This window comes from Bartonella sp. AS69XJJH (assembly GCF_042195585.1).
In the GTDB taxonomy this organism is placed as follows: Bacteria; Pseudomonadota; Alphaproteobacteria; order Rhizobiales; family Rhizobiaceae; genus Bartonella.
In genome coordinates, this window is sequence record NZ_JBHIOO010000008.1 from 57672 (window position 1) to 102024 (window position 44353).

37 protein-coding genes and 1 other RNA gene (1 of these 38 running past the window's edge) are annotated in these 44353 nt (G+C 39.2%); 21 read left to right on the forward strand and 17 right to left on the reverse strand.

Annotation, left to right across the window (positions count from 1 at the left end):
* From ACFIK6_RS05485 to ligA, 12 genes are all read left to right on the forward strand, one after another.
* On the forward strand, positions 1-464 hold the 3' portion of the coding sequence (locus ACFIK6_RS05485; protein ID WP_375656814.1) for an FtsW/RodA/SpoVE family cell cycle protein. 691 nt of this gene lie to the left of the window's left edge; only the last 464 of its 1155 coding nucleotides appear in the window; its start codon lies off the left edge, out of view; the stop codon is at positions 462-464.
* Complete coding sequence (locus tag ACFIK6_RS05490; protein WP_375677444.1) at positions 457-1593, forward strand: UDP-N-acetylglucosamine--N-acetylmuramyl-(pentapeptide) pyrophosphoryl-undecaprenol N-acetylglucosamine transferase; 1137 nt, start codon at positions 457-459, stop codon at positions 1591-1593. Before ACFIK6_RS05485 ends, ACFIK6_RS05490 begins: the two co-directional genes overlap by 8 nt.
* On the forward strand, positions 1577-3004 hold the full coding sequence (gene murC, locus ACFIK6_RS05495) for a UDP-N-acetylmuramate--L-alanine ligase (protein WP_375677445.1): 1428 nt from the start codon (positions 1577-1579) through the stop codon (positions 3002-3004). Before ACFIK6_RS05490 ends, murC begins: the two co-directional genes overlap by 17 nt.
* Positions 2982-3959: a UDP-N-acetylmuramate dehydrogenase gene (gene murB, locus ACFIK6_RS05500; RefSeq protein ID WP_375656811.1), complete on the forward strand. Its 978-nt coding sequence runs from the start codon at positions 2982-2984 to the stop codon at positions 3957-3959. Before murC ends, murB begins: the two co-directional genes overlap by 23 nt.
* A gap of 239 nt (positions 3960-4198) precedes the next feature.
* On the forward strand, positions 4199-5119 hold the full coding sequence (locus ACFIK6_RS05505; protein ID WP_375677446.1) for a D-alanine--D-alanine ligase: 921 nt from the start codon (positions 4199-4201) through the stop codon (positions 5117-5119).
* Positions 5107-6018 carry a cell division protein FtsQ/DivIB gene (locus ACFIK6_RS05510; protein ID WP_375656809.1) on the forward strand — a complete coding sequence of 304 codons (912 nt, stop codon included), beginning with the start codon at positions 5107-5109 and terminating at the stop codon, positions 6016-6018. The genes ACFIK6_RS05505 and ACFIK6_RS05510 overlap by 13 nt, the downstream gene beginning before the upstream one ends.
* A complete protein-coding gene (gene ftsA, locus ACFIK6_RS05515; RefSeq protein WP_375677447.1) occupies positions 6015-7316 on the forward strand; it encodes a cell division protein FtsA in 1302 nt (433 codons plus the stop codon). The genes ACFIK6_RS05510 and ftsA overlap by 4 nt, the downstream gene beginning before the upstream one ends.
* Positions 7317-7379: 63 nt before the next feature.
* Positions 7380-9152 carry a cell division protein FtsZ gene (gene ftsZ, locus ACFIK6_RS05520; RefSeq protein WP_375677448.1) on the forward strand — a complete coding sequence of 591 codons (1773 nt, stop codon included), beginning with the start codon at positions 7380-7382 and terminating at the stop codon, positions 9150-9152.
* A gap of 213 nt (positions 9153-9365) precedes the next feature.
* Positions 9366-10250 (forward strand): UDP-3-O-acyl-N-acetylglucosamine deacetylase, encoded by an 885-nt coding sequence (lpxC, locus tag ACFIK6_RS05525; protein ID WP_375677449.1) that lies wholly within the window; start codon positions 9366-9368, stop codon positions 10248-10250.
* 158 nt (positions 10251-10408) lie between these two features.
* Complete coding sequence (locus ACFIK6_RS05530) at positions 10409-11302, forward strand: outer membrane protein assembly factor BamD (RefSeq protein WP_375619631.1); 894 nt, start codon at positions 10409-10411, stop codon at positions 11300-11302.
* A gap of 6 nt (positions 11303-11308) precedes the next feature.
* Positions 11309-12970 carry a DNA repair protein RecN gene (recN, locus tag ACFIK6_RS05535; RefSeq protein ID WP_375677450.1) on the forward strand — a complete coding sequence of 554 codons (1662 nt, stop codon included), beginning with the start codon at positions 11309-11311 and terminating at the stop codon, positions 12968-12970.
* 110 nt (positions 12971-13080) lie between these two features.
* Entirely contained in the window at positions 13081-15240 is a 2160-nt protein-coding gene (ligA, locus tag ACFIK6_RS05540; protein ID WP_375677451.1) for an NAD-dependent DNA ligase LigA, read from the forward strand.
* A gap of 605 nt (positions 15241-15845) precedes the next feature.
* On the opposite strand, the gene ACFIK6_RS05545 is transcribed toward ligA, so the two are convergent.
* Genes ACFIK6_RS05545 through ACFIK6_RS05555 form a run of 3 tightly spaced genes read right to left on the reverse strand, consistent with a single transcriptional unit; the run spans position 15846 to position 19173 of the window.
* Complete coding sequence (locus ACFIK6_RS05545; protein WP_375677452.1) at positions 15846-17672, reverse strand: aminopeptidase P family protein; 1827 nt, start codon at positions 17670-17672, stop codon at positions 15846-15848.
* A 22-nt stretch (positions 17673-17694) separates the two neighbouring features.
* Positions 17695-18564, reverse strand: coding sequence for a 50S ribosomal protein L11 methyltransferase (locus ACFIK6_RS05550; protein ID WP_375642115.1), 870 nt, complete (start codon positions 18562-18564; stop codon positions 17695-17697).
* A gap of 27 nt (positions 18565-18591) precedes the next feature.
* Positions 18592-19173 (reverse strand): SCO family protein, encoded by a 582-nt coding sequence (locus ACFIK6_RS05555; RefSeq protein WP_375642116.1) that lies wholly within the window; start codon positions 19171-19173, stop codon positions 18592-18594.
* 136 nt (positions 19174-19309) lie between these two features.
* Here ACFIK6_RS05555 and ACFIK6_RS05560 point away from each other — a divergent pair, with 136 nt between their 5' ends.
* On the forward strand, positions 19310-19939 hold the full coding sequence (locus ACFIK6_RS05560) for a DapH/DapD/GlmU-related protein (protein WP_375642117.1): 630 nt from the start codon (positions 19310-19312) through the stop codon (positions 19937-19939).
* 56 nt (positions 19940-19995) lie between these two features.
* Here the strand turns inward: ACFIK6_RS05560 and ACFIK6_RS05565 are convergent, their stop codons facing one another.
* From ACFIK6_RS05565 to ssrA, 5 genes are all read right to left on the reverse strand, one after another.
* On the reverse strand, positions 19996-22335 hold the full coding sequence (locus tag ACFIK6_RS05565; protein WP_375642118.1) for an ATP-dependent helicase: 2340 nt from the start codon (positions 22333-22335) through the stop codon (positions 19996-19998).
* Between the two features lie 121 nt (positions 22336-22456).
* Positions 22457-22708, reverse strand: a complete 252-nt coding sequence (locus ACFIK6_RS05570) for a ribbon-helix-helix domain-containing protein (RefSeq protein ID WP_273788067.1) — start codon at positions 22706-22708, stop codon at positions 22457-22459.
* 10 nt (positions 22709-22718) lie between these two features.
* Positions 22719-22901 carry a DUF4169 family protein gene (locus tag ACFIK6_RS05575; protein WP_375642119.1) on the reverse strand — a complete coding sequence of 61 codons (183 nt, stop codon included), beginning with the start codon at positions 22899-22901 and terminating at the stop codon, positions 22719-22721.
* Between the two features lie 9 nt (positions 22902-22910).
* Entirely contained in the window at positions 22911-23456 is a 546-nt protein-coding gene (locus ACFIK6_RS05580) for an SspB family protein (protein WP_375642120.1), read from the reverse strand.
* 183 nt (positions 23457-23639) lie between these two features.
* Positions 23640-23996: a transfer-messenger RNA gene (gene ssrA / locus ACFIK6_RS05585) on the reverse strand.
* A gap of 96 nt (positions 23997-24092) precedes the next feature.
* Here ssrA and ACFIK6_RS05590 point away from each other — a divergent pair.
* Positions 24093-24398, forward strand: a complete 306-nt coding sequence (locus ACFIK6_RS05590; RefSeq protein ID WP_375677453.1) for a DUF2853 family protein — start codon at positions 24093-24095, stop codon at positions 24396-24398.
* A 68-nt stretch (positions 24399-24466) separates the two neighbouring features.
* On the opposite strand, the gene ACFIK6_RS05595 is transcribed toward ACFIK6_RS05590, so the two are convergent.
* The 3 genes from ACFIK6_RS05595 to ACFIK6_RS05605 form a co-directional block, all read right to left on the reverse strand.
* Positions 24467-25774 (reverse strand): MFS transporter, encoded by a 1308-nt coding sequence (locus ACFIK6_RS05595; RefSeq protein WP_375677454.1) that lies wholly within the window; start codon positions 25772-25774, stop codon positions 24467-24469.
* A 640-nt stretch (positions 25775-26414) separates the two neighbouring features.
* Complete coding sequence (locus ACFIK6_RS05600; RefSeq protein ID WP_375642123.1) at positions 26415-27725, reverse strand: MFS family transporter; 1311 nt, start codon at positions 27723-27725, stop codon at positions 26415-26417.
* A 934-nt stretch (positions 27726-28659) separates the two neighbouring features.
* Positions 28660-29967, reverse strand: coding sequence for an MFS family transporter (locus ACFIK6_RS05605; RefSeq protein WP_375642124.1), 1308 nt, complete (start codon positions 29965-29967; stop codon positions 28660-28662).
* A 220-nt stretch (positions 29968-30187) separates the two neighbouring features.
* On the opposite strand from ACFIK6_RS05605, the gene ACFIK6_RS05610 reads away from it, so the two are divergent.
* From ACFIK6_RS05610 to ACFIK6_RS05640, 7 genes are all read left to right on the forward strand, one after another.
* Positions 30188-30982 carry a thymidylate synthase gene (locus ACFIK6_RS05610; RefSeq protein WP_273722957.1) on the forward strand — a complete coding sequence of 265 codons (795 nt, stop codon included), beginning with the start codon at positions 30188-30190 and terminating at the stop codon, positions 30980-30982.
* The gene (locus tag ACFIK6_RS05615) at positions 30979-31488 is read left to right on the forward strand and encodes a dihydrofolate reductase (protein ID WP_375677455.1); all 510 of its coding nucleotides are present in this window, start codon (positions 30979-30981) and stop codon (positions 31486-31488) included. The genes ACFIK6_RS05610 and ACFIK6_RS05615 overlap by 4 nt, the downstream gene beginning before the upstream one ends.
* A gap of 119 nt (positions 31489-31607) precedes the next feature.
* On the forward strand, positions 31608-32747 hold the full coding sequence (hflK, locus tag ACFIK6_RS05620) for an FtsH protease activity modulator HflK (RefSeq protein WP_375677456.1): 1140 nt from the start codon (positions 31608-31610) through the stop codon (positions 32745-32747).
* 2 nt (positions 32748-32749) lie between these two features.
* A complete protein-coding gene (gene hflC, locus ACFIK6_RS05625) occupies positions 32750-33688 on the forward strand; it encodes a protease modulator HflC (RefSeq protein WP_375677457.1) in 939 nt (312 codons plus the stop codon).
* A gap of 151 nt (positions 33689-33839) precedes the next feature.
* Positions 33840-35366, forward strand: a complete 1527-nt coding sequence (locus tag ACFIK6_RS05630; RefSeq protein ID WP_375642128.1) for a Do family serine endopeptidase — start codon at positions 33840-33842, stop codon at positions 35364-35366.
* 857 nt (positions 35367-36223) lie between these two features.
* On the forward strand, positions 36224-37096 hold the full coding sequence (miaA, locus tag ACFIK6_RS05635; protein WP_375642129.1) for a tRNA (adenosine(37)-N6)-dimethylallyltransferase MiaA: 873 nt from the start codon (positions 36224-36226) through the stop codon (positions 37094-37096).
* A gap of 270 nt (positions 37097-37366) precedes the next feature.
* Positions 37367-39166 (forward strand): acetolactate synthase 3 large subunit, encoded by a 1800-nt coding sequence (locus ACFIK6_RS05640; RefSeq protein WP_375642130.1) that lies wholly within the window; start codon positions 37367-37369, stop codon positions 39164-39166.
* Between the two features lie 1023 nt (positions 39167-40189).
* On the opposite strand, the gene ACFIK6_RS05645 is transcribed toward ACFIK6_RS05640, so the two are convergent.
* The 6 genes from ACFIK6_RS05645 to ACFIK6_RS05670 form a co-directional block, all read right to left on the reverse strand.
* Entirely contained in the window at positions 40190-40681 is a 492-nt protein-coding gene (locus ACFIK6_RS05645; protein WP_375642131.1) for a hypothetical protein, read from the reverse strand.
* A gap of 370 nt (positions 40682-41051) precedes the next feature.
* A complete protein-coding gene (locus tag ACFIK6_RS05650; RefSeq protein WP_375642132.1) occupies positions 41052-41297 on the reverse strand; it encodes a hypothetical protein in 246 nt (81 codons plus the stop codon).
* Between the two features lie 82 nt (positions 41298-41379).
* On the reverse strand, positions 41380-41571 hold the full coding sequence (locus ACFIK6_RS05655; RefSeq protein ID WP_375642133.1) for a hypothetical protein: 192 nt from the start codon (positions 41569-41571) through the stop codon (positions 41380-41382).
* A 738-nt stretch (positions 41572-42309) separates the two neighbouring features.
* Positions 42310-43029, reverse strand: coding sequence for a D-2-hydroxyacid dehydrogenase family protein (locus ACFIK6_RS05660; RefSeq protein ID WP_375642134.1), 720 nt, complete (start codon positions 43027-43029; stop codon positions 42310-42312).
* 75 nt (positions 43030-43104) lie between these two features.
* Entirely contained in the window at positions 43105-44142 is a 1038-nt protein-coding gene (locus ACFIK6_RS05665) for a tyrosine-type recombinase/integrase (protein WP_375642135.1), read from the reverse strand.
* Positions 44143-44150: 8 nt separating this feature from the next.
* Complete coding sequence (locus ACFIK6_RS05670) at positions 44151-44348, reverse strand: hypothetical protein (protein ID WP_375677458.1); 198 nt, start codon at positions 44346-44348, stop codon at positions 44151-44153.
* Between the last annotated feature and the right edge of the window lie 5 nt (positions 44349-44353).

Below are 44353 nucleotides of genomic sequence, written 5' to 3' on the forward strand. Positions count from 1 at the left end.
AAGTGGATGTAGGCCGTGAGGCTATTTTGAATGGTGGTTGGTTTGGGCAAGGGCCGGGTGAGGGAACAGTAAAACGTATCATTCCTGATAGCCATACAGATTTTGTATTTTCCGTTGCTGCTGAAGAATATGGTATTATTCTTTGTTTATTAATTATGATGCTGTTTGGCTTTATTGTTATGCGTTCATTGTATATAGCTATGAATACACGTGATTCCTTTATACGTCTTGGTATTACTGGCATAGCAATGATGATTGGCTTTCAATCAGCTATTAATATGGCCGTTAATCTTCACTTAATTCCTCCAAAAGGCATGACATTGCCTTTTATTTCTTATGGTGGTTCTTCGATGGTGGCGATTGCGTTTTCAATGGGCATTTTGCTTAGTTTAACACGTCGTTGGCCAGAAGCACGCCTTTCAGCTTTTTCTTCCTCTTCTGTCTTGGATACCCCTTATGAATGATAAAAAAGTTATTGTTTTGGTGGCTGGTGGTACAGGTGGACATCTTTTTCCTGCTGAAGCCCTTTCTGTTGAATTAAGGAAGCGTGGATATGATGTTCATTTAATAACAGATGAAAGAGCACGTCCTTTTGTTCGGTGCTTTGATGAAGAGCATACTCATATCGTTTCATCGGCAACATTTATACGACGTCATCCTTTTGCTCTGATAAAGACGTTTTGGTCTTTGCTAAAGGGTATGGGGCAATCGTTGGCGCTGTTTTATAAATTACGTCCTGTTCTTGTTGGAGGATTTGGGGGGTATCCGAGCTTTCCTCCTCTTTTTATTGCGGCCTTAACGAGGCGTGTAACATTTATTCATGAACAAAATGCTGTTATGGGGCGTGCTAATCGGGCGTTGGCAATTTTTGTGCGTGCAATCGCTGGTGGTTTGTTGTCGCCAAGTGGCGCTTATGCTCATAAAATACTTTTGACGGGGAATCCTGTCCGTGAGTCTGTGTTGAAGGCGGCCAAAATTCCTTATCATCCCTCAACTGGTGAAGAGCCATTTCATTTTTTGATTTTTGGAGGTAGCCAAGGGGCTTCTGCTTTTTCACATATTGTTCCAGAAGCTATTGCTTTATTCGATGATAAGAATCGTAAACGTTTACGAATTGTGCAGCAAGTCCGCGGTGAAGCAGGAGGGTTGATTAAAATCTATCGTGATATGGGCGTACAAGCAGAGGTTGCTCCTTTCTTTGATGATATGGCTGAACGTATGGCACATGCTCATTTTATTTTGTCGCGCGCTGGGGCTTCATCCGTTTGTGAGATAGCGGTGATTGGTAGACCTGCTTTGCTTGTTCCCTATCCCCATGCTTTAGATCATGATCAGGCTGCCAATGCAGCTCTGCTTGCTCGTGTAGGTGGTGCGCAAATTGTATTAGAAAAAGATTTAAATGCACAAAAGCTTTTTTCTCTTTTAATGCACGCTTGTTGTGCGCCCCATTTATTGGAAAAACAAGCGCTTGCTGCAAAAAAAGTTGGGCAACCTCATGCAACCCGTTGCCTTGCTGATATGGCTGAATCCTTAATTGCAGGGCGATTGTTGTCAGATATAAAAGAGGAGCTTTTAAATGAAAATGCCACTTGATATAGGCGTTATCCATTTTATCGGAATCGGGGGGATCGGTATGAGTGGAATTGCGGAGGTTTTTTATAATCTTGGCTATAAAGTTCAAGGGTCAGATCAAGTTGAAAGTACAAATGTTGAACGTTTGCGGAGAAAAGGAATTAGCGTTCATATAGGTCATTGTGCTGAAAATTTAGGGAATGCAGAGGTTGTTGTTTTTTCTACTGCCGTTAAAAGAACAAATCCTGAGTATATTGCTGCAAAGGAAAGACATTTGCCGCTTGTTAGACGTGCAGAAATGCTGGCGGAGCTGATGCGGTTTCGGCGTGCAATTGCGGTGGGTGGTACACATGGTAAAACAACAACCACATCAATGGTCGCAGCCCTGCTTGATGCTGGTCATTTTGATCCAGTGGTAATTAATGGTGGTATTATTAATGCTTATGGTACGAATTCTCGTACAGGAGATGGCGATTGGATGATTGTTGAAGCTGATGAAAGTGATGGTACATTTTTAAAGCTGCCTGCTGATATTGCTGTTATTACTAATATTGACGCTGAGCATTTGGATCATTATGGAAGTTTTGATGCTGTGCGTGAGGCTTTTCGGCAATTCGTAGAAAATGTTCCTTTTTATGGTTTTGCTGTTTTGTGCCTTGATCATCCAGAGGTTCAGTCATTGGCGGGCCGTATTGATGATCGTTGGGTGATCACTTATGGTGCAAATCCACAAGCGGATGTTCGTTTTCTTAATCTTTCGATGGATGGTCAAAAAACGCATTTTGATGTTCTTGTTCGCTCACGCAAAACAGGAAGAAAGATTGAGTTGAAAAATTTGCTTTTGCCCATGGCAGGACAGCATAATGTTGCTAATGCAACGGCGGCTATTGCTATTGCGCATGAACTTGGCATTTCAAATGAAGCTATAAAAAGGGGTTTAGCAGAATTTGGCGGAGTAAAACGGCGTTTTACGCGAACAGGAAGTTGGCGAGGTATTGAAATATTTGATGATTACGGACATCATCCTGTTGAAATAAAGGCTGTTTTGCGTGCAGCACGTGAGAGTGCAAAAGGGCGTGTTATTGCCATTGCACAACCCCATCGGTATTCACGTTTGTATCATTTATTTGATGATTTTGCTGCTTGTTTTAATGATGCAGATACAGTGTTGATTACGCCCGTTTATGCGGCTGGTGAAGAGCCTATTGTAGGATTTGGTTCTCAAGAATTGGTAGAGCATATTAAAATGGCGGGTCACCGTGATGTGCGCTTGATACATGGTCTGGAAGATGTCGTGTCTCTTGTCTCAAAATTTGCTCAGGCAGAGGATTATGTTGTTTTTCTTGGTGCTGGCAATATCACACAATGGGCTTGTGCGTTGCCTCATCAGTTAGCGGTATTGGATGGTCATGATAAATTTTCAGCACATTGATGGTGAGGCGCTATTGGCGCAATTGCAACCGCTGTTGGGTGGCGTGAGAGGCAAACTTACACCTAATGTTGAGATGCGTAAGGTAACGTGGTTTCGCACGGGCGGGTTGGCAGAGCTTTTTTATCAGCCTGTTGATGAAGAAGATTTGGCTCTCTTTCTTCAAAATTTGCCTGAATTTGTTCCTGTGACAATTGTCGGTATCGGTTCTAATCTTTTGGTGCGTGATGGAGGCGTTCCTGGTGTTGTGATTCGTCTTTCGCCAAAAAATTTTGGGCAAGTGCAGCAAGTTTCTCCAAAAGGCTTTTTAGTTGGTGCTGGTACAGCGGATAAACATTTAGCTGCAGCCGCTTTAGAAGCTGAAATTGCAGGTTTCCATTTTTATCATGGTATTCCTGGAGGTCTTGGAGGAGCTCTCAAAATGAACGCGGGGGCGAATGGTGTTGAAACCGCAGCGCGTGTTGTCGAGGTCTATGCTCTGGATCGTAAAGGACAACGTCATATCTTGAGTTTGAAAGATATGCATTATTCCTATCGCCATTGTGATATTCCTAAAGATTTTATTTTTACGGCTGCTTTATTGGAAGGTGAACTCGGTAATAAAGATGATATTCGTGCTGCTATGGATGAAGTTTCCCTCCACAGAGAAACAGTGCAACCTATTCGTGAAAAGACAGGGGGATCAACTTTTAAAAATCCTGAGAATGGATCTGCGTGGCGCGTGATTGATGAAGCAGGGTGTCGTGGTTTACGAATTGGTGGCGCTCAAATGAGTGAAATGCACTGTAATTTTATGATTAATACAGGGCAAGCAACAGGATATGATCTTGAAGCATTGGGAGAAACAGTGCGTGCGCGTGTTTTTGCAAATTCAGCCCATCTTTTACAATGGGAAATAGAGCGTATCGGTCAATTTGAGCGTGGTCGAAGTGTTCCTCCTTTTGATCCATTTGATTGATTTATTATTCACTAAAAAAGTGCAAATAAAAAATTGAGTCATTTCAAAGAGATAATAAAAAATTTCTATTAAGAATCAATAAATTAACAAAGAATCTCTTGCATCAGGCTTTTGAGTCTGATTCATTATGAAAAATGCTAGGTTATTGATTCGCAAGAATAAACTTTGTTTTTTTCTGTATGTGGTGCTGATGTGTTCTATATAGACTACATATAGTATACAAAAGAGGGTGATTTATTATGAAAGATAAACATATAGCTGTGTTAATGGGAGGTTTTTCTTCTGAACGGTCTGTAAGTTTATCTTCAGGGGCGGCTTGTGCTGATGTTCTAGAGGTGCAGGGGTATCGCGTGAGCCGCGTGGATGTTGACGCTCATATTGCTTCTGTTCTTGAAAAGTTGCAGCCCGATATTGTCTTCAATGCATTGCATGGTCCATTTGGTGAAGATGGCCGGATTCAGGGGATTCTTGAATATTTAAAAATTCCTTATACCCATTCTGGCGTGATGGCATCTGCTTTGGCAATGGATAAGGGACGCGCAAAAATTATCGTTGCAAATGTTGGGGTTTGTGTTGCTCCTTCTTGTATCATGAGCCGCTTTGCTCTGGGGCAAACGCATCCCATGGAGCCTCCTTATGTAATTAAACCTGTGTGTGAAGGATCAAGTTTTGGTGTTGTTGTTGTCCAAGGGAATGAAGCTGCACCGCCGCATAATGTTGGGGGAGATGAGTGGGGATATGCCGATGAGGTGATGATTGAAAAATATATTCCTGGTCGTGAATTAACTTGTGCTGTTTTGGGGAATGAAGTGCTGGATGTGTGTGAAATTCTTCCCGATAAACACTTTTCATTCTACGATTATGACTCAAAATATAAAACGGGTGGTTCTCTTCATATTTGTCCTGCACAACTTTCACTAAATATTTACCAAAGTGTGCAAAGAATGTCTTTAGCAGCCCATCAGGCGATAGGGTGTCGAGGTGTTAGCCGTTCTGATTTTCGTTTTGATGAAAAAACGGGAGAATTGGTTTGGCTTGAAATTAATACACAACCCGGTATGACATCGACGTCTCTTCTTCCTGATATTGCAAAAGCGAGCGGCCGTACTTACGGCGATATTGTTCAATGGATGGTGGAGGACGCATCATGTATGCGTTGAATGTTAATAAAACAAATGTTCCGATGGGGGTGCTTTCAGTGCCGGCTTTGCCACGTCTTTATCGTCGTTTTCTTCGGTTTATGTTTGAGTTTGTTTTTGTCAATATTCATATTCCACGCCATTTCGGCTCTTTTGCTGTTGTATGGTTTTTCTTTGCTACGGCTTTTTATGGACTTTCATCAAGTGGTCAGATGGCTGTGATCGTAAACACGATCATATCGGATAGTAGTTTTGTGGTCACTCATGTCGATATAAGCGGTAATAAGCGTTTGGCAAAGCAGGATATTTTTAAAATTTTAAAACTTGATGTTGCGCCTTCTATATTCACTTTTGATGTTGAAAGAGCACGTTCTCTTTTGGAAAAACAGGCTTGGGTTCAATCAGCAAATGTTCAGAAAATTTATCCCAATAGAATGCGCATTTCCATCGTGGAGCGTGAACCCTATGCCATTTGGCAACATGATAGCATAATGGATATTATTGATAATACAGGTCGTGTTATTGTGCCCTTTAAAGGAGAAATTGCTCGGGATTTGCCTCTTGTGGTTGGGCAGGGTGCGCAAAATGCTGCTAAAGAGTTTATTCAAGTGCTGTCAGTCTATCCGGAAGTATATGATCGTATTCGTGCTTTTGTGCGGGTAGGTAATCGACGTTGGGATCTTGTTTTGGATAATGGAATGCGCGTTATGTTGCCTGAAAATGGTGCCCTTGAAAGGCTTTCCTCTCTTGTTTCCTCTGGTACAATGCAAGATCTTTTATCGCGCGATATTCTCAGTGTTGATTTACGTCTTGCTGATCGAATTACTGTTTCTCTATCAGATGAAACGTTGGAGCGTTATCATGCTGCTGTAGCAGAAGAAGAACGTACTTTGAAGGCACGAAAGGCAGGAAACCCATGATGTTGCTTAGATCACATCATCGGGGGGGGCGTAAGACACGTTTTTTAACGGTTCTTGATGTCGGCTCAAGTAAGATTGTTTGTCTTATTGCTTGTTTGCGTCCTTTGAAGCATGCGCACTATTTACATGGTCGGACACATTCTATGGAGATTCTAGGCTTTGGAGTGCAGCGTTCACGCGGTATTAAATCCGGTGTTGTCATGGATATGTTTGCAGCAGAACAATCAATAAGATTGGCTGTTGATGCGGCAGAAAAAATGGCGGGTTTGGTGGTGGATTCAGTGATTGTGAATTTTTCCTCAAGTCGATTACAAAGTGCTTTGATTAATGGAAAGGTCCATTTGAATGGTCGTGAAGTCACCAAGCGTGATATGCGTATGGCCTTTTCAGATGTTTCGCGTAAAGCTTTTGATGCTGAACGTCATGTTATGCACACAGTTCCAGTTTCTTATGTGTTGGATGGAGATAAAGGAATTTCTGATCCTATTGGCATGGCAGGGGAAATATTTGGTGTCGACGTGCATGTGGTAACAGCAGAAACAGCCTCTTTGCGTAATTTAGAAACTTGTATTAATCGTGCACATTTGAGTGTTGAAGCAATGGTTGCTACTCCCTTTGCAAGTGGTCTTGCTGTCTTGATGAATGATGAGGCGCATTTAGGGGCTGCATGTATTGATTTTGGTGGTGGAACAACAACATTTTCAGTGTTTTTTGAGGGAAAATTTATTCATGCGGATGCTCTTGCTGTTGGGGGGCATCATGTCACTCTTGATGTTGCGCGCGGATTTTCTATGTCTTTAACAGAGGCAGAACGTTTAAAAGTTGTTTATGGTTCAGCACTTTTAACAAGTGCTGATGAGCGACAAATGATTAATGTAGCAGAAATTGGGAGTGAACAGCGTGAAACTCAATATCCTCGCGCGGTTCTTGGGCGTATCATTCGTGCGCGTGTTGAAGAAATTTTAGAAATGGTCCGTGATTGTTTAAATCGTTCTGGGTTTGGTCACATCATTGGTAAACGTGTTATTTTGACTGGGGGAGCAAGCCAGTTAACAGGATTGCCAGAAATGGCACGTACTATATTAGGAAGAAATGTTCGTATCGGGCGGCCTTTAGGTATTTCGAGGCTTCCTTCTCTTGCAAAAGGGGCGGCGTTTACATCTGCTGTTGGGTTGTTAATTTATCCGCAATTGGTGGGTTTTGAAGAAAAAACAATGCAGGCGGCAGGAAATCATTTATCGATGGGCACGCGTGGGTATTTTCAGCGTGTTGGTCAGTGGTTGCGTGAGAGTTTTTAGTTAAGTCTAGTTGGATAAATTTCATCGCTTTGGCTTGCGGTGTCTTATGAGAAGGAAAAGAAAATGACGATTAATCTGCATCGGCCAGATATCGCGGAATTGAAGCCACGCATTACCGTTTTTGGTGTTGGAGGTGGTGGCGGGAATGCCGTGAATAATATGATAAATGCTGGTCTTCAGGGAGTTGACTTTGTTGTTGCAAATACGGATGCACAGGCTTTGGCTATGTCAAAGGCTGAACGTGTTATTCAACTTGGAGCCGCTGTGACAGAGGGGTTGGGTGCTGGTGCTTTACCGGAAGTTGGACAAGCGGCGGCAGAGGAATGTATTGATGAAATTATTGATCATCTTGCAGACTCTCATATGGTTTTCATTACTGCTGGTATGGGGGGAGGAACTGGAACAGGGGCTGCTCCTGTTGTTGCTCGCGCAGCACGTGAAAAAGGTATTTTGACTGTTGGTGTTGTGACAAAGCCGTTTCAGTTTGAAGGCGCACGTCGTATGAAAACGGCAGAGGCTGGTATTGAAGAATTACAAAAGTCTGTCGATACATTGATTGTTATTCCCAATCAAAATCTTTTCCGTATTGCAAATGATAAGACAACCTTTGCTGATGCTTTTGCTATGGCTGACCAAGTGCTTTATTCTGGTGTTGCTTCCATTACGGATTTGATGATTAAAGAGGGTTTGATTAACCTTGATTTTGCTGATGTTCGTTCTGTTATGCACGAAATGGGTCGAGCCATGATGGGAACGGGTGAGGCATCTGGTGATGGGCGTGCTTTGGCTGCGGCTGAAGCTGCTATTGCAAACCCATTGTTGGATGATACCTCTATGCGTGGGGCGCGTGGTTTACTGATTTCTATTACGGGTGGTCGTGATATGACTCTCTTTGAGGTTGATGAAGCTGCTAATCGTATTCGTGAAGAAGTGGATGCTGATGCGAATGTGATCTTTGGTGCTATTGATGATGAGTCATTGGAAGGCGTTATTCGTGTTTCTGTGGTTGCTACCGGTATTGATCGTGAAGTTAGTGATGTGGTTCAGTCCTCTCATCCTCAGATTCAAAGGCCTGCTTCTCCAATACGCAAGAGCGATCCTGGAACGTCGCACAGTTCTTTTCATGTTCAGTCATCGCCTCTGCGTTCTGAGTCAATGGTAGAAGTGATCGAATCACTTGAAATAGAGAAGGGCAAATCAACCGGAGAACAGTTCCGTCCCAAAAGTCAAATTTTTGCACATCCTGCAGAAGCAATGACGACACGAAGTGCAACGAATGCTGTTGCGTATGGTTCAAATGCTGTTCAGGAACAGAGATCAAATGTGCCCCGTATGCAAGTAAGCCGTGGTTTTCAACAGGCTATGACGGCTCCCGTGAGTATGGAAGCAACAGCGCATGTTCTTGATGAGATGACAGGGGGTGTGAAGCAAAAAGAAAAGCCAGTGCAACCAAAACAAATGCAACAGATGCAAGCGCGGGCTCCAATGCGTATGCCTGAGTTAAAGGATTTTCCTCCTGTTGCTCATGGGCAAAGTCAAAGAACATCTGTGACTGATCAAGGTCCTCGTAATCTTTGGCAGCGTTTGAAACAGAGCTTGACGCATCGTGAAGAAGAAGAGCCAGAAGCGAGGTTGGAGCCTGCTGTTAGATCATCTCAGCAGCAAGAGTCTCATGTTTACAATAAAAATTCTCAAGCGCTTTCTCAAGATGCTTCTGTTTATGTTCCACGTCGTTCTGGTGAGCTGCACCCTCAGGTACCACAAGATCAGCGTACTTTTATAAGTGAAGAAGATCAGTTGGAAATACCAGCATTTTTACGTCGTCAGGCAAATTAATTGATGAAAAATGAGGCAAAGTAAGCAATTTTATTACCTCTTTGATGCTCAGTCAAAAATTATACAGTAAAATATATTGCTGTTTTTGGGATAAAATACTTTGTTTTTGAAAAACCGCTTATAATAAGCGGTTTTTTTTATTATTTACTATGAATATTTTTTATAGTTTTATAAATTTTGTTAAAAGATGTAAACGCAATGCAATAAAATAATATGATGAATTTGATGCCAAAATATCAGTCTACTCTTAAAAAAGCAGTAACATTTAAGGGGATTGGCGTTCACAGTGGCTGTTTGTCAGTGGTAAAGGTTTGTCCAGCGGATGTTGGCTGTGGTATTGTTTTTAAGCGTTGTGGATTAGGCGGAACAGAGAAAATATTTCAAGCCCATGCATCGCAAACAGGAGAAACTGAATTATCAACGGTACTTGGAGATGGAGATGTAAGGGTTGAAACAATTGAACATTTGATGGCAGCAATTGCTGCTTATAATTTGGATAATCTTGTTATTGAAGTGTCACATAATGAGATTCCTATTTTGGATGGTTCAGCGTGGCTATATTGCCAAGCTTTTGAAGATGTTAGCATTGTACAGCAAAATGCGTTGCGTTCTTATTTCATTATAAAAAAGCCATTGCGGGTTGAAGGAGCTCATGGTTTTGCAGAGTTTTTGCCATTCGATGGACGTCGTTTTGATATAACGATCTCTTTTCCTTCTTCTGCTATTGGTAAGCAACATTTCAGTTTTGATCTTACCACACGAGGGTTTAGAGATGATTTGTCACGTGCGCGCACTTTTGGTTTTATCAAAGACGTGGAAAAATTAAGGCTTTCTGGAAAGGCGAGAGGCGCTTCTTTGGAAAATTCCCTTGTTATCGACCTTAATGATAAAATTTTAAATCCCGATGGTCCTTATTGGGAGAATGAATGTGTTCGGCATAAGATGCTTGATGCGATTGGTGATACTGCTTTGCTTGGGGCGCCTTTTATTGGATTATTTCGTTCTTATTGTAGTGGACATAGAATTAATGCGCAATTGGTGAAGGCTGTTTTGGCAGACGAATCATATTACGATAAAAGCTTTTTAGAGAAAGAGTAAAAAAAATGACAAGATTTTTTTATCGTTTATTTGATTTTTAAGGGGATGATTGACCTAAACTGCTAAATTGGTTATGTGGATTTTAAAGTGATATGGTATAAAAGCTTTGATAAATTGTTTTTGCTACAAGGTGATATTCTGTGGAGGCCGGAAAAACTATGAAAAAATCTCATGTGTGCATTGGAAATATGACATATAGAAAATCTAACATTGTACGCAAGATATTGGGGGTGGTGCTTTTGGGAAGCACCTGTATGTTGGCGGGATGCCTCTTTAAAGAGAAAAATACCCTTGATCCATCTGCTTATGTTTTAAAAATAGAGCCACCAGATGTTTTATATAATCAGGCTCTTGCTAGCCTTGAGAGTGGGAAGCTTGGCGATGCATCGAAGAAGTTTCTGAAGATTGAAAAGCAGTATGCTTATACTGACTGGGGGCGTAAATCTTTGGTCATGGGTGCTTTTACTAATTATCGACTTGGAAAGTATGATGATTCAATTAGTATGGCTCAACGCTATATTACTCTTTATCCAGGGTCTACTGACTCCGCTTATGCGTACTATATTATTGGTCTTTCTTCTTTCCGTCGGATTCCGGATGTTACGCGTGATCAACGTGATACGAAACGTGCTATTGCTGCTATGCAGCTCCTTATAGAGCGTTATCCTAATTCTGAATATGTCAAGGATGCTAAGGATAAAATTCGTTTTGGGCGCGAACAGCTGGCTGGTAAAGAAATGCAGATTGGCCGTTATTATGAAGAGGGGCGGCGCTACCTTGCAGCAAGCAGACGGTTTCGTACCGTGGTTGAAGAGTATTCTGATACAAATCAAATTGAAGAAGCACTTTTCCGCTTGACAGAGGTTAATCTTGCTCTCGGCTTAACGGCGGAAGCACAGACGGCAGCAGCTATTTTAGGACGTAATTATCCCAAAAGTGAATGGTATAAATTTTCTTATAATCTCTTGCAGAAGAATAAAATATCGCCCCGCGAGCATAAATCTTCTTGGATCTCAAATGCTTTAGGTGGTGATAAGAAGAGGGTGCGTTGATTCTCTATGCTAGTACAGCTTTCGATTCATAATATTGTTTTGATCGAAACGCTCGATATTCATTTTACGGCGGGGTTGACTGTTTTAACTGGAGAAACAGGTGCGGGGAAGTCTATTCTCTTGGATGCTTTATCACTTGCTCTAGGGGGGCGGGGTGATGCTTCGCTTGTGCGTCATGGTGCGGACCGTGGGCAGGTCACAGCTGTTTTTGATGTGTCTGTTTCACATCCTGCACGTCAACTTATTCGTGAGAATGGTCTTGATGATGAGGGTGATATTATTTTACGGCGTGTGCAATCAAGTGATGGACGTAGCCGTGTTTTTATTAATGATCAGGTGTCTAGTGTTGCATTGATGCGGAGTGTTGGCCGTTTGCTGGTTGAAATCCATGGACAACATGATGATCGTGCGCTTGTTGATGTTGCTACACATCGCCAATTATTAGATGCCTTTGGTGGTCTTGACGATGAAGTGGAAAATTTGCGTCAGTGTTATCACACATGGCGTGAATTTGAGGAACGTTTGCAACGACAGCGTCTTAAAGTAGAGAGCGCCGTACGTGAGGTTGATTATCTTCGTGCGTGTGTAGAAGAGCTTGAAAAGCTTGATTTTAAAGTTGGTGAAGAGGATGCTCTTTCTCTGCGCCGTGCCGATATGCTTAAATTAGAAAAAATAGCGACGGATATTAAAGAAGCGGATAATCTTTTAACGGGTCAAAAATCACCAATCCCCGTGCTTTCTAATTTGGTGAGGCGTTTGGAGCGAAAAATTCCTGAGGCACAAGAGCTTATTGCACCAGTGGTGAAATCTATTGATGAGGCATTGCATGCACTTGCAACAGCACAAGAAGGTATTGAGACGGCAATACGAGCATTAGATTTTGAACCTGATGAATTGGAAAGGATAGAAGAGCGTCTTTTTTCTCTTCGGGGTTTTGCTCGTAAATATCAAGTTTCTGCGGATGAATTGGTACAGTTACGTGATAAAATGGATGCTGAACTCGCTGCTTTTGAAGAGGCTCAGACTGTATTGACACGTTTTGAAGATGAAGCAAGACAAGCACAAAAAGAGTATGATACATTAGCGCAAGCGTTGTCAATAAAACGTCAAGAGGTGGCAAAGAACTTGTCTGAAAGCGTGATGACTGAGTTACCAGCACTGAAATTAGAGAGGGCTGAATTTATTGTTGAAATGCAAAGTGATATAGAAAAGCGGAGTGCAGAGGGATGTGATCGTATTGAATATTGGGTGCGAACAAATCCTGGAACACGTGCTGGACCAATGCTTAGTGTGGCTTCTGGCGGTGAATTGTCTCGTTTTTTGTTGGCATTAAAAGTTGTTTTGTCTGATCGAGGATCAGCACCGACGCTGATCTTTGATGAAATTGATACAGGCGTTGGGGGTGCTGTTGCAGCGGCTATTGGGCAACGGTTGAAACGCTTATCAGAACATGTTCAGGTTTTCGCTATTACGCATGCTCCACAGGTTGCATCGAAAGCGCGTGGACATTTTCTTATTTCAAAAATTGAAAGTCATGATAAAGGACGCTTTGTTACTGCGATTCATAAAATGGAAGAGCATGAGCGTGCAGAAGAAATTGCTCGTATGTTGGCAGGAGAACAGATTACTGAAGAAGCGCGTGCAGCGGCTCAAAAGCTTTTAGCATAAAGGTAATTCGTCAACGATAAAAATACTGGAAAGCTTGTATTTATTGAGATTCACTTTATGAGGAGACGTGGAGATCCTTAGGGCAGTGCTTGTAATTTGGAATAGATTTTATGAACAAAGATGCAGATAAAAATCTCACAGCTGTTGAAGCAGAAAGTGAATTAGAGTGGTTGGCAAAAGAGATTGCACGTCATGATGTGCTTTATAATCGTGATGATCAGCCTGAAATTTCTGATGCAGAATATGATGCTTTGCGCCGCCGTAATGCAGAAATTGAAGCTCTTTTTCCAGAGCTTATTCGTGTTGATTCGCCTTCACATAAAATTGGGGCACCAATTTCTGAAAAGTTTGAAAAATCTGTTCATGCACAGCCAATGCTTTCACTTGATAATGCATTTAGCTCTGAAGATGTTACTGAATTTGTTGAGCGTATTCGTCGTTTTTTACGGCTTCCAGAAACACAAGTGTTGGAAATAACAGCGGAGCCAAAAATTGATGGTTTATCTTTGTCTTTGCGTTACGAAAAGGGGCGGCTTGTGGGGGCCGCAACGCGTGGGGATGGAACTGTCGGTGAAAATGTGACGGCAAATGCCCGAACAATTGCTGATATTCCACAAGTTTTGCAAGGTGATTTTCCTGATATCATTGAGGTGCGTGGTGAAGTTTATATGGGGCGGGAGGATTTCCAAGCACTTAATATCAGCCAACAAGAAAAGGGCAAGTTAACCTTTGCCAATCCCCGAAATGCGGCGGCTGGTTCACTCCGTCAGCTTGATTCACGGATAACCGCTAGCAGAAAACTTCAATTTTTTGCTTATGCTTGTGGTGAGGTGAGTGAAATATTGGCAGAAAGTCAAATGGAGATGATGAAAAAGCTAAAAGAATATGGCTTTGTTATCAATCCATTAACAAAAGTCTTTAAGACAGTAAAAGAAATTATTTCGTATTATCACGATATCGAAGAATGCCGTCATTCTTTAAGCTATGATATTGATGGCATTGTTTATAAGGTTAATGATTTGATGCTCCAAAAGCGCTTGGGGTTTGTTTCTCGTTCGCCGCGTTGGGCGATAGCCCATAAATTTCCAGCAGAAAAAGCGATAGCGCTTTTGGAAAATATTGACATTCAAGTTGGTCGCACGGGAGCTTTGACACCTGTTGCACGTCTTACGCCTATTACTGTTGGTGGAGTGGTGGTGACCAATGCTAGTTTGCATAATGAGGATTATATTAAGGGAATTGGTCATAAAGGAGAGCCTATTCGTGAAGGACGTGATATCCGTGTAGGCGATAGCGTGATTGTACAACGTGCTGGTGATGTGATCCCTCAAGTTATTGATGTTATTATTGAAAAACGTCCGAAAGATGCTGCTGTTTTTATTTTTCCTCATTTGTGTCCAGCTTGTGGGAGTCATGCTGTTCGTGAAGTGGGAGAAGCCGTGCGTCGCTGTACAGGGGGGCTTATTTGTCCTGCACAGGCGATTGAGCGTATTCGTCATTTTGTTTCACGCAATGCTTTTGATATTGAGGGCTTGGGTAAAAAACAGGTAGAGTTTTTTTTCTATGCTCAAGATGAAGCGCTTTGTATTCATACACCAGCTGATATTTTTACTTTAGAACGTCGCCAAGAAAAATCTTTGATACGTTTAGAAAATATAGAAGGTTTTGGTACTGTTTCAGTGCGCAAATTGTATGATGCCATTAATGCACGTCGCAAAATTCCTTTGAGCCGTTTTTTGTTTGCATTGGGGATTCGTCATGTTGGAGAGGTGAATGCACGCCGTCTTGCGCGTACTTATAAAAATTATACGGCTTTTGAGACCGCGGCTATGGAAGCACTTATGCCATGTGATAAGGAAAATGAAAAAGGCAATGAAGCTTGGATGGAGCTTACCAATATCGAAGGAATTGGACCACAGGTAGGGAGCGCAATTGTTGATTTTTATCAAGAAGCGCATAATCGTGAGGTTTTGTCTGTTTTACTTGAAGAAGTAACCCCTCTTGATGAGGAGCCTATCTTGACAGCTTCTTCTCCAATAGCGGAGAAGACAATTGTTTTTACAGGAACTTTAGCGCATATGTCACGCGATGAAGCAAAAGCATTGGCAGAGCGATTAGGGGCCAAAACATCTGGTTCACTTTCTAAAAAAACAGATCTTCTTGTTGCAGGACCTGGAGCGGGTTCCAAATTGGCTAAAGCTGAAGAATTAGGTGTTGAGGTTATTGATGAAGAGGCTTGGCTACAGTTGATTGAGGAACATAATGTTTAGAGTGCGTTTTCTAGGAGATGCGTATACTGTTTGTATGATTATCTCTCTTATATCTTTTTGGGGCTGGAATCAAAAAGGGGATAATAGAGGCTGTTTTTTGCAAAAATAGAGCGCCATATACTTTGATATTTATTAAGTTATTGAAAAAACGTTAAAATTAAATATTAAACTTAAACTATTATGATGAAGAATATACAAGATTATTATTAGTAAAAGATATACGTTGTCACTGTGAAGCAAGGTAAAAATTATAAATAAATATGCAAAATTTTTGAATCTATACGGCGTAATAAGCTGGTTATAATAGGTGCTTTAGAAATATGACGCGGAGGATTATAAAATATAATGAAAATTTCTATATAGTAGAATAAGGTTATAACTCATGTGAAGATGGAGTGGAGGATAGTTGATAAGCGTTATCTTTTACAAGTGTATCCCGTCCTGTTTCAGTTTGGGAAGAGCTTTTGTTGTATCGGTAAAAAACTTGAAGTATTTTATAGAAGCATTTTTTGTGTTTGTTGATGGTAAATACACATTTCTCTCTTTAAAAGAGAAGGGTGTGGTGTTTTTGTAAGAAGCGTTGGAAGATATTTGTGTTTCTTCATTTAAAGGGGCATTGTTGCCTCTTTTGCCCATTTTTTATCTTCTTCATTTAAGTAAGGTGCATTCATCTGATAAACGCGCGCATGGTAATCATTGAGCCATTGTCGTTCTTCTTGTGTCAAAAGCTCTGGAAGAATGAGTTTTTGATCAATAGGGCAAAGTGTAAGCGTTTCAAACGAAAGCATTTCTATATCTCCGCCATCAATTTTTTGTGCTGGCTTTACCATTATCAAATTTTCAAGACGGATACCAAAAGCACCTTCGCGATAATATCCTGGTTCGTTTGAAAGAATCATACCGGAGATGAGTTCTTGGCATCCTTTGCGAGAAATATTTTGTGGCCCTTCATGAACAGAAAGATAAGACCCAACACCATGACCGGTACCATGAGCATAATCAAAACCAGCTTTCCATAAGGCGATGCGTGCTAGACTATCAATGTCTTGTCCACGGGTTCCTTTTGGAAATTGTGCGGTTGAAAGAGCAATCATGCCTTTGAGAACAAGAGTAAAACAGCGCTTTTCTTCCTCTCCAATATTTCCAATTGCTATTGTACGTGTCACATCTGTGGTGCCATCACGATATTGTCCACCTGAATCAACAAGATAAAGTTCACCAGCATTGAGGTGTTTATTTGTTTGTGTCGTTACACGATAATGAATAATGGCACCATTTGCACCTGCTGCTGAAATTGTATCAAAAGAAAGATCTTTAAGTTCTTCTCCCATTTCTTTTGCTGTGTTTATGCGAAATTCTTCTAATTTTTGAGCAGCAGAAATTTCACTTATTGACCCTAGTATTTGTTTATCTAACCAAGAAAAAAAACGGGTTAAGGCAACACCATCGCGTAGATGTGCTTTGCGTGCGCCATTGAGTTCTGTGTCATTTTTAATGGCACGTGGTAGAGCAGCAGGATCGGTAAGTGTGATGAAAGAGCTATTGTTTTCTTCAATAACAGTTCGTAATTTTTCGCATGTTAGCTGTGGATCTAAGGCAAACACTGTTCCTTTTTGAACATACTCTTTGATCTTTGGAATAAGCTGTTCTGGTTCATATAATTTTGCATAACGTTTCAGATATTGTTTCTGTTCTACACCAAGTTTTTTGCTGCTAATGAATAAGGCTGGTGTTTCGTTAAGTGGAATGAGAGCAAAACAAAGGGAAAAAGGTGTATTGGAAACATCACTGCCCCGTATATTGAATACCCATGCAATGGAGGAGGGGTCTGTAAAAATAAAGGCATTTGCATGAGTTTTCTGTATATCTTTGTAAATCAAAGCGAGTTTTTCATCTGTATCGCACCCAGCATATTTGAGAGGGTGAATTGATAAGGCAGATTGTGGAAATGGTGGCTGATCATGCCAGAGCTGATCAATGGGATTATGTTGAACTGCTACAAGTTTTCCACCGGCTTTTATCTCTAAAGATTTTTTCAACGTTGCTGTAGCGGCAATCGTATGGAGCCATGGATCAAAACCAATAGAAAGTTTTTGACCATTTTTTTCAAGCCATTGTGAGGGAGGGCAAGTTATGAGATCTTCATAATCAAAAATATCAGGATCAGTTTGTTGGCGAACTTGGAGCTTATATCGCCCGTCTGTAAATATGATGGCTTTATTTTTTAAAATCAGTGCAATCCCAGCTGATCCAGTAAAGCCGGTTAGCCAGCTAAGGCGTTGAGCATGAGGAGGGACATACTCTCCTTGGTGTTCATCGCACCGCGGAATAAGAAAACCATCGAGTCCAAGACGATCTAGTTCTTTACGAAGAGAGGCAATGCGCTCTAGAGCATAAGCAGGATTTGTTGTCGCCTCAAAAGATTGATACATAACGACGTCCTTTTCTTTTATTTTATTTCAGATGTATCGTAACCCATCCTTGCCGGTGGTATGTTTCGATATGTTTTAGCCCTTGTTTTACATAAGTCTCCAAAACATGGGCATGTTGTTCTTCAAGAATTCCAGAGAGTATAAGTGATCCCCCTTTTTGAAGTGCTTTTACCACTTCTTGCGCAAGTTCAATAAGCGGATTAGCAAGGATATTGGCAACAATGAGATCAAAGGGAGCACGTGAAGCAATTGCATCATGGGCAAAACCTGTTGCTGTGACAGCTGTAACATATTCCTTGACACCATTGAATTCGATATTGTGTTGTGCAACTTGAACAGCAATTGGGTCAATATCGGATGCAAGCACAGTAATTGGTTGGAGCATTGCGATGCCAATGGCTAGTACACCGCTCCCAGTACCAAGATCAAGGGCATTTTTTGGATTTTCGTGTTTCATGACTTTTGCAATCATTTCTAAACAACCGGCTGTTGTTCCATGATGTCCGGTGCCAAAAGCTTGATTAGCTTCAATTTCAATAGGAAGAACATTGGCTGGAATATCGCTTCTATTATGACTTCCATGAAGGAAAAAAGGACCGGCTTGCACAGGTTTTAGTCCTTCTAGGCTTTTTTGTACCCAATCAATGTTGGGTAAAACTTCCATATTAATTTTATCAAAATCTATAGAAAGGATTTGAGCAAAACGTTTCGAAATATGCTCGTAGTTTTCTTGGTCTACATAGAGTGAAAGTTCATATACAGCATTTTGTTCATCTATTTCTGTAAGAGCAAGAGGATAACCTTCTTCGTCAAAGGCTGTTTCTATAAGGGTATAGAACCGTTCTGCTTCATTTTTAGAAGCAGTATAATAGAGGCGAATTTGTTGCGACATGCTGTTCTTTCTTTTGATCGGCTTTTTTTAGTTTAAGATGAGTTTTTTTAACCGTTCAATGGCGATTTCATCTTTTAATTCGCTATCGTTTTCTTTCTTGTCATAACGGATAACGCCAGCTAATTTTCCACCTTTTTTAAGTAAAAAAATTGCGGCTGTATGGTTATATGTATAGTTTCCATCTGTTCCAGGGACTTTTTCAGCAACGATGTTAAAGGAATTGACCATTTTGTGAACTTTATCAGGATCCCCACTGATACCAATGATTTTATTGTTAAAATTACTGAGATATTCATGGAGTACTTCTGGTGTATCACGTTCGGGGTCAACAGTCACAAACCATATACCTAATTTATCGGTATTGGATCCAAGGGCTGTAAGCCACCGATCAAGATTCATCAATGTCGTAGGGCAAATTTCAGGACACATAGTAAAGCCGAAAAAAATTATTGAAGGTTTGCTTCGAATATCAGCCTCAGTAATATTTTTTCCATTAGAATCAGTAAGTGTAAAATTATCACCTAAAGGCTTATTTGTCAGCGCATCATAAATAAAAATACCTGTAAGGAATATGATTGTCAGCCCCAAGATGCGTATTACATTTTTCATAGTTTGACTCTCTTAGATAGATCAAGAAATTCTAACATTGGCAGATTTGTTTTGCAATCTCTGTTTCATGGTTGATTTTATTGGCTTGATTGGTATGTCTTTCTATATCTATTGATGAAACATTGGTGAAAGATGCATGAATATTGAGAATGATCTTCGGTTTCATGAAAGTGAGCCTCGTATCCATACGACAGCACGGCTGCATGGTTGTAAATTAGGGCGCTATGTGGAAATTAATGAGCGGGTGATTTTACGGGATGTAACCGTTGGAGATTTTTCTTATTTAGAACGTAATAGTGAGGCTATTTATAGCGATATTGGGCGTTTTTGTTCTATTGCATCTCATGTACGGATGAATGCGTTGGAGCATCCCATGGAGCGTGTTTCAACGCATAAAATAACCTATCGTCCAAACGAATATTTTCGTTATATGGCACTTGATCGTTCTTTTCGTGAAAGGCGTTGTGCAAAACGCGTTATTATTGGGCATGATGTGTGGATTGGATATGGTGCGGTTATTATGCCTGGGGTGACAGTTGGACATGGAGCAATTATTGGTGCTAACGCTGTTCTAACGAAAGATGTTATGCCTTATGCGGTTGTCGCTGGTGTTCCTGCTAAACGCTTGCGGATGCGTTTTCCCAATCATGTCATAGAATGCCTTTTGGAGATGGCTTGGTGGGATTGGCCACTTGATAAAATTTACGACGCATTGCCTGATATGCAAAATTTACCAATTGAAGTCTTTATTCGCAAATGGAAATGATAGTCAAAATAAAACAAAATGGTCTCTTGAAAAAACGGATCGTGGTTTGCTTTTAGTTAAGCTTTGTTTACAAAATTATCCAGCACACGCTTTTCTCCGGCTTTTTCAAACATTATTGTCAATTTATGATCGTCTATTGCTGTAATATGACCATAACCAAATTTTATGTGAAAAATCCGATCATTGATAGAAAAATTTGATGATTCATGAGAGATTGATTGAGCGATAATTTTCCCTTCAATCGTCTTGTTTTTTTGTGCACGCTTTTGTCTTGGTGTTGTATAGTCATTATAAAAGAAATCATGATATTGAAAAGAAGATTTTCCATAACCGCCATAAGATGTTTCCGTTTCTGCAACTTCTATATGTTCTGCTGGTAATTCATCTAGGAAACGGGAGGGAAGAGTAGATTGCCAAAGTCCATGAATTCTACGATTAGATACAAACCATATATGCAGGTGTTTTTTTGCTCTTGTGAGTCCAACATAAGCAAGACGCCGTTCTTCTTCTAATCCCGAACGTCCACCTTCATCTAATGAGCGCTGGTGGGGAAAAAGTCCTTCTTCCCAACCTGGAAGAAAAACTGTTTCAAATTCAAGGCCTTTGGCTGAATGAAGTGTCATGATGTTGACTGCATCGGTATTTTCATTGTTTTCAGCGTCCATAACCAGTGCAACGTGTTCCAAAAAACTTTGAAGATTTTCAAATTGTTCCATGGAACGGATCATTTCTTTAAGATTTTCTAGTCGTGTAGGAGCCTCTGGTGAGCGATCTTCTAACCACATGGTTGTGTAACCAGAATCATCAAGGATGATCTCGGCAAGTTCTCTATGAGGAGTGTCTTGAAGCATATTTTGCCAGCGGCGGAATTTTTCAATAAGGCTTCGTAACGCACTGCGTGCCTTAGGCTTTAATTCATCTGTTTCAATGATGTTAGCGGCAGCAGAAAAGAGAGGAACAGCACGTGCACGCGCACTCTCATAAAGAATGCGCAGGGTTGCATCTCCTATGCCGCGTTTTGGTGTATTAATAACACGCTCAAAAGCTAAATCATCAGCAGGTTGGACAACAACGCGTAAATAAGCCATAGCATCACGTATTTCCATTCGCTCATAAAAACGAGGACCTCCAATGACGCGGTAGTTAAGACCAAGCGTTACAAAGCGATCTTCAAATTCACGCATTTGGAATGATGCACGTACCAATATAGCCATATGATTTAATGCATGACCGGTTTGTTGTGCGCGTTCGATTTCTTCTCCGATCGCTCGTGCTTCTTCTGCCGAATCCCATGCTGAATGAATTTTTACCTTTTCTTCCTCACTCTTTATTTGAGCAGAAAAAAGAACTTTTCCCAGTCTTTCTTCATTATGAGCAATGAGATGGGAGGCGGTTTTAAGAATATGGGATGTTGAGCGATAATTGCGTTCTAGACGAATAATTTTAGCAGAAGGAAAATCTTTTTCAAAACGTAATATGTTTTCGACTTTTGCACCACGCCATCCATAAATGGATTGATCATCATCGCCAACACAACAAAGATTAACATGTTGACCTTGAGGATGTTGGGCCAAAAGGCGAAGCCAAAGATATTGTGCTGTATTTGTATCTTGATATTCATCGACAAGAATATAACGAAATTGAGAATGATATTCGCGAAGAATATCTGGATTATGTTGGAAGATAGAGATAGAATGAAGTAGAAGGTCACCAAAATCACAAGCATTAAGATCTTTTAATCGATTTTGATAACTGTGATAAAGTTCGCGTCCCATGCCGTTACCAAAGGAATGAGCATCACTTTTTGAGATATGTGTTGGTGAAAGTCCTTGATTTTTCCAAGAATCAATCATCATGGCTAGGTTTCGTGCGGGCCAACGCTTATCATCTAATCCTTCAGCTTGAATAAGCTGTTTTAAAAGTCGAAGAACATCATCGCTATCGAGAATTGTAAAGTTTCTTTTTAAATCAACAAGTTCTGCGTGACGTCGTAAAATTTTAGCACCAGTGGAATGAAAAGTTCCAAGCCAAGGCATACCTTCAACAACTCCTCCAATAAGTTCACCAATACGCATTTTCATTTCACGTGCTGCTTTGTTGGTGAAAGTGACAGCAAGTATTTGCTGAGGAGAGGCAAGTCCAGAGCGTAAAATGTGAGAAATACGGGTTGTTAAAACGCGCGTTTTTCCTGTACCAGCGCCTGCAAGAACTAAAAGAGGCCCCTCAGTATTCATAACAGCTTGTTGCTGTTCTGGATTGAGTTGTTCTAAATAGTCTGTGTTATATGATTTTTGTTCTTGTAGAGTATGGGAGAAAGAACCAGAGCTCTTCTTATCATGGTCTGGAGGGGAATCTTCTTCAAAGAAAGGTATGTTGTGATCAAAAAAATTACTCATTATATCTCTTTTGTAGTCTTTTTTTCATTGAAGTTCTAGATCAAAAAAACTTCTCTTAAAAAAGTCACAACAGCTTCAGTTGAATAAACAGAAAGAGAACGTAAAAAAATAAGCACAAACATTAAAGGCGTTGAGTGAGAACACTTTGAAGGGCATAAACGCGTAATGAAGCCGAAAGATTGACTTGTTGTGGTCTTTTGCTATCAATATCAGTGATAATAAAGGCTAAAGATTGTCCTTTTTTGCGGGCTATATCTTTTAGAATATCTAAAAATGGTGGTTCTAAAGAGACGCTTGTTGCGTGTCCATCAACGCGAACAGATATCTTTCGTGGAATGACTTTTGACCAATCGATAGAATTATTTTCGTGCATTTTTCTACCTTTATTCATCATTTTGTAAACGATTTTGATCAAGAAATTTTTGCGTTTTTAAAGACTTTTGTTGCTCAAAATTTTTTTCAGTTTTTGTTCGTCCAAAACGATAACGATTTAGCTCAGCACAAAGAGATTTTTCTGTACGTTTTTTTTGTTTTCGAAATTGGCGAAGGTTAATCAATTCAGTCATGAGAAAAACTTATTTTTTTCGAAAGGAATCTAAAGAGACAACATCAGCACTTTGTTTGGCATCGTTATTTGAAGATTCTTTATTTGTACTGAGGTTTTGTTCTTTTGTAAGCGTATTTTCTTTTTTTTGTGTGTTTGATAAGTTAATGGGCGTGGTTGAAGTATTTTCTGAATTTTCACTTTCTCCAGAGGTAAGATTTGAGGGTAGATCAAATGCTGCTTCAAATGCTGCTACAGGATCATAAAAGACCTGAATAGAAGTAAAAGGAATCACGAGCTTTTCGGTTATTTCCCTGAAGGAGAGGGTTACTTCGAAAGCTGTTTCTGAAACACTGAGATCTCTAAACTGATGTTGTAAGACGATTGTCATTTGCTCGGGATAGCGATTTTTTAACCGAGAAGAAATTTTAACGTCTGGGGCATTCGTCAAAAAAGTTATAAAAAAATGATGATTTCCCGGAAGACCTGCTTTGCTAACTTCCGATAAAACTTTACGGATAACTCCACGAAGCGCATCCTGAACGAGAATATCGTAACGGATTTGATCTTTAACCATCGAAGTTTATTCCTTTTATTTCACGTAGCAGAATGGGGTGTATTGATATTGTGTGATAGAAAACATATTTAAAATTAACAGTGTTTTGTCTACGATGCACCTCCATAAATCGAATAAATACGAAAATCTATGGTAAATAATGTCTGATAATGTCTGAAAGATCAATCAATAACATTTAAAAAAAGTGAAGGCTTCTGTTGCCAGGTGCCTCCGAACCCCGCTTAAACCTGCGACGGTTTAAGACTTAGTTTGAAACATTCACACTGCATCAAGCAGCGAGACGTGCTTCCGCATAGTTGTCATTTGCAACTACTCATTTAGCCCGATAACGGTGGTACAATGCCGAGTAAAAGAGCGATCTTTACACCCTTGTCGATCCTATTTCGCCCCCACCAAAATATAATGTTGGTTTCTTATATTTTGGTGGAGGCGCCGGGTACCGCCCCCGGGTCCAATAGGTTTATTTCACCGTCCATTTATTACCATATCTGGTAAACCAGCCTTCTAAATATAGATGAAGAACGGTCTTTAGAAAAGGGGGGTTGTTAATATTTTTAATCCTCTAATTATTTATGGAGTTATATGATGCGGCTGTAAAGTATAGTCCGCTCATTTTTGGAGAGGAGATGATGCAAAATGACAAATAATTTAGCAGATATTAAACTATATGATTCAAATCCCGATGAAGCAGCAGTAGAACGACTTAGCCGTCGTTTAGCTTTGGTGATGAAAAAGCAGGATGCGGCGCTTGTTGCCACGTCGGATCCAAAAGAGTTAGAACGTGTTGAAAAATGGGTTCAAGATGTTTTAGAAGCTGATGAGAAGAGTGCAAAAATGGCTGTTTCAAAAGTGGCTGAGATGATGTCTGGAGATCGCAGAAAAAGTCGTATGACTTTCTATTATTTGGTAGCCAAACAATTAAATGCACTTCATAAAATTTAAACAATATTAAATTTGTGATAATGATAAAAAAAGCCCAATTTCTTGGGCTTTTTCGTTGATAAAAAGGTTTAATGTTTTTCATCCTCTTGGAGGTATCCCCCTTTACGCATACTCGGGACAAAGAGAAGAGCAATGAATGCCATGATCATCACAACGGTTATATAAAAATAAAAGAGTGATTCATGACCGTACTTTTTTAATCCAAGTGCAACGTATTCAGCAGAACCACCAAATAAGGCGTTACCAATGGCATGAGAGATGCTAACGCCTAATGCGCGTATTGAAGAGGGAAACATTGCTGATTTTACGACACCAGAGATGGATGTATACATGCTCATAATGAACAGCAAGCCAATAATGACGGATAAGGCAACCCATATACTATGCGTATTACCGATTATCCAGAGTCCAGGAAATGTAAAGATGGCAGAGAGTATACTCCAAATGATAAGTAAAGTTTTTGTTCCAATTTTATCGGCTATGATACCCGCTATGGGTTGGAATAGGATGAAAATAAATAGTACAGCCGTCATAATCGTTGTTGCGGTCTGTTTATCAAAGCCGGTGGTTGTGATCAGATATTTTTGCATATAAGTCGTAAAGGTGTAAAATGTGAGTGATCCTCCTGATGCAAAGCATGCAATTACGACAACGGCTTTTGTATGCTTGGTGAGAAGTTCCTTAAGACTGCCAGAGTGTTTGTGAGAGCGGCTTTCTTTCGTGGTTGTTTCGTGGAGAGAACGACGCAGATAAATCGCAATTACTGCCCCAAATCCACCAATTACAAAAGGAATGCGCCATCCCCATGCTTTTAACTGATCTTCAGAGAGATAAGATGCTAGAATAAATATAATGAAGCTGGCAAGAAGTTGACCTGTAATAAGGGTGGCAGATTGGAAAGAAGCAAAAAGCCCACGATGTTTTTTGAGGGCAACTTCGCTCATATAAGTGGCTGCTGTACCATATTCACCCCCCGCTGAAAGTCCTTGCATCATCCGAGCTAAAAGTAAAAGGATTGCTGAGGTTATTCCTAAGGTTTCATAGGTGGGAAGTATGGCGATGAAAAAAGAGCCACCACACATCATAAAAATGGATATAAGCATCGAGCGTTTACGTCCATAACGATCGGCGATAAATCCTAAAAACCAAGCTCCAATAGGGCGCATAAGAAAGCCAATAAAAAAAACACCCGCGGTTTTTAACAGTGGAGTAATTGTGTCACCATCGGAGGGAAAGAATTGTGATGCAAAATAAATTGATGCAAATGAGTAAACGTAAAAATCATACCATTCTACGAGATTTCCTGATGCGCTTGCTATAATAGCAAAAACACGTTTTCTTGCATCCTGTGATGCTGAAGTTGTTTCATTTTTCATGAATTGTTCCCCTTTTGGATTTATAGTCCATATTTTCTAAACATAATTGTTTATGATTTCCAGAAAAATCCAATTGTATTATAATAATTTCTTAGGGAAATTCTTTAAGATGATTTCTTAGAGTTATGTTGTCATTCGTTTTAAGATTTTTACTTGTGTTATAGAATAAAAAGTTATCACCTTCTATTTAAAGGAAGAGAACATTGAAAAGTAGATCAAGATGCCTTTAAACTTTATGAGAAGAATGGAATTATTGGAATAATATCGGAAGATCATAGAAGAGATGGTCTTTATGAGCGGAAAGTCAAAAAACTGAAGACATTTCATAAAGCTTAAATAATGTAAAAGGGGATTTTTGTGTCCTTACTTATCTTGTTGTATCATAACACATCATCATTTAGGAGGGTGAGGTAAGGCTCAGATAAGGTGTTTTTAGATATCGTGATAAATATTTAGGGTAGGGCTTGCCTATAGAATCTGATCCAGTAGATTACATAAAGAAGGCAGTAACTATAGACAATTTAAGAGAAATTGAGTTGTTTGTAAGACGAGTGCGGGGCGGACTTTCGTTCTTTATTAGGGTGGAGAGGAGATCAAAAAAAAACCCAATTTCTTGGGCTTTTTTATTCAGAAAATAAGTTTAATGAAGTCTATCGTCCTTATCGAGATATCCTCCTTTATCTATATCGGGCATAAGAAGAATAGAGATGAGTGCAATGACCATCATACCAACTATGTAAAAAAAGAAAACAGATTCGTATCCTATATTTTTTAATCCAAGCGCTACATATTCAGCAGAACCGCCAAAGAGTGCGTTGCCAATGGCAAAAGCAAATCCAACGCCAATTGCTCGGATTGAAGCAGGGAACAATTCTGCTTTTATGATACCAGCAATGGACGTATAAAAACTCATAACACAGAGTATTCCAATGATGATTAAGAGTGCTGTCCATGCATTATGGGCACTCCCAATCATTTTAAGTACAGGAATGGTGCAGATAATGGATAATACCCCCCAACTAATGAGTGAAGCTCTTGCTCCAATTTTATCGGCTAGGGAACCAAAAAGGGGTTGGAGGAGCACAAAAATAAAGAGGGCGGCAGTCATTATCGTTGTTGCGGTTTGTTTATCAAAGCCCGTGGTTGTGATCAGATATTTTTGCATATAAGTGGTGTATGTATAAAATGTGAGTGATCCACCAGCTGTAAAGCCAACAACCAAAAAGAAAGCTTTTTTATGATTGCGAAAAAGTTCTCGAAGACTACCAGCATGTTGTTCAGAGCGGCTTTTGTGGGTTGTTGTTTCATGGAGCAAACTACGCAGATAAATTGCAACGATTGCTCCAAAGCCACCAATGACAAAAGGAATACGCCATCCCCACGTTTTTAACTGATCTTCAGTAAGGTAAAGAGCTAAAATAAATATTATAAAACTTGCGAGAAGTTGACCTGAGATTGTTGTTGCATACTGAAAAGAAGCAAAGAGCCCGCGACGATTTTGGGGTGCAACTTCGCTCATATAAGTTGCTGCTGTACCATATTCACCGCCAACGGAAAGTCCTTGAAACATACGGACTAAAAGGAGAAGAAATGCTGCTGTTATTCCCAAGGTTTTATAAGTGGGAAGTATGGCAATGAGAAAAGAGCCACCACACATCATAAAAACAGAAATAAGCATTGAGCGTTTGCGTCCATAACGATCAGCAATGTATCCAAAGAGCCATGCTCCAATTGGACGCATAAGAAAGCCAATAAAAAATATTCCTGCTGTTTTTAACAGTTGTGTGACGATATCTTCGTCTTCAGGAAAAAATTGTGATGCAAAATAAACCGATGCAAAGGAGTAAGCATAAAAGTCGTACCATTCTACCAGATTTCCTGATGCGCTGGATATGATAGCAAAAATACGTTTCCTTGTATCATGTGGGTCCAAAGTTGTTTTATTATTCATGAAGTATTCCCCTTTTAGATTTATAACTTTTCTTCTTTTTAAAGCTATTTACGATGTGCATTATAAAAGCGCCATTGTATTATGATAATTTTTTAGGGAAACATAAAGTTTTTTTCGAGAGCTATCAGTACTGTTTTGGGCTCATGGTGTTGTTATATTGCGTAAATCATACGCTTTTGACCATCTTGAAGGAAATATTGTTTTTTGTTTGATTGTGAATTATTTACATATGCAGAGTGTTTATGAAGATATGATACTCTTTAGTTTATATGCTTGATGTTATTGACTATTATATGCGAAGTTGGTGTATCAGTTAAAATACTTTTTATGAACCATCTTAAATGTCAAGGGGGGGAGTGCAATATTAAGAGTTCGTCAATAGTATAATGATAGCGGCTTGCACTTTTATTAAGTGTAAAGAGGGTGGTATGCATGTTTATACTTTACGGGGCTTTTACGTTATGTCATTCACGGGTACCGTTGTGAAATGGAGTTGGGTGCATTGAGAAATGTTTCTCAAAAAAGTGTGCTAATCCATAATATAATGGTATTTCTATTTTTCATGAAAGGATTTGTTTTGCATGAGGGGTACTATTAAGAACGTATTAAACAAAATCATGAGTGTAATCTTTATTATTGATAAAATTTCTTAAAAGATAATCACGTTTCTTCGACTTTGAGTGGAAATGGGAATATTAAAATAAATCAAACATTTTTTATCTTCAGTGAATTAAATTCAGCAAAAGAAATATTTATTACATCATAATATGAAGCCATTTATTTTTATAAGCGGCATATGCAGGGGAGAAAATTTCTTCTTTAGAGTGTTTAAAGGGATAAAAAATTGTGAGCTTTAAACTTCTATCGAAAAGAATATAAAAAAGCCCAGAGTACTGGGCTTTTTTATTAAATCCTTTTTTATTAACACTAAAAGTTAATGAATATCGTCTCCTTGTAAATACCCCTTTTTGCGAGCATCTGGCATTAAGAGAATTGCGATGAAGGCAATGATCATCATGCCGGTTATATAAAAATAGAAGATAGATTCATATCCAATATCTTTTAATCCAAGCGCTACAGCTTCGGCAGAACCACCAAAGAGTGCATTGGCAATAGCATAAGAGAGTCCAACACCTATTGCTCGCACTGAAGCGGGAAACATTTCCGATTTTACAATGCCTGAGATGGATGTGTAAAAGCTCATAATGCATAGCATTCCAATAATGACTGATAAAGCAATCCATGTACTATCAGTATTACCAATCACATTAAGTCCAGGAATGGTAAAGATAATAGATAAGACACTCCAAATAAGAAGTGAAGTTCTTGTTCCAATTTTATCTGCGAGAGAACCAAAGAGGGGTTGGAGTAACATGAAAACAAAGAGTGCGGCAGTCATCACAGTTGTGGCTGTATGTTTATCAAAGCCGGTGGTTGTGATCAGATATTTCTGCATGTAAGTCGTATAGGTGTAGAATGTGAGTGATCCTCCAGCGGTAAAGCCGATAACTAGAAAAAAAGCTTTTCGGTGGTTGCCCAGAAGTCCCCTAATACTACCAGCTTGTGCACTAGAACGACTTTCTTTGGTCGTTGTCTCATGGAGTGTACGGCGGAGATAAATTGCAACTATTGCGCCACATCCACCAATGGCAAAAGGAATACGCCAGCCCCACGCTTTTAGTTGATCTTCGTTGAGATAAAGTGCCAGAATGAATATAACGAGGCTGGCTAGGAGTTGACCACCAATCAGTGTGGTATATTGAAAAGAGCTAAAAAATCCACGGCGGTTTTTGAGGGCGATTTCGCTCATATAAGTTGCTGTTGTACCATATTCGCCACCGACAGAAAGTCCCTGAAGCATTCGGAGTAAAAGTAAAAGAACTGCTGCTGTTACTCCAATGGTTTCATAGGTAGGAAGTAGGGCGATTAAGAACGAACCACCACACATCATAAAAACAGAGATAAGCATTGAGCGTTTGCGGCCATAACGATCAGCAATGTATCCAAAGAGCCATCCTCCGATTGGGCGCATAAGAAAACCAATAGCAAAGACACCAGCAGCCTTTAAAAGTTGCGCAACGACATCGCCATCTGAGGGAAAGAATTGTGATGCAAAGTAAATGGACGTAAAGGAATAAACATAAAAGTCATACCATTCTACTAGATTACCTGATGCACTGGACACAATAGCCCAGATACGTTTTCTTGTATCATGCGGTGCTAAAGATTCTTGTTTTTCCATAGTCGATCCCTTTATTTTATGTTCATCCATCTTTGTTCATTTATGTCATTTTCTTAGAAGCTGTCTATAGTATTTTATCTTTTGCATCAAAATTTTAGTCAGATCATGATAATTTCTTGTGTAAGATGCTTTCGGAAAAAGATTTGAATTATGTTTGTACGGATTTTACAGTTTTTATTTTCTATTTTCTATAATGAGAAGAATCGGACATAATAGCCCTATGAAATCATATCTTGCTCTTTTATCTCATGTTTTAAATCAGGGTATTGATCGGACAGATCGAACGGGTGTTGGAACGCGATCTATCTTTGGGTATCAGATGCGCTTTGATTTACAAGCAGGATTTCCATTGTTGACAACAAAGAAACTACACTTACGTTCAATTATTTATGAGCTTTTGTGGTTTCTTAAAGGCGATACAAATATCGCATGGTTGAAAGAGCATGGTGTATCGATTTGGGACGAATGGGCTGATGAAAAGGGAAATCTTGGTCCTGTTTATGGTTATCAGTGGCGTTCTTGGCCTGCTCCTGATGGACGCCATATTGATCAAATTAACAATCTTTTAACGATGATTAAGGAAACGCCAGATTCTCGTCGCTTGATTGTATCAGCTTGGAATCCTGCATTAATAGAGGAAATGGCTTTGCCTCCGTGTCATTGTCTTTTTCAATTTTACATTGCGGAGGGTAAATTATCTTGTCAACTGTATCAGCGTTCAGCGGATATTTTCTTAGGTGTTCCATTCAATATTGCATCCTACGCATTGCTAACGATGATGATTGCGCAAGTAAGCGGTCTTAAAGTAGGCGATTTTATTCATACTCTGGGAGATGCTCATCTTTATTCTAATCATTTTGAACAGGCAAAATATCAATTGTCTCGTATACCAAATGCTTTGCCTTGTATGCGCATAAATCCAGCGGTAACAGATCTTTTTTCTTTTCAATTTGAGGATTTTGAGTTGCTTAATTATGAAGCACAGCCCCATATTAAAGCACCGGTAGCAATATGACGATTTCCATTTGTTTAATTGCTGCTGTTGCAGAAAATGGTGTTATCGGTCGTGGAGGTGCAATGCCTTGGCATTTATTGACAGATTTGCAACGCTTTAAAGCTTTGACGTTGGGTAAGCCCATTATTATGGGAAGAAAAACTTGGGATTCTATTGGGCGACCTTTACCAGGGCGTACAAATATCGTCATTACGCGTGATTGCACCTTTTGTGCTGGGGGGGCTGTTGTTGCTCACTCTTTATCGCAAGCTTGTTCTCTTGCAACAAGCGTTGCTTCTCAAAATGATGTAGAGGAAATTTTTATTATTGGTGGTGGTGAAATTTTTCAACAAGGGTTGCATATGGCTGATAAAATATTTCTTACAGAAGTTTTAGCTTCTATAGAAGGTGATAGTTTTTTTCCTGTTTTTGATAAAGAAAAGTGGACTATTGTGCAAACACAAGATATTCCAGAAGGGGATAAAGATAGTCATCCTACACGTTTTGTTGTTTATGAGCGGAAATAATTTTTTGTAATATGAAGTGGAAGGGGTTATCAGTTGTATTGTAATGAGGTAAGAGACACCCTATAAGATCAAGCAAATGGTTGGTGTTCGAGTAGTGGTAATCAGTTAAAGAGGTGATAATGCCCTGGACAAATCAAAATGGTGGTGGCCCATGGAGTGGCAATAAAAACAGTGGTGACAAAAAGAAACCAGCTAAGAATCTCTTTGGTTCTGGTGGCAATAATGGTGGTGATAATAGTCCCAATCTTGATGATATTTTGCGCAAAGGGCAGGATCAGTTTAAACAATTTGGGAGAAGTAGTCTTTCTGTTTTATTCCTTCTGCTTATTGCGTTTTTTTGGCTATATCAGTCATTTTATATTGTTCAGCAAAATGAACAAGCGGTGGAGTTGCGCTTTGGCATCCCTAAAGAAGGCATTATTGGTGATGGGTTGCATTTTCATTTTTGGCCAATTGAGACCTATATGAAAGTACCTTTAACGGAAAAAACAATCGCGATTGGTGGGAAGCCCGGTCAGGCGCAACAAAGTGATGGCTTAATGCTTTCAAGTGATCAGAACATTGTTAATGTTAATTTTTCCGTTTACTATCGTATTTCACACCCTAGTCAGTTTTTATTCAATGTGAATGATCAAGAAGGAACAGTTCGCCAAGTTGCTGAGAGTGCAATGCGTGAAGTCATTGGTTCGCGGCCGGTTGATGATGTCTTACGTGACAAGAAAGAAGAAGTTGCTAATGACGTTAGAAAGATTATTCAGTTGACTGTAGATAAATATCAACTTGGTGTTGAAATAAGCCGTGTGTCTATCAGTGAAGCTGCTCCTCCAACAAAGGTTGCTGCTGCGTTTAATTCTGTTCAGCAGGCGGAGCAGGAACGTGGAAGAATGATTGAAGAGGGAAATCGTGTGCGTTTTACGAAAATTGGTTTAGCAAATGGTGAAGCTTCACGCACACGAGAAATCGCAAAAGGTGAAAAGGCACAAATGGTCGAAGAGGCAACAGGGCGTGCGGAGCGTTTTCAGGCGATAGCTCGTGAGGCTGCTATTTCACCAGAAGCTGCTCGCTACCGTCTCTATATGGAAACGATGGGGCGTATTCTTTCTTCACCAAATAAGTTGGTTTTTGATCAGGCAAATTCTCCAGCGGTGCCTTATTTACCTTTGAACGAATTGTTGCGTAGCAATTCATCAGAAAAATTGAAGGCAACATCAGCGCGTCCTGCATCGCTTTCGGATTCTAGCATTTCTGGAGGATATTAATTATGCAGCAATCTCGTTTTTTGTTTGTTTTTAGTGCTATAGTGTTTGTTTTGATGATTTTGTGGATGTCCGTTTTTATCGTCTATCCTCGTCAACAAGTAGCAATTAAGCGTTTTGGACAAATTGTTCAGGTAGAATCTAATCCTGGAATCTATTTCAAGGCACCTTTTATAGATAAGATCATCATTGTTGATAATCGGTTGTTGCGTTACGATGTTCCTACACAATCTGTACAGGTTCGTGGTGGTGCGTATTATGAGGTGGATGCGTTCTTTATTTACCGTATTACAGATCCTAAGTTGTTTTTACAGCGCATTGCTTCTGGGCGTCCACAAATTGCGGCACGTGAAAATCTTGCACCGCGGTTTATTGACGCTTTGCGTGCTGTTTATGGCAAGCGAGAATTTAAAGCAGCCTTATCGGATGAACGAGGCGCGATGATGGCTGAAGTACAGAAGCAGTTTTCTGTAGATGCAGGTTCGTTGGGTATTAACATTGTTGATGTGCGTATTCGTAAAACCGATTTGACGGATGCTGTTTCAGAAGATGTTTATCGGCAAATGGCAGCTGAACGTGAAGCTGCTGCGGAAAATATTCGTGCTCGTGGTCAGCAGGAGCGAGATCGTATTGTGGCAGAAGCTAATCGTGAATATGAAGAAATCGTAGCAGCTGCAAAGCGTGATGCTGAAATTACTCGTGGTGAAGGTCAGGCTGAAAGTATTCGTCTTTTATTGAATGCGAGGGAGGCTAATCCATCTTTTTACGATTTTTGGTTGGCGATGGAACAATACAAGAATTTAGAGCGTACTCCGATGGTGATTTCACCAAATGAGGATTTCTTTTTCTATTTTCGTAATCCGCCGCAGGCAAATAAAGCATTCTTACCGACAATGAATACAGGCCTCAGTAAAACGGATTCAAAATCGGGAGAGAATAGATAAAATAATGGATTGCAGATACGAGATTTTGCATGAAAAGAATGATCTGTGACCATTTTCTTTTATGATAAAAGTCGTAGAGAGTATCGAGCCGTGCTGGTTTTACATAGATAAATTTAGTGGGGCTCTTTGCCGCTTTGGTTAAAGGCATGTCATGGATAGAAGTGTCGTGAGTAAAAATACGTTTTTAAAGTTTTTTATCACAAGAGTTGTTTTTTGTGTGACTTTGTTTCTATCAGGATCAGTGAGTTTGTCTTGGGGCGCAGAGACAAGCAAGGAATTGCTTTCTATTCCTGATTTAGCTTCTGAGCTTTTGGAAACAGTTGTGAATATTTCCACGGCACAGACTGTTGAAGGAACCGAACAGGATGAAAATACCTCGGTACCCGTTATCCCAAAAGATTCATTGCTGGAGGAATATTTTAGTGATTTTTTTACACCCAAAGATGGTCAAAAAGATAGTCAATTTCAAAAGGTGCGTTCTTTAGGGTCTGGTTTTGTGATTGATGCGCAAAAAGGGATTATTGTTACAAATTATCATGTTATTGTTGATGCTGATGATATTGAAGTTAATTTTACGGATGGTACAAAACTAAAGGCAAAGCTTCTTGGAAAGGATAGCAAAACTGATTTGGCGTTGCTTCAAGTCGATGCAGGAAGTAAAAAATTAAAAGCTGTGCGTTTTGGTGATTCTGAAAAAGCACGCATTGGTGACTGGGTTATGGCTATTGGAAACCCTTATGGTTTTGGTGGAAGTGTGACGGTTGGTATTATTTCTGCACGTAACCGTGATCTTAATGCTGGTCCCTATGATAATTTTATTCAAACAGATGCAGCAATTAATCGGGGCAATTCTGGTGGTCCGTTATTTGATAGAAATGGTGAAGTCATTGGCATTAATACAGCAATTGTTTCACCTTCTGGAGGATCTATCGGTATTGGATTTGCTATTCCATCGGATATGGCCCTTTCTGTTATTAATCAATTGCGTGATTTTGGAGAAATAAGACGTGGTTGGTTGGCTATTCGTATTCAGCCGGTAACAAAGGATATTGCAAAAAGTTTAAAATTGGACAATGCTGTAGGGGCATTGGTGGCTGGTAAAATAGAACAGACGGAAGAAAATAATGTAGATAATAGCCAGTTGCAAACTGGAGATGTCATTCTTTACTTTGGAAATTCCAAAATTAAGCATGCACGTGATTTGCCGCGTTTAGTTGCAGAAAGTTCAGAAGGAAAAGTGGTGGATGTTACTGTTTTACGTAATGGGCAAGAAAAAACAGTAAAAGTTAAGCTTGGACGTTTGATTGAAACAGATCCAAATGAAGATACAGAAGAAGAAGTTGATGATAAAAAAAGTCAAGATCTGTCGAAAAACGTGACAATGCAATTTATGGGAATGACGTTATCTGAACTGACAGAGGATTTGCGTCATCGTTATTCAATTTCAGATAAACTTCGAGGACTAGTGGTGACATCTGTTGCACAAAATAGCGCAGCGGATAAAAAGCGTATTCGAGTTGGTGAAGTGATTGTTGATATCAATCAGAGTGCTATCACAACAATTGATGAGGCTAAAAAACGTATTCATAAATTACGTGAAGCTGGACGCAAAAATGCTCTATTTATTGTAGCGCGTCCAGATGGAGAGTTGCGGTTCGTAACGCTCCTAATGGATTGATGCTTAAGAAATTAATTTTTTGTTTTTTATCAGCCTTAGTATATGGGATATTCTGTAGCTCAGCCATGTGGTGTCCCATATTTCTCAAGCTCATTTAACGACAGAGAGCATGGACTGTATAACATAAAATCCATTGGGCAGCTCTATTTTTGCGTTAAATAAAAGTACAAGTTGGTACCATCATAGATTTGCTAGATTTCAACCTTGCAACAGCTTAGGCTTTGAAATGCTGTATGAGAGATCTATGTTTTGTGTTTAAGTCAATTATTATTATAAATAATGTTTTATCTAGTGAGACTTTTAGCACTTTGTGATTGTGTTTTGTGTGCTATAGAGAAGGTTTTTTCACTTCAGTTTGAAAAAAGTGATCCAGAGAAAAATCATATTAGACTAAATTAGTTATATATATTTATACTTTTCTTGGTGATGGATGAAAAAATAGTTATAAAAAAAGTGTGAAAAAGACAATTTCTGAATCTCCTATTATAAATCAGAATAATATGCTGTTTTTATAGGAAAAAATAAAGCTGTTTGATTGTATAGGTTAAGCTCAGTATTATTTTCATAAATGATGACAAAGAATATGTTTGTTTTTAATGGACTAACGGACAGAATGATCATGGCTGTAGTTTATTATTGAACTAGGATAGCAAAAATGCTTGGAAATTCCTTTGGTGTTGTTATTAAGTCCATTTTTTCTTTTTTATAAGTTTCATAAGAGGCTTGGTTTTAAGAAGAATTTGTATTCGTATTTTTGTTTAAAGTGTTCACTCTATGATAACGAAGATAAAATACAGGGGCTTTAGGAGATGTCATGCATGTTGCAATAAGTTATTGATAGGGAGAAATTGCTATTTATGAAGCAGAGAACAGTTACATTAATAGCGGGACCAACGGCAAGTGGGAAGTCAGAACTTGCCTTGCAAATGGCTCAAGAAAAAAATGCTCTCATTATTAATACTGATTCAATGCAGGTTTATGATGTTTTAAATATTTTAACGGCACGGCCGAGGGAGGATGATACTGCGATTGTTCCACATTATCTTTATGGTCATGTGAGTCCTACTTTGAATTATTCAGTAGGGCAATGGTTGTGTGATGTCGAGAAGCTATTGGCTACTTTTTCTTTAAGATCAGTTATTTTTGTTGGTGGAACAGGACTTTATTTTCGTGCTCTTTTAGAGGGGATTTCGGAAATCCCTCATGTTCCAGATGTTGTGCGGCAGAAGTGGCGTTTGCTGCTTGATAAAGAGGGCGTTGCAAATCTTTATCGCCAGTTGTTGAAGATTGATGCTGTTGTTGCTGAAAAAATTTCTTCGCACGATAGACAGCGTATTGTCCGTGCTTTGGAAGTTTATGATGCAACCGGTAAGACGCTCAGTTGGTGGCAGAAACAAAAAACAACACCTCTTATTGCGCCGAATTTGACCGAAAAAATTCTTCTCATGCCACCACGTCCTCTGCTTTATGAACGTATTCATAAACGCTTGGATTCTATGATTGAAAGAGGAGCTTTAGAAGAAGTGATGATCATGAAGAATCTTATGCTTTCCCCTTCATTACCAGCAATGAAGGCTATTGGTATACCTGAATTTATGGCTTATTTGGATGGATATAGAAGCTTTGAGAATGCTCTTGAAGCGGTGAAAATACAAACGAGGAGATATGCAAAAAGACAAATGACATGGTTTCGTAATCAATTTGATGAAGAATGGATACTTACTTTTTGATAAAAGAGCTAGAGTTTTGCAAAGAAACTTATCGAAAGATAAAAGATAATTCGTGAAAATTTTTTTTTAGAAAATATAATTTTTTATTGACGAATGGTATCAATGGAATTAGAAATCTTTCTACAAGGAATTTTTTTATATATTTTATACGTTGGAATAATGGGGGGTGATCATACAGTATGTGTTGTGTAATGGGCTCCTTTGGGGTCTTTTTTTATGGGCTCCGTTAGGGGCTTTTTTATTGTCCTATAAAGTAGGTGAGTGGGAAAAATGAGAAATGATCCAAGAAAGCAAGAGAGTGCAGATGGAAAAATAATGTCGGGGGCTGAAATAGTGGTTCAGGCTCTTATAGATCAAGGGGTTAAACATATTTTTGGTTATCCTGGTGGGGCTGTTTTGCCTATTTTTGATGTTCTTTATCATCAAGATATACTCCAGCATATTTTGGTGCGCCATGAACAAGCCGCAGGGCATGCGGCTGAAGGCTATGCACGCAGCACAGGGAAGGTAGGGGTTATGCTTGTGACTTCTGGTCCAGGGGCAACGAATGCTGTTACACCTTTGCAGGATGCACTTATGGATTCTATACCTCTTGTTTGTTTTTCTGGACAGGTGTCAACAACGGTGATTGGAACAAATGCTTTTCAAGAGGCTGATACAGTTGGAATTACAAAGCCTTGTACGAAGCGTAATTGGCTGGTTAAAAATGTCAATGATCTTGCAGCTATTATTCATGAAGCTTTTTCTCTTGCTCAATCAGGTCGTCCTGGGCCGGTTTTGATTGATATTCCTAAGGATGTTCAATTTGCTTCAGGATTTTATAGAGCTCCTCAAGTTCAGGAATCTTTACATTCTTCTCTACCGTTGAAAGGGAATACTAAGGCTATTGAATCGGCCGTTTCTCTTTTAGTTGAGGCAAAACGTCCTATTATTTATTCTGGTGGTGGTGTAATTTCATCGGGGATGAAAGCTATACAGATTTTACGTAATTTGGTTCAATTGGGGGATTTTCCGATTACTTCAACATTAATGGGACTTGGTGCTTATCCTGCTTCCGGTAAAAATTGGCTTGGAATGCTTGGAATGCATGGAACCTATGAGGCTAATATGGCTATGCATGATTGTGATGTCATGTTAGCTGTTGGAGCACGATTTGATGATCGTATCACGGGGCGATTGGATGCATTTGCACCTCATGCGCGTATTATTCATATTGATATTGATCCTTCTTCCATCAATAAAATTGTAAAAGCAGAAGTTCCAATTATTGGTGATGTGGCTTGTGTTTTGGCAGATATGACGCAACTCTTAAAGATACAGCAACCAGCGTTTAACATTGAAGTTCGTGAGGCGTGGTGGAAGCAAATTAATCGCTGGAAAGCTCGTAATTCATTGGCATATATGAAAAAAAAAGATGTTATCATGCCACAATATGCTCTTGAACGGTTGTATGCTCTTACCAAAGATGCGAGCGCTTATATCACAACGGATGTCGGACAGCATCAGATGTGGGCAGCACAATATTATCATTTTGATGAACCAAAACATTGGATGACTTCTGGTGGGTTGGGAACGATGGGTTATGGTCTTCCGGCGGCTATCGGTGTTCAAATAGCACATCCTGATGCGCTTGTTGTGTGTATTTCTGGAGATGCTTCAATTCAGATGAATATTCAAGAGCTTGCAACGGCAATTCAGCATAATACGCCAGTGAAAATTTTTATTTTAAATAATCAGTATATGGGTATGGTTCGTCAATGGCAGCAGTTGTTGCATGGCAACCGTCTTTCTCATTCTTATACCGAATCTATGCCTGATTTTGTAAAATTGGCACAAGCTTATGGAGCGGTGGGAATTCATTGTTCAAAACCCGATGAACTTGATGATAAAATTCAGCAGATGATTGACTGTGATAAGCCTGTTCTTTTTGATTGTCGTGTTTATCATTTAGAAAACTGTTTTCCTATGATCCCATCGGGATGCGCCCATAATGAGATGTTATTACCTGATGAGGCAAGCGAGGAAGCTATTGCAAATGCTGTTTCCTCCGAGGGAAAGATTCTTGTATAAAATGAATGTGTTAACAAAATAGAGAAGGATGGTGATGATGAAGTCTTTGGAGTCTTCATCTCTTTCTCTTCTTTGCGAAGAGTTCCTATTATCCTTAGAGCTCATTTTATGATTTTCATTCTTTGTTTAAAGACATGGGGCTTTGTTTAAATACATGGGGTGTATTATTATTTGTTCATCTAAAAAATGTTATAAGTCGTGTGGCCAATTATATTTGAATTTATTTGTACGCGATGTTTGTTTTTTTAATTCATATGTTCGCATTAATAGCTATTTCGTTGCATTTTTTAGATAATACATTGAATTATCTGTTATAAATTAATTATGTTGTCTCATATATGAAAGATTCCATCGTGCAAGAAAAAAAGTCACTGTGCTTGAAGGGTGCAACCATGCAAACCGTCATACTTGTGAAAACAATAGAAGAGTTTGTCACTATGTTTTGGTTTCGCATTATGAAATTACTCCACATCGCTCTTTCAAGGGCTTAATAGGAAAAGCCCCCTAGCGGCTTAAAAGGAAGGGCAAAATAACAAAGATCAAGTGCAGCCATAGAAAATCAATTGGACACCATAGCTTATAGTTAGGTAGTAACCTCACCTGATTATGCGAGAGAAATCTATACATATAAAATGTGTCGTCAATCTATATATATATAATACTCAACATTATACCATTATCAGGGCATTAACATTGAAAATCAAAGACTCTTTCTTTTATTTGTTCTACATATCTATGATTCCATAAATCTGCAGACACAAATACTCTTTGAATCCACCGCATTGGATTTTTATAACGATCAAATGATCCAGAAAATTTATCTCTAGAGTGTAGAGCCATTCTGTTATCAATGTATAATAATCTTCTTGGTTGTACATCAATTCCAAAAGATACAGCCTTAATAGCTTCATAAAAATGATCTAAAGCGTCCTTGGCTTTTTTTGACTGTGGTTCCTAACATGCCCAGATAAAAAACAGCGCTGATATCTGGGAATTCACCGTCTCCTTGAACTAGGGGGCACTTTACTTGTAGAGGTCACTCCATTTTTCTCCTCTATAGGGAACATTAATTATATATAAATTATCCCTTAAGCTACTCAAATCTTCCTCACTTAAAAGTTTTAAAGCTAGACGTGCATCAGATATTCTCGTTAACGGGCCATCAACATCATTGCGAACACCAGTTAAAAGTATCCCTTTAGGAGATAAATTTAAACCTTTTATAAATTTTAGTGCAGCATTTTCTATATGAAAATCTAACTCAACTTCAGATCCTAATCCTGTATAATCCTTTTTATTATCCTCTAAAGGAACTAGGTTATTTACTATATGTTCGGCTTCAAACTTAATTGAATACGGCTCTCCGATTAATAAAGAAAACATCATAATTAAATTTTCGCTTATATAACCGCTTTTACAAGACGCATCTAGATTATAAGGATTAGGTGACGTATTAATTTTTCTATCAATTGGAAGTTTTTCAAAGATTAAATATGGTCTAGGGGGAATAGACATCTTTTACTTCATAAGAATTGCCAATATTCTATATGTCCGCAGCGAAAATGCTGTTTTTTTAGCTCAACTGAATATTCAATACCACCCGTATGGATCATAAATAACATGGTCTAAAGCCTCCCAAAGGTTGTCTCTTTCGCCATTGCTCAACTCAAAAGTATTTTCATTTATCATTATAGTTTCCTCCCCAATTATATTCCCCTACTTTTTTATTAAGAAAAGTGAAAAAACAATCATTAAAATCAGCCATGTTAGTAAATAAGTGTCTGTAAAATCTTGGATTAATCCAAATAATGATGGCGCAGTAATAATTGCGATTTGATTTACAGATATTGCTAAACCCAGCAAAAAGCCAACGCTTTCGTTCGGCTTAAGAGTCTACAATATAAGCAACCCAAGGGCCATACCATCCTAATCCAAAAAAAACTAACCAAGCAGATAAAATAGTTAAATAAATTATGGATCCACTCATGCCAAAAATTAATATTAAAAATCCAAAAACGACTGCAATCATGCAAAACAAGACAGGAAAAAATCGTCCTTTTTTACAATGATCACTCCACGCTGCTAAAATAATTCTTCCTAAGGCACCAGAAGCCTGTGAAACAAAAAACAAATAAGCACTTTTATCTAGAGGCAGGTGATAGATTCTATAAAAATAAATCGTTATAAAAATGGTTAAAACATATTGAGAACGATCACAAGTGAAACGCCTGAAAAATAATATTCTTCATATGCGGCGCAGCCAACATCGCAAGACGAGACCTTACATTTGCATAGAACGAAACTTTTGCCTTGCTTTTGGGAACGATAGCGACAACTTTTGCTGGTGTGTGATAAAAAATAATAAATATACATTCCCCTAAAAAAGAAACTATGGCACCGACCAAAAACGCACCTTGTATGCCATAGACAAGCGGTACTAGCAGGAAGAACCATTCCAGCTAATGCCTCACCTAATGGTCGCCTGCCTTATTCCCATTGCAAATCCGCGCTGCGATTGTGGAAACCATGAAGAAATAGATTTAGCGCCACTGGGTTAAGCAGAACTATAAAATCCCTCTACAATGAGCAAACAAACCAAAAGGGAAATATAGTTATCTGCGATTGCTCCCAATAAAAGAGCGATAGAAACGCCGAGTGCGCCCAACCTCAACAATATAGCGCTCGTTGAACTTGTCTAGTAATTCGCCAGCTACAAGTAACCCATTAATAGGTAGGAATTGCGCTGCTGAAGACAGCAAACCTATCTGAGAGTCACTCAGCGAGAAATCCTTCTTAAAAAAATTCAGCTAAAGGACCAATCCCTTGAACAAAGAAACAGGCTGATGCTTGAGCGATAGTGGCAACAAGCAATACAATCCATCTATAATAAATTTTTTTCTATAAATTGATGATTGCTCACTCAGCCCCCTACAATGAAAGTGCTCTTGTAGCCTTTTTTAATAATGCTTGCAACAATAAATGAGGTATTTTATGCGGGTGACATAAAAATTTGTTAATATGATTGGTATTCATATGCAAGCTAAGGAATATGCTTAATTTAAGGAAATAAGCTATTATGTGTCGTGCAAATTTGATACGCTAGCGATATAAGATAAATTTTACAAACATTAGCTCAATCGGCATTAAGCGCTCTTCATAAAAGATGCTATATTTTGGCAAGCTTTTTCCATATAATTCTCAAAGCTTTCTTCAGTCACATAGCCCAAGTGCGGTGTGCAAAGAACTCTCTCTGATTGCAATAATTTGCTCTCATATACTGGCTCGCTGTCATAAACATCCAGTGCAAAGTAAGTTGAATTTTTCAAACTTAGTATTTTTTCTATCGCCCCTTTTTCAACCAAAGCTGAACGCGCTGTGTTGACAAAAATAGCATGAGGTTTCATGCTCAATAGATCCTCTAATTGAATGATTTCTCTGGTTTTATCACTTAAACGTAAATGGACGGATATAATGTCAGGATGTGTAAAAAATTCATCTTTTGAATGCGTAAAATGATAACCTAAACTTTTTGCTTCTTGCGTTGAACGCTCGCTCCCATAAACCAAAATGGACATGCCAAAAGCTTGAGCATATTGAGCAACCATTTTACCAATACGCCCAAACCCGAATATTCCAAGAGTGGCCCCTTTCATTTGGTTGCCAAATGTTGTTTGCCATCGTCCTTTTTTCATATCAGACACAGATTTACAGAGTTTTCTACGCGCAGACATAATTAAAAGCCAGGCAAATTCAGCAGCAGAAGTTGGATCTCCTCCACCGTCTAATATTTCAATTCCTAAGTCTCTACAAGCTTCTAAGTCAATATGTGAACCTATAGGGCCTGTTTGGCGAATACAGTACAAATAAAATCAAATAATTATGCTTAATGTAAGGGATTGGGCGGTTATTGATTCTATTACGTTTTTTTGCTCCTATCCCTAACTTTTTTGGAGCTTTTTTATCGATTCAAGAGCAAGTTTTTTACGATCTGCACTCTTTGTATAAAGAGATGCCATGTTGTCGTCTGTCCATCCAAAAAGTGCTTTCAATTGTGAAACTGTTGCACCGGAATTAGCGGCGCGTGTTGCTGCTAATTTTCTCAAACCATGTGCTGATTTTTTTATATCCGCTTCATTGCATGCTTTGTAAAATAAAACCCCGAAGCTTTCTTTGGGTATTTTGTTTCCACGTCTACCACAAATGAATGTTTCATTTCCAATAGGACCAATTTTAAGGGTTTCGGCTAGTTCAGGCAAAATTGGTAGAAAAACATCTGTTTGGAATTTACTTTTCTCTGTCTTAAGATGAATGATATTATCTTTCACATCTTTCCAACCAATTCGTACGGCATCACCACGACGCAAACCCGTGTAAAGAAGAACATCAATCCAGACACGTTCATGGGTTCCTAAAGCCCATTTTTGATAATATTTCTCAACATCTTCTTCTGTCCAAACAGGAAATCCCTCTTTATTTTTAAGTGGAGGTTTTTTAACGCCTAAAGTTGGATTACTTTCCAAAAGTCCTTGATCAATCGCCCAATTAAAAAGCCCATTAAGTGCCTTCAGAAAATTCCTAGCCATTGCTGGTGTTTCTTTACGCCTCTCAACACCGGCTATGATATGTTTTTTCTCGATTGCTTGATATGGAATATTTCCTATTGCATCGCACACCTTTATAAGAATGAGTTGATTTTGTTTCTTTGTAGCTTTAGCAAGGTTATGCCAATTGGAGCTGTTAAAGTATTGTTTAAGTAGCCATGCAAATGACCCTTCAACAAGTTTACCAGTTTTTGATTTAGGAAGTATAAGCCCTTGTAACTCGGCAAGTGCGCTTTTGTAGTTATCAACAAACTCTTGCGTTCCATAGGTGCCGCGTATTCTAATACGTGGTCCATGACCAATACGTACATACCATATAATTTTACCATGGCGTGTGACTTCTTTGACAAGATGAGGAGGGCGTGGTTTAGGCATAATCAATTTTACATCTTAGAGAGCGCGATTTCGTAATATTCATTCTTTGACAAATCTAAAAGTTTGTCTGGATGCGCTGCTGAATTTGGTAGTGGAATATCGGATTTGAGATAGATAAGCAGTTCACCGGTAGGTTTGATTTCTACGAGTTCACAACCTTGTTTTTTAGCTTCTCTTAAAGCGCGTGCAATGGCTGGTTGCGTTATAGCAG

Bases quoted from the DNA above. Each gene is read 5' to 3' on its own strand.
- ACFIK6_RS05490 (WP_375677444.1), top strand. From the start codon at position 457: ATGAATGATAAAAAAGTTATTGTTTTGGTGGCTGGTGGTACAGGTGGA.
- murC (WP_375677445.1), top strand. From the start codon at position 1,577: ATGAAAATGCCACTTGATATAGGCGTTATCCATTTTATCGGAATCGGG.
- murB (WP_375656811.1), top strand. From the start codon at position 2,982: ATGATAAATTTTCAGCACATTGATGGTGAGGCGCTATTGGCGCAATTG.
- ACFIK6_RS05505 (WP_375677446.1), top strand. From the start codon at position 4,199: ATGAAAGATAAACATATAGCTGTGTTAATGGGAGGTTTTTCTTCTGAA.
- ACFIK6_RS05510 (WP_375656809.1), top strand. From the start codon at position 5,107: ATGTATGCGTTGAATGTTAATAAAACAAATGTTCCGATGGGGGTGCTT.
- ftsA (WP_375677447.1), top strand. From the start codon at position 6,015: ATGATGTTGCTTAGATCACATCATCGGGGGGGGCGTAAGACACGTTTT.
- ftsZ (WP_375677448.1), top strand. From the start codon at position 7,380: ATGACGATTAATCTGCATCGGCCAGATATCGCGGAATTGAAGCCACGC.
- lpxC (WP_375677449.1), top strand. From the start codon at position 9,366: ATGATGAATTTGATGCCAAAATATCAGTCTACTCTTAAAAAAGCAGTA.
- ACFIK6_RS05530 (WP_375619631.1), top strand. From the start codon at position 10,409: ATGAAAAAATCTCATGTGTGCATTGGAAATATGACATATAGAAAATCT.
- recN (WP_375677450.1), top strand. From the start codon at position 11,309: ATGCTAGTACAGCTTTCGATTCATAATATTGTTTTGATCGAAACGCTC.
- ligA (WP_375677451.1), top strand. From the start codon at position 13,081: ATGAACAAAGATGCAGATAAAAATCTCACAGCTGTTGAAGCAGAAAGT.
- ACFIK6_RS05545 (WP_375677452.1), bottom strand. From the start codon at position 17,672: ATGTATCAATCTTTTGAGGCGACAACAAATCCTGCTTATGCTCTAGAG.
- ACFIK6_RS05550 (WP_375642115.1), bottom strand. From the start codon at position 18,564: ATGTCGCAACAAATTCGCCTCTATTATACTGCTTCTAAAAATGAAGCA.
- ACFIK6_RS05555 (WP_375642116.1), bottom strand. From the start codon at position 19,173: ATGAAAAATGTAATACGCATCTTGGGGCTGACAATCATATTCCTTACA.
- ACFIK6_RS05560 (WP_375642117.1), top strand. From the start codon at position 19,310: ATGAATATTGAGAATGATCTTCGGTTTCATGAAAGTGAGCCTCGTATC.
- ACFIK6_RS05565 (WP_375642118.1), bottom strand. From the start codon at position 22,335: ATGAGTAATTTTTTTGATCACAACATACCTTTCTTTGAAGAAGATTCC.
- ACFIK6_RS05570 (WP_273788067.1), bottom strand. From the start codon at position 22,708: ATGCACGAAAATAATTCTATCGATTGGTCAAAAGTCATTCCACGAAAG.
- ACFIK6_RS05575 (WP_375642119.1), bottom strand. From the start codon at position 22,901: ATGACTGAATTGATTAACCTTCGCCAATTTCGAAAACAAAAAAAACGT.
- ACFIK6_RS05580 (WP_375642120.1), bottom strand. From the start codon at position 23,456: ATGGTTAAAGATCAAATCCGTTACGATATTCTCGTTCAGGATGCGCTT.
- ACFIK6_RS05590 (WP_375677453.1), top strand. From the start codon at position 24,093: ATGACAAATAATTTAGCAGATATTAAACTATATGATTCAAATCCCGAT.
- ACFIK6_RS05595 (WP_375677454.1), bottom strand. From the start codon at position 25,774: ATGAAAAATGAAACAACTTCAGCATCACAGGATGCAAGAAAACGTGTT.
- ACFIK6_RS05600 (WP_375642123.1), bottom strand. From the start codon at position 27,725: ATGAATAATAAAACAACTTTGGACCCACATGATACAAGGAAACGTATT.
- ACFIK6_RS05605 (WP_375642124.1), bottom strand. From the start codon at position 29,967: ATGGAAAAACAAGAATCTTTAGCACCGCATGATACAAGAAAACGTATC.
- ACFIK6_RS05610 (WP_273722957.1), top strand. From the start codon at position 30,188: ATGAAATCATATCTTGCTCTTTTATCTCATGTTTTAAATCAGGGTATT.
- ACFIK6_RS05615 (WP_375677455.1), top strand. From the start codon at position 30,979: ATGACGATTTCCATTTGTTTAATTGCTGCTGTTGCAGAAAATGGTGTT.
- hflK (WP_375677456.1), top strand. From the start codon at position 31,608: ATGCCCTGGACAAATCAAAATGGTGGTGGCCCATGGAGTGGCAATAAA.
- hflC (WP_375677457.1), top strand. From the start codon at position 32,750: ATGCAGCAATCTCGTTTTTTGTTTGTTTTTAGTGCTATAGTGTTTGTT.
- ACFIK6_RS05630 (WP_375642128.1), top strand. From the start codon at position 33,840: ATGGATAGAAGTGTCGTGAGTAAAAATACGTTTTTAAAGTTTTTTATC.
- miaA (WP_375642129.1), top strand. From the start codon at position 36,224: ATGAAGCAGAGAACAGTTACATTAATAGCGGGACCAACGGCAAGTGGG.
- ACFIK6_RS05640 (WP_375642130.1), top strand. From the start codon at position 37,367: ATGAGAAATGATCCAAGAAAGCAAGAGAGTGCAGATGGAAAAATAATG.
- ACFIK6_RS05645 (WP_375642131.1), bottom strand. From the start codon at position 40,681: ATGTCTATTCCCCCTAGACCATATTTAATCTTTGAAAAACTTCCAATT.
- ACFIK6_RS05665 (WP_375642135.1), bottom strand. From the start codon at position 44,142: ATGCCTAAACCACGCCCTCCTCATCTTGTCAAAGAAGTCACACGCCAT.